Source organism: Pontibacter sp. H249, from assembly GCF_037892465.1.
Taxonomy (GTDB): domain Bacteria; phylum Bacteroidota; class Bacteroidia; order Cytophagales; family Hymenobacteraceae; genus Pontibacter.
This window is the reverse complement of record NZ_JBBKTR010000017.1, coordinates 57,672-112,838: the sequence shown is the minus strand read 5'-3', so window position 1 is coordinate 112,838 and position 55,167 is coordinate 57,672. Positions and strand designations below refer to the sequence as shown.

44 protein-coding genes and 1 tRNA gene (1 of these 45 cut by a window edge) are annotated in these 55,167 nt (G+C 42.8%); 15 read left to right on the top strand and 30 right to left on the bottom strand.

Going from position 1 to position 55,167, the window contains the following annotated elements:
• Positions 1–66 precede the first annotated feature (66 nt).
• Genes WG943_RS18135 through WG943_RS18120 form a run of 4 tightly spaced genes read right to left on the bottom strand, consistent with a single transcriptional unit; the run spans position 67 to position 4,422 of the window.
• Positions 67–1,353 carry an adenylosuccinate synthase gene (locus WG943_RS18135; protein ID WP_340411171.1) on the bottom strand — a complete coding sequence of 429 codons (1,287 nt, stop codon included), beginning with the start codon at positions 1,351–1,353 and terminating at the stop codon, positions 67–69.
• 7 nt (positions 1,354–1,360) lie between these two features.
• Positions 1,361–1,711 (bottom strand): STAS domain-containing protein, encoded by a 351-nt coding sequence (locus tag WG943_RS18130; RefSeq protein WP_340411169.1) that lies wholly within the window; start codon positions 1,709–1,711, stop codon positions 1,361–1,363.
• A complete protein-coding gene (locus WG943_RS18125) occupies positions 1,683–2,183 on the bottom strand; it encodes a Fur family transcriptional regulator (protein ID WP_340411168.1) in 501 nt (166 codons plus the stop codon). Before WG943_RS18125 ends, WG943_RS18130 begins: the two co-directional genes overlap by 29 nt.
• Positions 2,184–2,220: 37 nt before the next feature.
• Positions 2,221–4,422, bottom strand: a complete 2,202-nt coding sequence (locus WG943_RS18120; protein ID WP_340411167.1) for a RelA/SpoT family protein — start codon at positions 4,420–4,422, stop codon at positions 2,221–2,223.
• Positions 4,423–4,685: 263 nt separating this feature from the next.
• Here WG943_RS18120 and WG943_RS18115 point away from each other — a divergent pair.
• From WG943_RS18115 to clpX, 4 genes are all read left to right on the top strand, one after another.
• Positions 4,686–4,767 (top strand) — tRNA-Leu (locus tag WG943_RS18115).
• Positions 4,768–4,843: 76 nt separating this feature from the next.
• Complete coding sequence (gene tig, locus WG943_RS18110) at positions 4,844–6,169, top strand: trigger factor (protein WP_340411166.1); 1,326 nt, start codon at positions 4,844–4,846, stop codon at positions 6,167–6,169.
• An 85-nt stretch (positions 6,170–6,254) separates the two neighbouring features.
• Positions 6,255–6,953 (top strand): ClpP family protease, encoded by a 699-nt coding sequence (locus WG943_RS18105; protein WP_340411175.1) that lies wholly within the window; start codon positions 6,255–6,257, stop codon positions 6,951–6,953.
• Positions 6,954–7,302: 349 nt separating this feature from the next.
• Positions 7,303–8,526: an ATP-dependent Clp protease ATP-binding subunit ClpX gene (gene clpX, locus WG943_RS18100; RefSeq protein WP_340411164.1), complete on the top strand. Its 1,224-nt coding sequence runs from the start codon at positions 7,303–7,305 to the stop codon at positions 8,524–8,526.
• A 345-nt stretch (positions 8,527–8,871) separates the two neighbouring features.
• Here clpX and lpxB read toward each other — a convergent pair whose 3' ends face one another.
• From lpxB to WG943_RS18080, 4 genes are all read right to left on the bottom strand, one after another.
• Positions 8,872–9,993 (bottom strand): lipid-A-disaccharide synthase, encoded by a 1,122-nt coding sequence (gene lpxB / locus WG943_RS18095; protein ID WP_340411162.1) that lies wholly within the window; start codon positions 9,991–9,993, stop codon positions 8,872–8,874.
• Positions 9,994–10,062: 69 nt separating this feature from the next.
• Positions 10,063–10,488 carry a 6-pyruvoyl trahydropterin synthase family protein gene (locus WG943_RS18090; RefSeq protein WP_340411161.1) on the bottom strand — a complete coding sequence of 142 codons (426 nt, stop codon included), beginning with the start codon at positions 10,486–10,488 and terminating at the stop codon, positions 10,063–10,065.
• Entirely contained in the window at positions 10,489–11,499 is a 1,011-nt protein-coding gene (locus WG943_RS18085) for a FecCD family ABC transporter permease (protein WP_340411159.1), read from the bottom strand.
• Positions 11,496–12,437 carry an ABC transporter substrate-binding protein gene (locus WG943_RS18080; RefSeq protein ID WP_340411157.1) on the bottom strand — a complete coding sequence of 314 codons (942 nt, stop codon included), beginning with the start codon at positions 12,435–12,437 and terminating at the stop codon, positions 11,496–11,498. The genes WG943_RS18085 and WG943_RS18080 overlap by 4 nt, the downstream gene beginning before the upstream one ends.
• A gap of 62 nt (positions 12,438–12,499) precedes the next feature.
• On the opposite strand from WG943_RS18080, the gene rfaD reads away from it, so the two are divergent.
• Both rfaD and WG943_RS18070 read left to right on the top strand, forming a co-directional pair.
• A complete protein-coding gene (rfaD, locus tag WG943_RS18075) occupies positions 12,500–13,465 on the top strand; it encodes an ADP-glyceromanno-heptose 6-epimerase (protein ID WP_340411155.1) in 966 nt (321 codons plus the stop codon).
• Between the two features lie 148 nt (positions 13,466–13,613).
• A complete protein-coding gene (locus tag WG943_RS18070; protein WP_340411154.1) occupies positions 13,614–14,072 on the top strand; it encodes a YciI family protein in 459 nt (152 codons plus the stop codon).
• Positions 14,073–14,223: 151 nt separating this feature from the next.
• On the opposite strand, the gene WG943_RS18065 is transcribed toward WG943_RS18070, so the two are convergent.
• The 18 genes from WG943_RS18065 to WG943_RS17980 form a co-directional block, all read right to left on the bottom strand.
• Positions 14,224–17,715 (bottom strand): hypothetical protein, encoded by a 3,492-nt coding sequence (locus WG943_RS18065; RefSeq protein WP_340411152.1) that lies wholly within the window; start codon positions 17,713–17,715, stop codon positions 14,224–14,226.
• Positions 17,712–20,201 (bottom strand): sensor histidine kinase, encoded by a 2,490-nt coding sequence (locus tag WG943_RS18060; protein ID WP_340411150.1) that lies wholly within the window; start codon positions 20,199–20,201, stop codon positions 17,712–17,714. Before WG943_RS18060 ends, WG943_RS18065 begins: the two co-directional genes overlap by 4 nt.
• A gap of 1,619 nt (positions 20,202–21,820) precedes the next feature.
• Positions 21,821–22,081, bottom strand: a complete 261-nt coding sequence (locus tag WG943_RS18055) for a hypothetical protein (protein ID WP_340411149.1) — start codon at positions 22,079–22,081, stop codon at positions 21,821–21,823.
• Positions 22,082–22,124: 43 nt separating this feature from the next.
• A complete protein-coding gene (locus WG943_RS18050; protein WP_340411147.1) occupies positions 22,125–22,679 on the bottom strand; it encodes a DUF420 domain-containing protein in 555 nt (184 codons plus the stop codon).
• Positions 22,657–23,328, bottom strand: a complete 672-nt coding sequence (locus WG943_RS18045) for an SCO family protein (RefSeq protein ID WP_340411145.1) — start codon at positions 23,326–23,328, stop codon at positions 22,657–22,659. Before WG943_RS18045 ends, WG943_RS18050 begins: the two co-directional genes overlap by 23 nt.
• A gap of 11 nt (positions 23,329–23,339) precedes the next feature.
• Positions 23,340–23,678, bottom strand: coding sequence for a cytochrome C oxidase subunit IV family protein (locus WG943_RS18040; RefSeq protein WP_340411143.1), 339 nt, complete (start codon positions 23,676–23,678; stop codon positions 23,340–23,342).
• Positions 23,679–23,740: 62 nt separating this feature from the next.
• Positions 23,741–24,487, bottom strand: a complete 747-nt coding sequence (locus tag WG943_RS18035; protein ID WP_340411142.1) for a cytochrome c oxidase subunit 3 — start codon at positions 24,485–24,487, stop codon at positions 23,741–23,743.
• A gap of 25 nt (positions 24,488–24,512) precedes the next feature.
• On the bottom strand, positions 24,513–25,103 hold the full coding sequence (locus WG943_RS18030; RefSeq protein WP_340411140.1) for a cytochrome c oxidase subunit 3: 591 nt from the start codon (positions 25,101–25,103) through the stop codon (positions 24,513–24,515).
• Positions 25,100–26,002, bottom strand: a complete 903-nt coding sequence (cyoE, locus tag WG943_RS18025; protein ID WP_340411139.1) for a heme o synthase — start codon at positions 26,000–26,002, stop codon at positions 25,100–25,102. Before cyoE ends, WG943_RS18030 begins: the two co-directional genes overlap by 4 nt.
• Positions 26,002–27,075: a COX15/CtaA family protein gene (locus WG943_RS18020; protein WP_340411137.1), complete on the bottom strand. Its 1,074-nt coding sequence runs from the start codon at positions 27,073–27,075 to the stop codon at positions 26,002–26,004. The genes cyoE and WG943_RS18020 overlap by 1 nt, the downstream gene beginning before the upstream one ends.
• Positions 27,076–27,082: 7 nt before the next feature.
• The gene (locus WG943_RS18015; RefSeq protein WP_340411135.1) at positions 27,083–28,906 is read right to left on the bottom strand and encodes a cytochrome c oxidase subunit I; all 1,824 of its coding nucleotides are present in this window, start codon (positions 28,904–28,906) and stop codon (positions 27,083–27,085) included.
• A 19-nt stretch (positions 28,907–28,925) separates the two neighbouring features.
• Positions 28,926–29,996 carry a cytochrome c oxidase subunit II gene (locus WG943_RS18010; protein ID WP_340411134.1) on the bottom strand — a complete coding sequence of 357 codons (1,071 nt, stop codon included), beginning with the start codon at positions 29,994–29,996 and terminating at the stop codon, positions 28,926–28,928.
• 24 nt (positions 29,997–30,020) lie between these two features.
• Positions 30,021–31,295, bottom strand: a complete 1,275-nt coding sequence (locus WG943_RS18005; RefSeq protein WP_445323649.1) for a quinol:cytochrome C oxidoreductase — start codon at positions 31,293–31,295, stop codon at positions 30,021–30,023.
• Between the two features lie 25 nt (positions 31,296–31,320).
• Positions 31,321–31,959, bottom strand: a complete 639-nt coding sequence (locus WG943_RS18000) for a c-type cytochrome (protein ID WP_340411130.1) — start codon at positions 31,957–31,959, stop codon at positions 31,321–31,323.
• Positions 31,959–32,483 (bottom strand): DUF3341 domain-containing protein, encoded by a 525-nt coding sequence (locus WG943_RS17995; RefSeq protein WP_219878104.1) that lies wholly within the window; start codon positions 32,481–32,483, stop codon positions 31,959–31,961. The genes WG943_RS18000 and WG943_RS17995 overlap by 1 nt, the downstream gene beginning before the upstream one ends.
• Positions 32,476–33,903 carry an NrfD/PsrC family molybdoenzyme membrane anchor subunit gene (nrfD, locus tag WG943_RS17990; protein WP_340411126.1) on the bottom strand — a complete coding sequence of 476 codons (1,428 nt, stop codon included), beginning with the start codon at positions 33,901–33,903 and terminating at the stop codon, positions 32,476–32,478. The genes WG943_RS17995 and nrfD overlap by 8 nt, the downstream gene beginning before the upstream one ends.
• 21 nt (positions 33,904–33,924) lie before the next feature.
• Entirely contained in the window at positions 33,925–36,915 is a 2,991-nt protein-coding gene (locus tag WG943_RS17985) for a TAT-variant-translocated molybdopterin oxidoreductase (RefSeq protein WP_340411124.1), read from the bottom strand.
• Between the two features lie 42 nt (positions 36,916–36,957).
• Positions 36,958–38,277: a c-type cytochrome gene (locus WG943_RS17980; protein ID WP_340411122.1), complete on the bottom strand. Its 1,320-nt coding sequence runs from the start codon at positions 38,275–38,277 to the stop codon at positions 36,958–36,960.
• A gap of 499 nt (positions 38,278–38,776) precedes the next feature.
• Between WG943_RS17980 and rpsF the strand changes: the two genes are divergently transcribed.
• From rpsF to WG943_RS17945, 7 genes are all read left to right on the top strand, one after another.
• A complete protein-coding gene (rpsF, locus tag WG943_RS17975; RefSeq protein WP_340411120.1) occupies positions 38,777–39,145 on the top strand; it encodes a 30S ribosomal protein S6 in 369 nt (122 codons plus the stop codon).
• Positions 39,145–39,396 carry a 30S ribosomal protein S18 gene (gene rpsR / locus WG943_RS17970; protein ID WP_007652662.1) on the top strand — a complete coding sequence of 84 codons (252 nt, stop codon included), beginning with the start codon at positions 39,145–39,147 and terminating at the stop codon, positions 39,394–39,396. The genes rpsF and rpsR overlap by 1 nt, the downstream gene beginning before the upstream one ends.
• A gap of 12 nt (positions 39,397–39,408) precedes the next feature.
• Entirely contained in the window at positions 39,409–39,852 is a 444-nt protein-coding gene (gene rplI, locus WG943_RS17965; protein ID WP_340411118.1) for a 50S ribosomal protein L9, read from the top strand.
• A gap of 164 nt (positions 39,853–40,016) precedes the next feature.
• Positions 40,017–41,000, top strand: coding sequence for a GSCFA domain-containing protein (locus WG943_RS17960; RefSeq protein WP_340411116.1), 984 nt, complete (start codon positions 40,017–40,019; stop codon positions 40,998–41,000).
• 97 nt (positions 41,001–41,097) lie between these two features.
• Positions 41,098–43,164 (top strand): thioredoxin domain-containing protein, encoded by a 2,067-nt coding sequence (locus tag WG943_RS17955; protein ID WP_340411114.1) that lies wholly within the window; start codon positions 41,098–41,100, stop codon positions 43,162–43,164.
• A gap of 197 nt (positions 43,165–43,361) precedes the next feature.
• The gene (gene priA, locus WG943_RS17950; RefSeq protein ID WP_340411112.1) at positions 43,362–45,893 is read left to right on the top strand and encodes a replication restart helicase PriA; all 2,532 of its coding nucleotides are present in this window, start codon (positions 43,362–43,364) and stop codon (positions 45,891–45,893) included.
• Between the two features lie 321 nt (positions 45,894–46,214).
• Positions 46,215–46,628, top strand: a complete 414-nt coding sequence (locus tag WG943_RS17945) for a cupin domain-containing protein (RefSeq protein WP_340411110.1) — start codon at positions 46,215–46,217, stop codon at positions 46,626–46,628.
• 132 nt (positions 46,629–46,760) lie between these two features.
• On the opposite strand, the gene WG943_RS17940 is transcribed toward WG943_RS17945, so the two are convergent.
• The 4 genes from WG943_RS17940 to WG943_RS17925 form a co-directional block, all read right to left on the bottom strand.
• The gene (locus WG943_RS17940) at positions 46,761–46,943 is read right to left on the bottom strand and encodes a hypothetical protein (RefSeq protein ID WP_340411108.1); all 183 of its coding nucleotides are present in this window, start codon (positions 46,941–46,943) and stop codon (positions 46,761–46,763) included.
• Between the two features lie 265 nt (positions 46,944–47,208).
• Positions 47,209–48,648, bottom strand: coding sequence for an SLC13 family permease (locus WG943_RS17935; protein WP_340411107.1), 1,440 nt, complete (start codon positions 48,646–48,648; stop codon positions 47,209–47,211).
• Between the two features lie 217 nt (positions 48,649–48,865).
• Positions 48,866–49,390, bottom strand: a complete 525-nt coding sequence (locus WG943_RS17930) for a DinB family protein (protein ID WP_340411105.1) — start codon at positions 49,388–49,390, stop codon at positions 48,866–48,868.
• 114 nt (positions 49,391–49,504) lie between these two features.
• Positions 49,505–52,039, bottom strand: coding sequence for a M14 family metallopeptidase (locus tag WG943_RS17925; protein WP_340411103.1), 2,535 nt, complete (start codon positions 52,037–52,039; stop codon positions 49,505–49,507).
• Positions 52,040–52,477: 438 nt separating this feature from the next.
• On the opposite strand from WG943_RS17925, the gene WG943_RS17920 reads away from it, so the two are divergent.
• Both WG943_RS17920 and WG943_RS17915 read left to right on the top strand, forming a co-directional pair.
• Entirely contained in the window at positions 52,478–53,170 is a 693-nt protein-coding gene (locus WG943_RS17920) for a TIGR02117 family protein (RefSeq protein WP_340411102.1), read from the top strand.
• A gap of 180 nt (positions 53,171–53,350) precedes the next feature.
• Positions 53,351–55,167, top strand: the 5' portion of a protein-coding gene (locus tag WG943_RS17915; RefSeq protein WP_340411101.1) for a CocE/NonD family hydrolase. The gene runs 73 nt beyond the window's last position; the window shows 1,817 of its 1,890 coding nt (coding positions 1–1,817); its start codon is at positions 53,351–53,353; its stop codon lies beyond the right edge, outside the window.

The following is a 55,167-nucleotide window of genomic DNA, read 5'->3' as shown; positions in this document are numbered from 1 at the left end:
CTCAAAAGAAAGAGGTTCAGCTTTTCTTGCTGAACCTCTTTCTTTTACTATTCCCTTTTGTATATACTATACAAGACTCACAGCATTCCTTTTTAATGTACTCTTCCTATCTGGCCCTACTGATACTATTGTAATTGGAACCTGTAGATGCTCTTCCACAAATGCAAGGTAATTTCTAAATGCTTCAGGCAATTGATCTACAGAATCGATTTTATTTAGGTCTACTTTCCAGCCTGGCAATTCTGTATAGATAGGCTCAACGTTACCCTCTTCTAAAGAATGAGGTACTTTATCAGTTACTTCTCCTGATGGGAGCCTATAATGAGTACATACACTTATAGTATCGAACTCTGTTAAGACATCCGCCTTCATCATGTTCAGTTGCGTTACACCATTAAGCATTATAGAATACTTAAGGCTAGGTAAATCTACCCACCCACAACGGCGCGGCCGACCTGTAGTAGAACCGAACTCCCTACCAGCTTGTCTTATTTGCTCTCCTACTTCATCATTGAGTTCTGTTGGGAAGGGTCCGCTTCCTACACGAGTGCAGTAAGCTTTAAATATACCATATACTTCTCCTATATACTTAGGAGCTACTCCCAAACCTGTACATGCACCGGCTACTAATGTAGTCGATGAGGTCACAAATGGATAAGTTCCGAAATCAACATCTAGTAATGAACCCTGTGCACCTTCAGCAAGAATTTTCTTTCCGGCCTGCAATGCTTCATTGATCATATACTCACTGTCAACAAGGTTTAGTGAGCGTAGGTAGTCTACAGAGTCAAAGAACGCCTGCTCCTGTTCGCCCAGCTCTAACTGCTGACCATAAAACTCTACAGTTTTCCTATGGCGCTCTACTAGTTTATTATATCTATCCTGAAAGTCATCAGCCAATATATCACCGACACGCAATCCAACTCTACCTATTTTGTCTTGGTAAGTTGGGCCAATGCCTTTTAGAGTAGAGCCGATTTTACCGCTACCCAATGCCTCTTCAGATACTCTGTCAAGTACTTTATGAGATGGCAGGATTAAGGCAGCTTTTTTAGAGATATACAAGTTTTTAGCAGCATCTACACCTCTGTCAGTCAATTTCTGCATCTCAGTACGGAAAACAATAGGATCCAGCACTACGCCGTTACCTATAATGTTTTTGATGTGCGGATGAAAAATACCAGAAGGGATCTGATGTAATACGTGCTTTGTACCTTCAAACTCTAACGTGTGACCTGCATTTGGTCCGCCCTGAAAACGGGCAACTATGTCATAGGTTGGTGCAAGTACGTCGACGATTTTCCCTTTTCCTTCGTCGCCCCACTGCAAACCTATTAATATATCAACTGCCATTATGGTTTTAGTAAATTGATTCCTTTAAGAATTGAGCCGCAAAGTTATCGTTTTCTGCGATAGTAAAAATTGCGTTTAGCTTTGTAACGATTAGTAGCTTGCGAATATGATTGGACGGCTTGATAAGCACGAGTTCACCGCCACGGTTCCGGAACTTTGTAAGTAAGGAAACCAGCACTCCCATGCCGCTGCTGTCCATGAAGCGAACACTAGATAAATCTACTGCGCAAAGCAGCACATTCCCATCCTGCTGTTTATCGGTATCTTCAATCATTAACTGAGTATCAGTGCCAGCGATTAGGTCACCTTCCAGTCTTATAAATAAGATATCATCCTTCAGCTCTATCTGATACTTCATATTGCTTTTCTTCTGTAGCCTTTTTTGCACGGCAATCGCCGCAGATACCGTATAAATTCAGGGAGTGATGCAAGATATGAAAATTTAGCAGTTCACCCACCATTGTCTGGATCTGGTGCACGCGCGGATCGCAAAACTCCACCACTTTATGACACTCGGTGCAGATGACGTGGTCGTGCTGACGATAGCCATATGACTTTTCATACTGCGCCAGGTTTCGGCCAAACTGATGCTTGCTTACCAAGTCATTCTCCACCAGCAGGTCTAATGTGTTGTAAACTGTGGCTCGGCTAACCTGATAATTTTTGTTTTTCATACTTATATAAAGCGACTCCACATCAAAGTGCCCGTCGCGCGAGTAAATCTCCTCTAATATGGCGTACCGCTCAGGAGTTTTGCGCAGGCTCTTGCTCTCTAAGTATGCTGTAAAGATCTTCTTTACTTCTTCAAATTTATTTTGATTTAATGCCATGTCTTTATTTATACTATATACTATAGTGTACTTCTTCTTAATCGAATCTCTCTACTGTTAGTACACCGTTTACTTTACCCATGCGTTGCATTAACCTCTCCAGATGGCTGGTATCATTTACGAACACCATGATATTTCCTTCAAAAATTCCATCGTTGGAATCTATGGTTATAGAACGCATATTTACTTTTAAGCTATTTGAGATGATACGGGTTAAATCATTTACAAGTCCTACCCTGTCTGTACCCTTTATCCGAATACCAGCCAGAAAAGCCAATTCTTTCTGGTCGGTCCATTTAGCCTTGATAATCCGGTTGCCATAGTTCGACATTAACTCTATGCCGCGCTGGCAGTTGGTACGGTGTATTTCAATACCATCATCCTCCGTCTGGAAACCAAACACATCATCACCGGGAATCGGATTACAGCAGGAGGCCACTCTATACTCCATATTAGAAGTGTTCTCTCCTATCACCAGCATATCGGAGTTTACGCCTCTAATCTTCTGCACCTCTTTATCAAAAGATTTTGGCTCCAACATTGAGTTACCTTTATCAGACGATGCTGTAAAGATAACTTCTTTGATGTTCTTTATATCTATATGACCCGTAGCAATACGGTAATGCAGGTCCTGAAGCGATGGCACATTAAAGAAAGCCATCAGTTTGTTCATGCTAGCCTGCGTATCCTGAACATTTAGTTGCTCCAGGCGGCGATCGAGCATAATCTTACCTTGCTCAGCACGATTCTTACGCTCTTCACGCAATGCTTCCTTAATTCTAGAACGAGCCTTAGAAGTAACTACATACTGCAGCCATTCTTCATTGGGCTTCTGCTTTTGCGAGGTAAGTATCTCAACTTGGTCTCCGTTTTTCAGGCGATAGCTCAGGGGCACCAGTTTTTGATTTACTTTAGCGCCCAAGCACTGCAACCCTATTTGGCTGTGAATCTCAAATGCGAAATCTAATGCTGTGGCTTTATCGGGAAGTATAATCAGCTCACCTTTAGGCGTAAACACAAACACCTCTTCCACGAACAGGTTTTTGCGGAACTCATCCATGAACTCAAGTGCATTGGCAGTGTTACTTTCCAGCATGTCGCGCACCTTATTAATCCACATCTCTAAGCCAGACTCACCACCTTGCGAGCTATCGGTTTTATACTTCCAATGGGCAGCGTAGCCACGTTCGGCGATCTCATCCATACGCTTGGTGCGGATCTGTACCTCCACCCATTGCCCCGACTTACTCATTACTGTAGTATGCAGCGATTCGTAGCCATTTGCCTTAGGCGTATTCACCCAGTCGCGCAGGCGGTCAGGGTTTGGTTGGTAGAAGTCTGTTATAATAGAGTATACTTGCCAGCAGGCAGCCTTCTCGTTCTCCAGCGGCACGTCAAGTATAATGCGTATGGCAAAAAGGTCGTAAATCTCATCAAAGGTGATGTTCTGCTTCTTTATCTTTTTAAGGATAGAGTAAATAGATTTAGGCCGGCCTTTGATGTTAAACTTAAAGCCATACTTTCTAAGCTCCTCTTCTATCGGGGAAATAAAATCTTTAATAAACTTGCCCCGTGCGCTGCGTGTCTGCCTGATCTTATTGGAGATATCCTTATATGTTTCGGTATCTGTATACTTCAAGTATAAATCTTCCAACTCCGACTTAATGGCATATAGACCCAAACGGTGTGCAAGCGGCGCGTACAGGTACATTGTTTCCGATGCAATCTTCAACTGTTTGTGGCGCGGCATACTATCCAGCGTACGCATGTTGTGTAGGCGATCGGCTAGTTTAATAAGTATAACTCGTACATCGTCGCTAAGGGTAAGCAACATCTTACGGAAGTTCTCCGCCTGCTGCGACGAACCATAATCAAAAACACCGGAAATCTTAGTTAACCCTTCTATAATGCGTGCCACACTAGGCCCAAACTCACGCTCTACATCCGCAATTTCCATGTCGGTGTCTTCCACCACATCGTGTAAAAGAGCAGCAACAATAGAAGTGGTCCCCAGACCTATCTCTTCAACGGCTATCTGGGCTACAGCTAAAGGGTGATATATATAGGGTTCACCGGACTTACGACGCATATCCTTATGCGCCTCCACAGAAGTATTAAAGGCTTTCTTAATTATTTTGGCGTCGTTGTCCTTTAAAAAGGGCTTAGCATACCTTAATAATCTCCTGTAATACCTTAAAATTTCTTTGCGTTCTGCCTCCGGATCAATTGTTGTAACCATATGTTGTAATCAAAGTAAGCAATTAGCTTTGGGTGACAAAATGCTTACTATTAAGTATAAGTGGGTAGTGCCTGTTTAAGTTTCAAATATATCTCAAATATAATTGATTCTACACTGCAATCAATAACCTCCTGTGTTAAAGGCAGTATGAGTAGTTTTATATATCTAGCAGAAAAAATATTTTAAAAATTTTTGCAGCAGGTATTGCAGTTTAAAATTCCTTGCTTACCTTTGCATCACAATAACAAACAAGCACACTTCAAGCGGATGTGGCGAAATTGGTAGACGCACTAGACTTAGGATCTAGCGCTGCGAGGCATGGGGGTTCGAGTCCCTCCATCCGCACAAAACATAAACCCTCAACAGCCATGTTGGGGGTTTGTTATTAGTAGATATTTCAAAATTAAAACTTTATACAGCCTTGAATATTACATTAAACCAAACCGACAGCACTAACGCGCAACTGAAGGTAGTACTGGAAGAGGCCGATTACGCTTCAAAGGTAGATCAGCAGGTTAAAGAGTATAGCAAAAAAGCACAAATCAAGGGTTTCAGACCTGGTAAAGTGCCTGCCGGTCTTGTAAAGAAAATGTATGGCAAGAGCATCCTTGTAGAGCAAATCAATAAGCTTCTGCAGGAAGAAATCTCAAAGTACATTAAAGACAATGATGTTAAGCTTCTGGGCGAGCCACTTCCTGAGCCAAACCAGGCTGATATCGATTGGGATAACCAGAAAGACTTTGAATTTAATTATGCAGTAGGTTTACTTCCTGACTTTAACCTTCCGCTGGATAAAAGCGTAGAGGGTTACGCAATCGAGGTTGACCAGAAAACAATTGATGAGGCTTACGAAAACCTGAAGCGCCAGTTCGGCAAAACAGTAAACCCTGAGACATCTGAAGAAGGTGATTTTATCTCTGGTGAGCTGAAGCAGATAGACGGTGAGTTCCAGTCTAAAACGCTTATCCCTACTACTCGCGTAGTAGAAGGAAAAGAGCAATTTGTTGGTGTTAAAGAAGGCGATGTTATCAAATTTGATATCCGTAAAGCTTTTGGCGACGACAATGCAGCACTTGCACACGTAACTGGTTTAAGCAAAGAAGTTGTAGCTGACCTGAATGGTGAGTTCGAATTTACAGTTGATAAAATCAACCGTACAGAATCTGCTGAGCTTAACCAAGAACTTTTCGATAAGCTTTTCGGTAAAGACGAAGTAAAAACTGAAGAAGAGTTTGACGCTAAGATCCGTGAGACGATCAAGGAAAACTATGAGCGTGAGGCTGACAACCTATTGTATCGCAACATTATCGATACCATGGTTGATAATGTTAATGTAGAAATTCCAACTGAGTTCTTCAAGCGTTGGATCCAGGTTACGAACGAAGGCAAATTAACTGCTGAGCAGATCGAAGAGAACTTTGATAAGTATGTTCGTGAACTGAAGTGGTCTATGATCAAGAACAAGATTGTTGAGCAGAACGAGCTGAAAGTATCAAACGAAGAAGTAGTAAACGCTACGAAAGAGAAGATGCTTGCTCAGTTCAACATGCCAGAGATTCCTGAGGAGTTAATGGAGAGCATGAACAACTATGCTAACCAGTATCTGCAGCAGGACAATGGCCGTAACTACATTAACGAGTACGAGCAATTACTAGCCGAGAAGGTGCTAGCTAAACTTAAAGAACAATTAACTGTTGTTGAAAAAACAGTTAGTGCTGAGGACTTCAGAAACATGTCGTTTGAATAAGACGATTAAAAAACTATATTAAAAAAAGGTCCTTTTTTAAGGACCTTTTTTTATTTTTGAGAAAACCGTAAACCTAAACAAGATGATGTTTAACAAAGACGAGTTCCGCAAATTTGCTGTAAAGGGCCAAGGCATGAGCGGCCTGGGCGTAGATCAATATATAAGCCACGTAGAAGGCAGGGCTATGCATACTATAGAAAGTATGACCCGCTCTGTGATTGAGGAAAGACCAACTAACTTCCGTGAGATTGACGTATTTTCTCGCCTGATCATGGACCGTATTATTTTCCTTGGCACACAAGTAGATGACTTTATTGCCAATATTATCACAGCTCAGTTGCTGTTCCTGGAGTCGGCAGATGCGAAGAAAGATATCCTGCTTTACATTAATAGCCCGGGAGGCTCGGTTTATGCAGGTCTTGGTATTTATGACACGATGCAGTATGTAAGCCCGGATGTGGCTACTATCTGTACTGGTCTAGCCGCCTCTATGGGTGCGGTATTGCTGGCTGGCGGTGCTGCTAACAAGCGTTCTGCGCTGCCACACTCACGCATCATGATCCACCAGCCAATGGGTGGCGCGCAAGGCCAGGCTTCTGATATCGAGATCACAGCACGCGAGATCCTGAAACTAAAGAAAGAGCTTTATGAAATTCTGGCTCAACACTCAGGCAAAACCTACCAAGAAGTATACGATAACTCTGATCGTGACTACTGGATGAAAGCCGATGAAGCTAAAGAATATGGCTTGATTGATGAAGTGCTGATACGTAAGACCAGCTAAGTAAAAGCTAACAAATGCATACTTTATGAAACCCGCTTCGTAAACAGGAGCGGGTTTTTATTTGCCGTTTAGTATCTATTTGAGTATACTTATGTACTGAAATTTGCTATAACGTTAAAATTTTTAAAAAATTATCAACAGAGGTCTGTGGATACTCTTATCTTACAAACCGCTAATTACAAGGAGTTTACAGCAAAATTAAAAAATATATATTTTAAAATTTAACCCAGTTTTTTGGGATTATAGAAATATTTGCATTAAAACATTTATGCAAGTATAAATTTCCAATTTTGTACCTTTGTTTTCTTCCAGTACCTGGAGGAAAATATTTTTGGATCAATCGTTTCGTATGGCAGAGATTACTTGCTCATTTTGCGGCAAAAACAAGAAAGATGTATCGGTGATGATATCCGGTATCAATGCTCACATTTGTGACCGTTGTATTGGACAGGCACAGCAGATTTTGAACGAGGAGAATAAGATACGCGCGAACAGCCGCACTCCAAAATTCAACCTGATGAAGCCGAAGGAGATGAAGACTTATCTTGATCAGTTTGTAGTTGGCCAGGACGAGGCGAAGAAGGTAATGTCGGTGGCAGTTTATAACCACTATAAGCGCCTGATGCAGCCTACAGAAAACGACGATGTGGTGATCGAAAAGTCCAACATCATTATGGTGGGTGAAACTGGTACTGGTAAAACGTATCTTGCCCGAATGATGGCCGGTATACTTCAGGTGCCTTTTTGTATTGCTGATGCTACTGTACTTACAGAAGCCGGTTATGTAGGCGAAGACGTAGAAAGTATACTTACCCGCCTGTTGCAGGCCGCTGACTATAATGTAGAGGCGGCAGAACGTGGTATTGTATACATTGATGAGATTGACAAGATTGCCCGTAAAAGCGATAACCCGTCTATAACCCGCGACGTGAGTGGTGAGGGTGTACAGCAGGCACTACTTAAACTGTTAGAAGGTACTGTAGTTAACGTACCGCCGCAAGGTGGCCGTAAGCACCCGGAGCAGAAAATGATCACGGTAAATACAGAGAACATCCTGTTTATTTGCGGTGGCGCTTTTGTAGGTATTGATAGATTAATTAAAAACCGCTTGAACACCCGCCCTATTGGTTTCTCTAAATCTAAATTGGACGAGGTAGAAGAGAACGAGAACTTCCTGAAGTATATCACAGCACAAGACCTAAAGAATTTTGGTTTGATACCAGAGCTAATTGGTCGACTGCCGGTAACAACACACTTAAATCCACTGGATAAAGAAACACTTCGACTTATCTTGTTAGAGCCTAAGAACTCTATCGTGAAGCAGTACAAGCGCCTATTCGAAATGGAGAACATCAACCTTAGCTTTGATGACAGCGCATTAGATTACATTGTAGAAAAAGCTGCAGAGTATAAGCTTGGAGCACGTGGTTTACGTTCTATCTGCGAAGGCATCATGACAGATGCTATGTTTGAATTGCCATCAGAAGAAGGTACTAAAGAATTGGTAATTACAGGCGACTACGCTCGAGAGAAATTTGAAAAATCTACGCTGAAGCAACTTAAAGTAGCGTAACCAAAGTATAAAGTATAAAAGCAGAAGCCCCGGTTAGTCTAACCGGGGCTTCTGCTTTTATGGTATCAGGATAATTTATTCAAGCTCAGCGTCCAAGTCTTCATCAACAAAGGGAATAGCTCGGGAGGCGTTAATCAGTAAAATTGAAATTACAATGCTAGTTAGCCCTAAAGCGATAAATATAGATTTCATAGTAGCCTGAGGTTTGCGTTAAGTTTATACCTGTAAATAACAGGAAGCATTTTACTATACGGATATAGCTAACTGTAGAGTTGCCCCAAAATAAAAGCAGGCGCCATCGACTATAATAGTCATGGCGCCTGCTTTTGTTCATGAGAACCTAAGTTATACTTTCTCTTGCTTCAGATATCCCACCATTAACTCAGCGGCACGCTCAGCAGTACGGTAATCACCAATTTTCTTTCTCACCAGTTCATATCCATCCAACTGCTTCTTCAGGAAGTACTTATCAAATAATACTTGTTTTAGCTCTGCCACAATTCTCTTAGGCGTAAAGTCATCTTGTATAAGTTCAGTAACTACAGACTTATCAGCAATCAAATTTACCAAAGAGATATAAGGTACTTTGATTACCATTTTACCAATAAAGTATGAAATGGCACTGGTTTTATAACACACCACCTGCGGCACATTAAATAAAGCTGTTTCTAAGGTAGCAGTTCCAGATGTTACCAAGGCTGCCTTTGAGTGCGCCAGCAGGTCGTAAGTCTGGTCATAGATGATCTTGATGTTTGGATCTTTGTTGTACTGCTCGTAGTACTCTTTAGAAAAGTTAGACACACCTGCCACTATAAACTGGTAATCGCGGAAAGATGGCAGCACACTCAGCATCACATCCAGCATGTTCTCGATCTCCTGCTTACGGCTACCCGGAAGTATAGCAATAATAGGCTTGTTGTGGTAAACCTTGTTTTTTGCACGAAAATCAGAAACAGCCACATGGTCTGTAACAGAATCGTTTACAGGATTGCCAACATAATCTACTTTATAATCAAAACGGCCGTAAAACTCCTCTTCAAAAGGCATGATCACAAACATGCGGTCCACTACCTTTTTAATCTTATGCACGCGCCCCTGGTTCCAAGCCCAAATTTTTGGAGAGATGTAGTAGAAAACCTTTAAGTTCTGCCTTTTAGCGAATTTAGCAATCCGCATGTTAAAGCCGGCATAGTCTACTAATATTACTACATCGGGTTGCCATACTTTGATATCTGCTTTACACTCTTTCAGGAAACCCAAAATCTTGCGAAGACTTTTAAATACTTCGGCAAAACCCATGAAAGCCATTTCCTGGTAGTGGCGCACCAGGTCCATGCCGGCTGCCTGCATCATGTCGCCACCCCAACCACGTATCTGTGCATTAGGGTCCTGCAGGCGCAATTGTTTAATTAAATTTGAGGCATGTAAGTCACCGGATCGCTCACCAGCTATAATGTAATATTTCATGCAGTCCGTGTACTTTCTGGGCTACCTGTAAAGGCAAAAAAATTGTAAAAAGGATAATATGAGAAGTGGTTACTCCTCGCCGAAATACTCTACGTAGTTACGCGGTGTTTCGTATAGTTTCAGGCTGTGCAATTTAGCTCTGCCTCCTGTAATCTCAGAGATGCGCGGCTCCAGAATTTTCCAGAACTCGATGGTCAGGTTTTCGGTGCTGGCTAGTTTTCCTTCCATAAATGGGACATCCATGTTCAGGTTCTTGTGGTCTACCTTTTTTATGATGTGCTCACGGATAAGTGTGCTCAGCTGCTTCAGGTCAATTACAAAACCCGTGTCAGCGTCTGGCTTGCCTTTTACAGTAGTAATAAGCTCAAAATTATGGCCATGCCAGTTAACGTTGGCACAAGGGCCGAACACTTCTTTATTCTTCGCCAGCGACCAATTTGGGTTATACAGCTTATGGGCTGCATTAAAGTGCTCTAACCTGCTTACGTAAATCATTTAACCTCTAAAATTGTAATTCTTTTTGAACAGCAAATATACGAAGAAAGGAACACCAAAGAACGAAGTAATGATTCCAATTGGCAGACCCGCCGGCGGATAAATTACACGAGACAATAAATCGCAAAAAAGCATAAAAAATCCACCTATAAACGCGCAAAAAAGTAGGTTACTTCTACCTGTTGTACCCATTACGGCACGCGTTACATGCGGTATGATTAACCCAACAAAACCAACAGGTCCAGACGTGGCCACAGCAAAACCGGTAACCACCGATACCACGCCCATAATCACCCATCTAGTTTGCGCAACCTTAACCCCTATTGCCTGCGCACGCTCCGAGCCAAGCAGAAGTATGTTTAGCTGCTTCTGGTAAAACAGGAAAAACAACAACGCCAGCATTATGGTAACAGCTGGGTATGCCACCAGCTGCCATGTTGCTCGCTCAAAGCTCCCCATAGACCAGAAGATAACAGATTTCAGTTTACCCTCTGAGTCTGATAAAAATGTAAGCATGCCTACCATGGCTGTACAAAGTGAGCTTAAGGCAATACCTGCCAGTAACATCTGGCTCGGGATGAGTTGGCGTTTGCGGTAGCCAAGTATAACTACAACCAGCGTTACAAGAAATGCTCCAGCAAAGGCAAACACGGATGGCAAGTATAAACCAGCTATACTTACAGGCACAAAACCAAAGAAAACGATAACTGCACCCAAAGATGCCCCAGAAGCAGTTCCCAGTAAGTATGGATCTGCCAAACCGTTATTAACCATTGCCTGCATCAGGTATCCGCAAAAGGCAAGCGAAGCACCTACTACCAAAGCCAGCAACAGGCGCGGCAAGCGAAGATGAAGTATGGCAAAATGTGTGGTGTTGTTAGGATCGTAATTAAAGAATGCATCCCAAACAGTAAAAGCATTGGCCTCGAAAGATCCTACCTGCAAACCCAACGCCAACACTACCACAATCAGCAGCAAGGCAAGTATAAAGTATAATGCTTTCCCCCTCATGGATATAGGAAACTTTCTAACTCTCTAAGCGACTCCACCACACGCGGCCCCGGTCTCGACTGCAGGTTATCGGTTGGGTCGTAGATGCGGTTATTCTGGTAAGCATTGATTTTACGCAGCTCAGGATAAAGCCCGAAAAACTCGTTTTCTAGTTTCTCTTTAGATCCTCCTATCAACACATCCGGGTTAAGCTTTAGAATGTATTCGCGGGTAAGCGCGGGGTAGGGCTGTTCGAAAACCTCTTTAACCGCATTCTCAGCTCCTAAAATTTTGAGCTTATCTGTAAAAATGGTGTTCTGACCGTACACGTAAATCGGATCTTTCCAGGTGATGGCTAATACCTGCTGTGGCTGCTGTACATTTTTATACTTTTGAGCTATACTTTGCACCTCTTTTCGAAGCGAATCCGCGAGTATCTTACCTTGTGCCTCTCTACCCATAATTGTAGCGATTTCTTCTAAGCCAATAAAGATATCTTCTATAGTTCTATATTTCTGGTAATACACTGGTACGCCTAACCCCCCTAACCTTTCAGCTACATCCAGTGGCGTAATGCCCTCTACAGTAAAAATCAGGTCAGGCTTCAGCAAAAGGATTTGCTCATAATCTACAGGATAATTACTTACTACAGGTTTAGAAGAGACAGCAGCAGGGTAATCATCGTTTGGTGTTCTGGCAATGATAGTACTGGTATCAAGCACAGCATACAACATTTCCGTCATCGACGAAGCTAGCGAGAACACACGGTTTGGCTGACCATTCAGTTCTAGCTTTCTACCTAGGTCATCTTTTAGTATAATCTTTTCTGTATCCGCATCTTTAGTCGTATTACTACTGCAGCCACTAACCAGCAAAAGTATAAAAGCAGAGATACAAAGTATGATTAGGCTGTAAAGTATATTGCGTGTTGGTGCCAAAGTATAGGTGCGAGTTACCAAGGTTGCGTAGTTTATTTTTGTAAATTTAGCGCAAATTTCGATACAGGCTTAAATATAAACTTATGATAGTAGTAACCGGCGCAGCAGGCTTTATCGCCAGCTGCCTAGTAAGCAGGCTAAACCAAGCCAACTTTAACGATATAGTGGTAGTAGACAACTTTTCGGTAGCTAAAAAAGAAGGCAACCTGAAAGGCAAAAAGATAAAAGAATATGTAGACCGCGATGGCTTTTTTGAGTGGCTCGATGAGAACTACGAAGAAGTAGAATTTATCTTTCACTTGGGGGCACGTACTGACACTACTGAGTTTAACAAAGATGTGTTTGACTTGCTTAATCTGAACTACTCCAAAAAAGTATGGAATGCCTGCTGCGAGTATCAGATTCCGTTAGTGTATGCATCTTCGGCGGCAACGTATGGTTCCGGCACGTTAGGCTACGACGACGATGAGGCTACCATTCCCCTTTTAAAACCATTGAACCCTTACGGCGATTCTAAGAACGATTTCGATATCTGGGCACTAGATCAAACTGCCAAGCCTTTCTTTTGGGCCGGACTAAAGTTCTTCAACGTGTATGGCCCTAACGAGTACCACAAAGGCAAAATGGCCTCTGTTATTTTTCATGCTTACAACCAGATTAAAGAAAAAGGCAGCATGAAGCTGTTCCGCTCACACCACCCGGATTTTGCCGACGGCGAGCAGATGCGTGACTTTGTATATGTAAAGGATGTGGTAGAAGTGTGTATGTTCCTGATGCATCATCGCAAAAACTCCGGTATCTACAACTTAGGCTCCGGTAAGGCCCGCACTTTTATGGCTTTGGCACTTAATACCTTCGAAGCAATGGGTGTAGAACCTAACATCGACTTTATGGATACCCCAGAGAATTTGCGCGATAACTACCAGTATTTTACTGAAGCCAACATGAGCAAGCTTCGCTCTATCGGTTATGATAAGCCTTTTTATACTTTAGAGGAAGGCGTTAAGGACTACGTACAGAACTACTTAATGGAGAACAACTATTATTAGTATGCTATACTCATGTTTATCAGGGTGTAGTTAGTTATTCTCTCATTATGCATATCAAAGGACAAGTATAGGTTTTAAACCTAGCTTGCTCTTTTCATCAAATACAGTATCTTAAAGTTCTCATTATAACAACGCCACATTTATACTTATGAAATATATTTTCGCTGTTGCCATACTTTGCTGCATTGGTTTTGCCGCTAATGCTCAAACCCAAAACCCAAGCTACAACAAAACACTCGCCGATTCTCTGGGAGCTGATGACTATGGCATGAAACAGTATGTGCTGGCTATACTTAAAACGGGAAGTAACACTACAACTGATAAAGAGAAGCTAAATTCATACTTCCGCGGGCACATGGATAATATTAACAGACTCGTAAAAGAAGGGAAGTTAATTGTAGCAGGTCCTTTAGGAAAGAATGATAATGCCTATCGTGGCATTTTTATACTTGATGTCAAAACTGTAGAAGAAGCCCAAAAACTTGTAGAAACTGATCCGGCTGTTAAGGCTAAAATATTTGATGTAGAGCTTTACCCATGGTATGGTTCTGCTGCGTTGCCAATGTACTTACCGGCTAGTAATAAAATAGCAAAGATGAAGCCTTAATCAGTGATTAAAAGGATTTTGATTACTAGGCTGATTCCTTTTTAGCAGATCTAGAGACCTACTTTTCCTTGACGTGATTTTTAAAGAGCCACTGTAGTCACATTAGCCTTTAAAAATTATTAAGATTTATAAGGCACCTTCTATCACTGGACTAGAAGAGCACCGACACTTGGGTTCTACCTGTATGCACAGCTCTTATTCCATTTGCTTTACGCCCGTCGTAGTTAAGGGAGATGTTAAGGCCGTTGCTCAGGCGTTGCTGCAGGTTTAACGACCAGGTTAAATTGTTGCCAGGACGCAGGGCATTCAGAATTTCGTAGCCTACAAACGAATTAATATCGCCTGTATACTTGATGTTAACGAAACGGAAGTTACCAGTAACAGTGCGCTTTCCTACTTGGCTCAATTTTGTTTCTAAGCCAAGTTCATTAAATACTCCCTCCTGCTCATCGTTTTCGGGGGCAGTTTCGTTCTGCCTTAAAGCAAATTGGTAAGTACCTGTAAACCTTAAACGAGTATTGGGTTGATAAGCGAGCTCAGGTGTAAGCTCCTGCGATATAATTTTAAAGTTCTTTGAGTTCAGAAAGTTTGATCTGTTCTCACGGATGCCCTGCACTGCCCTTAGCTGTGTGCTCAACACCTCGTTCAGGTTTAGCCTGCCCACCAACTGATGGCTGCCCACGTTTCGCGTTTCTGTTCCGCTTGCCAGTAAAGATTTCTGTTTGTTTTGCTGCACCGTATACTCTACTCCATACTGTGGGTTACTGCGGTTGTAGTACACTGTGTGCCGTAGTGCATTTGCCATCGAAATTAGAAACTCATCTTCAAAATCTTGGCTAAACGGGTTGAAGCGGTTGCCAAGATCATTATCAGTTGTTTTCTTATCAACACTAACAAAGCTCAGCATAGAAAACTTGGAAGCTAAACCTTTTAATCCATTCTGTCCACGCCAGCTACGTGGGGTACTAGTGTTTAGCCTGTATGTAAAGCGGTTGGTGTAGGCATTTATGTATTCATCCGTAGGCAGAAATATTTTAATGTAACGCTGCTGGTCTATTGTCTGTGCCTCCAGGTAATCGTTAAGGTCAGCAGGATTGCCACCGTCTCTTAAATAGTGTGTGCCCTGCCCCGGCAAAGTCTCTCTAAAAATAAAAATACGTTTCAACTCACGGCCTGTACCAACTGAGTAGCTTAACTCCGACCTAAGTGCGCCATCCAGGAAACCTGCATTCCAATCTACTCTGGATTGTACTGTTTCCTCATTTTTTGCAGCCTCTAATTCTAGCTTTCTATAAGTAGCCTGCACAGCCAAGTCACTTTCGGCGCCCAGCACAGTTTGAAGTATGGCATTGTATGTTTGCCCGATTTCAGGTAAGCCAAGTTCACCGTTAGCAGTTGGGCGCAGGTCTTTGCGATGGCTATAGTCTAGCCTGATTCTGGTGCGGGCTGTGTCGGCGCTCTCTACATAAACCAAGTGCTCTTCAAAGTACATAGCAGACCCAATGATAGAATCTGTACCGATTGCTTTTAACTTATTCTTATCAAACCGATAAAGATAGCCAGGAGACATTTTGCCCGTATTATACTTTATACCTACATCGCCACGGTACCACTCCGACTCCCGCTCCTGCTGCTCACTGTTAAGTATAAAAAAATTATTGCGCAGCTCCACGCGCCCTAGCTTCTTCCAAGCATCTAAGTAATGCTGCACACCATCCAGTTGGTCATCACGGTAGCGCCTGCTGATGCGGTAATTAAAGAAATTTGCTGCATCCTGAGCAGCTCCTACTGAAAAATTCAAAATATGGTCTTCAGCATTTTCTGTCAGGTTAGCTAAACTCCAGTCGCGGTCAAACTCAATGGGGCGGTAGCGGTCTATTGGGCTAAAGTTCTTATCCGTATATTCGTAATTCAGGGCGCTGTTCAGTTTATACTTTCCCAGCCATTCGATCTCTTTTTCCTGCACCGTATATCCAACCCGCACAGCTTTGCCTTTGTCATCGCCAGAGTCAACGTCAGAAAAACGGTTCAGGTCATTTTCAGAGGCGGCGCCTTCTGCAAATACGCTGATGCCTTTCTGTATTTCATAGCTACCCCCAAAGGTCATCAGTTGCTTTTTGCGTGGTGTAGGTAGCACCCGCACTGGCGCATAGTTACCTGCAGACACACCATTTACAGGTTCCACCCAGCGGTATACTCTGCCATTCACAGCATCGGTAGCGGCTACATAATCTCCTTGGTTTGCTCCGACTTCTGTAAAGCGTACATTAAAGTATGCCTCATCTGGGTTTTGGCTATACACAAAAATACTAGCCATACTTTGGCCGTTGTTGTAGAGCGTATCGCGCCTAGCATACAATACCTGGCTAGGGTCGTAAGCAACACTATCAGCGCCGGGAGTAACAGCCAGATTAAGCTCGTCTCCTATACTGGAGAGCAGGCGCTTTTGCTCATCCTGCAGGTCTAGGTTGATGAGGTTGTTCGGGTTATCGGACTCGTTGTAATAATTACCGTATACTTTTAGCCTGCCCATGTTCTGGTAATGATTCAAAGTATAAATCCCCCGGCTGTAGTTTTGGTCTGAGTACTCAAAGTCTACTCTGATACGGGTGTTACGGGTAATAACATGGCGTGTGGTAAAAGTGATTTCCGCCTGATTGTAGTCTATTACATAATCGTAGTCGTAACCTCGTGTTAATAGTCTACCATCAATAAAAACACGCTCTGAATTTGCCAGCACTATAATAAAGCGTTCGTTATTAGGCCCGCGCAAACGGTATGGCCCCAGTACCCCCTCCTGCGGCTCCACCACCTGCGAGGCAAACTTTCCTTTCGAAACAGAGGCTGCTACTGCTGTTACCCCCTGCTGTTCCGGCGACTTACCGAATACAGTCTCGAAGGCTGCACCTTGTACATTTTTATAGTACTGCAGAAAGTATGAAGGCTTGTTTCGCAGTACCACATCGCCGGCTGTCAGCTGCCATTGCTTATGGTTAAGGGTAATATATACTTTATCAAACTCCTGCAGCTGTTGGGTGTTCCCTTCCGGCTGAAAAGGAATGTTTTGGTCTGTGATGGCAGCCGTTATACTTATATCGTCGGTCAGCTTTCCGTCTAACTGCAGGATAAGAGCCGAGTTTACAAATACATTTTGCGTATTACCAAACGAGATACCGCGGCTTATACTTCCGGTTTTATTGAGTCCTGGTGTCCTGAAGATTTCCTCTTTTGTGCTGATATCCTCCTGGTATACATTCCGCTGAAAAGGATTGAGATCAAGTTTTGTGATGTCACGTTTAAATGCTGGCTTTGTCAGGTTTACGGGTAGTACTCTAAAACAGACCAATACTGAGTCAGGCGCAGGAATTCTGGTACCAATACGGTCTATCAATATAGAATCGGACTCAGGAAACTGGGTAAACCTGAACTCCTGCGTGCTGAAGTTGTAGTCGTAAGTGAATTGCTCTTTGCGTGGATGTACAAAAGATATAGAGCTTGGCTCAATAGTGAGGGTATCAAGTATAAAAGCTTCGTTAGAGACAGGCAGCCACTTACAGCGTTGGTTAGTAAAAGAAGACTGAGCTACCAGCGGAATGCTTAGCCAGAACAGGAGCAACAGCAGGTATAGCCCTCTTACATTCATACTTTGGCCAGCGGTAAAGAAATATAAAACGTTGTGCCTCTCCCTTCTTCTGTCTCAAACCATATCTGGCCACCTGCGTTTTCAATTCCTCTTTTAGCCACAGCCAGGCCTATACCAGATCCTGTATACTTGGTACTAAAATTAGGTATAAATACTTTGCCTCTTATCTCCTCCGGAATTCCGTTGCCGTTGTCTTGGATAGAGATAAGTACTTTATCGCCTGCCTCTTGAGTTAGCGAAATATTAATGTGAGGCTTTCGGGTAGCCGGAACAGCCTGAATTGCATTTAGCAACAGGTTATTAAACGTGCGCACCATCAAGCTCTCATCAGCCATAACTATTACCTCATTAGCTGTTATAGTAGTATCTACCACAGCCGTTGCAGGGTCGTTGTGCAAATCCGCTGATTTACGCAGCGCAGCAGCCACGTTTATCTGCTCCTTCTTTGGCTCCGGCATAGAGGTAAAGCTAGAGAAAGACGTAGCAATGTCACTTAAGATGTTGATTTGTGTGATTAGCGTGTGCGAAATTTTTTCGATTAACTGCTCTGTATTGGGCTTCTTCTCAGAGATTGCCTTCTGCAGGTACTGTAACGAGAGCTTCATTGGGGTAAGCGGATTTTTGATCTCATGCGCCACCTGCCTTGCCATTTCTCGCCATGCTGCTTCTTTTTCCTGCATGGCCAATTCCTCCTTGTTCTGCTCCAGTGTAAGCAGCATACGGTTATACTCATTTACCAGCATACCAATTTCATCGGCACCTTCGTAAGCAAGCATTTTATTTTTACCTGTTAGCGAAGTGCGTTTCAATTTATCTGCCAACATGCGCAGTGGCACCGTTAGTGCCCTAGATGCAAAAAACGTCAGGATCATGAACATGATAAACATCACAGTGAATATGTTCATCGTGGTAGTGATCAGTTCAATCAGTTTCAGGTCCAGCTCCTTCTCAGAATCAAAGAAAGGTATACCTACAAACCCAATAAGTGAAGTTGGATCGTTATCGATACGCAGTGGTAAGTAAACAGAATTAAATGTCATGTTGCCCGCATGCTCCTCCAGCAGCACCCTCAGCGCCTGCCTTTCAGAAATTGCAGCATAAGCCTGTGGGTTTATCAGCTCAGAAAGTAAGCCGGTATCAAAAATAAGGGGTTGGCTGGTAGTCAGTAAATGTCCGTTTCGGTCGTAAAGGTTTATATCGGTTTCTGATATTGAGGCAATCTCTGAGACACGGCGCTGTAAAACACCTCTTCGCTCAAAGCTACCTGAGGCTATGAACTCATTTAAGTTTTCCTGTACTGCTTTACCTCGCTGCTCATATGTGTTCATCAAATCCTTTTTATAAGATGAAGTAACAAGACTTGCAGTAGCAATACTTACCAACAATAGCGGCAGAAGTATGCCGAAGTTGAGGAAAACCTGAATCTTAGTGCTAAAATTAGGGCTAAACTCTCTTATATACCTTCGTCTGAACAACAGTAAAAGTATACTTAAGACAATAAATCCTGATATGTACACCAGAAACATGAATGAGAAGTTAGAAAGTACCTCTTTGGCACTATACTTTTGATTTGTAACAACAAGTACTTTATCAGGGCCAGCTGCTACGCCAAAGTGATGATAATCTCCCTGGTTATGTCCGTCATGGTAAAACTCTGAATGTTTGATATGCACCGTGTCAAAATTGGTTGCATAATCATACTCACCTTCGCTATAACTTAGGTTGTTGTTCTCGTAAATTGCAAAACTTAACAGGTCGATACGGAAAGGCTGGTTGTACTGCTGATCGCTTAACAGCTCAGGCAACAGACTGTGCGGCAGCATGCGCTTTAACGTTAATTGCAGCACAACACTACCTTTCATAAAATTACTGATTGGCACCTCTATTACCTGAAAATAGGTGCGGGCGTTATACTTGCTAGGGTCTTTTATTAAGTATAAATTATCCCTTTCTGTTTGAGTCTCAGGTGTGTTATACTTACGCAGTAGTTCCTGCAAAGTGGCGGCCGTTGTATCGGCACTAACCAGGTTTTGTCCTTCACTGTCAAAAAGCAACACATTGGTTTCATACTTGTCAAAGTATTTCCTTAAATACTGCCTTGAAATCTTACGTTTAATAAAGCCTGCATCAATATAAGGGCCCTTCATTTTAGACTGAATAAATCTGTCTTTTGAGATTTTTACCGCTATCTCTTCTAGCAAATACTCTCCTAAAACATCATTATCCTGAAGCAGGTTTGTAGCAAACTTTTGCTTATAGGTTTTAACTTCTTCCTGGTAATGGTTAAACAATGCAAAAGCACCAACAAATGCACTTACCATTATTACTAAAAAAACGAAAAGGTATGTTCTGTAAGGCAGGCTAATAGCTATAGAGTACTGTGCTGAAAGCACTACAACTAACCAGAAAATAGCACCAATAAGTATAGTGGCATATAACTGCATGCTAAAAAATGCACTAACACCAATAGCAACTGCTGTGATCAAAAGCAGAGTTTTAATAGGCCACAGTTTATGTACCTTTTGAACCAAAACTGATACTATAGCAGCTAACATATAAGTAAAAAGTGCTAATGCAATTGTATGCACTACCATTATACCATATATAATAAGTTTGTACTTTGTGAATTCTAGTGATTGTGTGATATCAAGTACTAAAGGAGAATTCTTATAAAGTCCGTGGTAGAATTGATACAACACTACTAAAAGCAGTATGAAAAATAGAAAGCAGCCTATTAAGTACCCTTTAACTTGGTATTTAGTAAGATGATTAAGTTGTGCTAGTACTTTCTTTTTATTGAAAAGGTATAGACCTGCCCCAGCCACAGTTGTAAGCAAAAGCATATTTAAGGCAAGATCTCCTATAGAGGGAGACCAAAAAGACGCTGCGTAGAATTTAGGATCAAATAGACTAACTTCAGCAACGGAAAAGGGAAGTTCAAGCAGAAGTAATATAACTCTATAGCCAAGCAGCATTAGCAGAAAAAACATTATACCGTAGTTATGCCTGCCTCTATTTATTAAATTACGTGTTACAGTAAATGCAAAGGCTATAAAGAAGGCACTTCCTAACAACAGCAGTACTATTTTAATACCTTCCTGCTGTGTCTGCTTTTGTTGAGTTCCAAAATCAAGTGCAAAGAGAAATTTTCTATCTTCAGAGTAAACTACAGGTAATTTCCTTTTAGACTCAAGATCCAACTTTACATCAAATTCTGATAGGATGTCTTTCCTGCCTTTATTAAGCTCCAGGTTAGAGATTAACTTATGATCAAGCTGCAGTGGCACGCAAACATAAACAGCATACTTTTCCTTAAAATGGGGCACTACTATAAAAGCTCCATACTTGCTCCTAACAGTCGTAACTGATTTGAGTGTATTGGTTATATCTAGGTCAGGCACCAAAGTATGGTTAGACCAAAATATAAGCTGTCCGTTTTTGTAAATAAATGTAGGGTATTCTGACTTGATCAGCAGATTTGAAAAGGAAATGGAACCGTTCTCCAGATCTTCACTTATATGAACGGCTTCATTTTGTGCCTCAGAAACGAGCAGGTTTGTGCGTTCGGTAATCGCAGAAAGTTGTGAAGTTTGATCTTGTTCTGTACCGAACTTAGCAAAATTAAAATGTAGAGATGCTGTAACAATAAAGCACAGTACAGAAAGAAGAAAAAAGAATAAGGGCGTTACCTTCTGATTCACAATAGTGTGTTTATCTTCGAATTTAAGCAAAACGCAAGATAAGCCCTATAGATTCATTAAAAGATTAGTATCTAGTGCTGCCGTTTTACAATTTATAAAAATGTATAACCAATAGCATCAACATACGATGATCTCAAGCTATTAAAATGTTGTTATAAGTATAAACATCACAACATTCTATCATTCTCAGCAAGACTTTGTAGGATAAAACTTATAAAGTCCTAATAGTGAATTTGATTCTAATAGCACATTATAAGTTCAATGACTAAATTGCTCAACAGGACTTAAAACTTGAATTCCTAGGATAATACATTTAAGATTTGTCTTGCGCAGGTTTAAACAAAAAAGCTTCTACTTTTCAGCCGTCACCATAAATTCAAATGCGCAATAATCAAGCCTAAGTCTTAACTCAATGCTTCCTGCTTTTTCTTCTTATTACTTCTGTACCACAAAAAGCCTACTGTACCAATAAGTACATAAGGCACTAACATAAGGTAAAGTATACCCGTATTTAATCCTGAACCAACTTCAGATTCTGGATCTTTGCTACCAGTACCTACATTAGACTCTACTGTAGCACGGCACATAGCACATTGACTATAAGCTTCGTTTGAAACAAAAGCAAATGAAAGTATAAGTCCAAATACAGCGAGGAATCGTTTCATATTTTTCTTCATCACTTTATCTATTTTTTGAGGCACTTACTATTTAAGTATAATAAGGAGAAATAAGCAAATACACTAATACACCTGTTACAGCAACATATAACCATACAGGAAAGGTCCATTTTGAAATGCGTCTATGCCTAGATAACTGATTAGTTATCCCAAAGTATACAGACAGCAATACTAGCGGAACTATGACAATAGCTAACACTATATGAGTTAGCAGTATAAAATAATATATATACTTTAGTAGACCCTCTCCACCATATATTGTACGTTGGCCTAAAAAGTGATACGTAACATAAGAAACTAAAAACACAGCTGATAAGCCGAATGCAAATAGCATGGCTGTACGATGTGCTTTCGTGTTGTTACGCTTAATATGAAAGTAACCAGTTACAAGAGCGATGGCAGTACAGGAATTCAGTATTGCATGAAAACCCGGTAAATAAGATACATCTACGTTAGATTCTCCAGATTTTGGCATATAAAAAAGTACAGCCACCACTACAGGTATGGCAACTGAAAGAACTGCTATAAGCGTTAGTACTTTCTTATCGCGTGCATTAGTAAGGTTATTTATTTTTACTGTACTCATCTAGCAATACATTAATTTCTAAAATAAGTCGGTCAACATCTTTATACTCAGTGCCGTCATAAATTCCACGTACACGCTGCTCTTTATCAACTAGCATAAATTTTTCACTGTGAATAAAATCCTGCTGTCCGGGCACCTGTTGAACAGGAAGGTAAAAAGACTCAGAAGCTAATTTATAAATTTGCTCGCGTGAACCGGTTAAGAAGAACCATTTGCCCGGGATTGCATCATATTGATCTGCATAATTTTTAAGAACTGCAGCAGTATCATTCTCTGGATTTACTGTTATTGAAACAAGTTTAATAGAAGGGTTGTTTCGGTAAGCTTCCTGCACTCGTGTCATCTGAGAGGACATCTTCTTACATATAACTGGACAGGTAGCATAAAAGAAATCAACTACGTAGATAGTTTCTTTTAAATCTTCTGACTTTTTAAAAGTTCTACCTTCTTGGGAGGTTAAAGTGAAATCAGGTATTTTACTAAAAACAGTATCGCCTTTAGTATTATAAACTACCTCACCTTTATCATCTAATTCAGGAAAATAAGTTCTTAATGAGAAATAGTGTTCTCCGAATGTAGTGATAAATATAAAAACGAAAATAGGCACTAGTAATAGGAGACCTAGTACTAGTGCCTTGATGTTACTCATTATACGTAAGTTTATCTAAAATAATTTGTAACTGATTCGAAGTAATAGCTTCCTTCTGATATCAAAGCAACCATTAACCAGGCAACTAACGCCATAGGTAAAAGTATACACCAAATAAGAGCTTTAGTTTCATGCTTTAAGTGCATAAACTCAGCAACAATATAAAATGCTTTAAATATTGTCAGAATAATGAAGATCGCATTACGAAGAGTTCCTGCATCCATTGTGAAGGCAAACAAGAACTCTACAGCAGTTAATGCTACAAGTATAAAAAAGGTCTTCCAAATAGCTTTTGTTTGTGGCTTTGGAATTTCACCTGCCGGAAGATCATGATCGTGATGCATTGCCATATTTTTCTCTGTTTATAGCCTGCTTTCGCAGACGAAATTACAGTTTATGTAAGTTTTTAAAATTAGATCAGGTAGAAGAAAGTAAATACAAATACCCAAACAAGGTCTACAAAGTGCCAATAAAGACCTACTTTTTCAACCATCTCATAATGTCCACGCTTATGGTAAACGCCATTTACAGTATTTATGAATATCATAATTAACAATACTACACCAGAGAATACGTGTGTACCGTGGAAACCTGTGATGAAAAAGAATAAATCAGCAAACAAGGGTGGACCATACTGGTTTATAGTTAGATTGGCTCCATATACACGAGTACCATCAGCTAGCAACATACCTTCATCAGTACCTGTGATAAAGTGAGCCCACTCCCATGCTTGGCAACCAAGGAAAGTAGCACCAAACAATATTGTCCACAACAACCACTTCTGTACATCGTTTTTATCCATACGGTGGCCTGCTTCCACTGCTAATACCATAGTTACAGAGCTTAGGATTAGAATCATGGTCATCAAAGCCACAAAAGCAAGAGGTAAATCCATGCCATGTAAACCAGGGAAAGCATTAAATACCTTCTCCGGAATCGGCCAGTACTCAGTTGAGAATGTAAATGCCTCTGGTTCTCCTGTGTAAGGTAAGTGCTTATGGCGCGATAAACCGTAAACAATTAGAAAAGCACCGAACGTGAATGCGTCAGAAAGCAGGAAAAACCACATCATCAGTTTTCCGTAGCTCGCCTTTAACGGCTCATTCCCACCGTCCCATGTACCTGTTTTAGGTTCTTCCAGCGTAGTTGAAGTAGACATAGTTTATGTATTGAAAAAAATTTGTTTAATGATTAATTCTTAAGAATATATACAAATATAGCCAAAGTCCGCCTAAAAAATGCCAATAAACAGTACACAACTGGATACGTAGTATATTTTTAGAATGAACTTTATACTTTAAACTACTCATTAATGTGATCAGTACAAACACTAATCCTGTTACCAGGTGAAATCCGTGTACTCCTGTTAATACATACAAAAATGAGCCGGATGGGTTGCTTGTTGAACCGCCAAAATAGATATTGTTTTGTACTAATTCAGCCCATCCATTCCATTGGCCAATCAGAAAAGCAGTACCTAATGCAGCTGTCAGTATTAATCCCAGCTTTATTGCTTTTATATTATTTTTCTTAGCAGACACATAAGCCCATTGCATTGTTACACTACTAAGAACAATAATTAATGTATTTATTAGAAGTATAGTTGGTAACTCAAATTCAAGCCAATTCCCCTCTTCCCTTCTTACAATGTATGCACTTGTAAAAGCTGCAAACATCATAATAATACTTATAATAATCAACCACAGCGAAAACTTTAATGGATGTACGCCCGAAGATGTGGGACTATTATCGATCCTATTATCAACCATTATCATAGATTAACTTTATCTAAAACAAACGCTATCTGAACGATAGGTAAATATAAAAATGAGCCAAACATTATATTCATTGCGGCCTTCTTAGAACATGTTCGCATTAAATAAAATGTTTGAGCTAAAAACAATACGCCACATACTACCGCTATCATCGCAGATGTAGTGCCAGTCATGCCGAACTGCAATGGCAGTAGACTTAAAGGAATAAGCATCAACGTGTAGATCATGATTTGGACAGCGGTTTTTAGGTCTTTGCCACCAGCTGTTGGTAGCATTTTAAATCCTGCTTTCTTATAATCATCATCTAACACCCACGCTATAGCCCAAAAATGAGGGAATTGCCAGAAAAATTGTATTCCAAATAGTATGATAGCCTCTACTTCAATTGATCCAGATGCAGCTACCCATCCTATTAGTGGAGGCATAGCTCCAGGAATTGCTCCAACAAATACACATATAGGATTGATTCTCTTAAGTGGAGTATATATAAATCCGTAGAGTACTAAAGATAACAGGGATAAAGCAGCAGTTAAAGCATTAAAGTATAAACCAAGTAAACTTACACCAGCAACCCCCAATGTTATACAAAATATGATAGCATCACGCACGCTTATTTGATTTGTGGGTAGTGGGCGCTTAGCTGTTCTTTTCATTACCTTATCCAGGTCTTTTTCCAGTACCTGGTTGATAATATTCGCAGATCCCGTTACCAATAATCCACCAAGCATAACCATGGCAATGCTTAAATATGATGCATTAGGGTATCCAAGAATAAAACCTATGGCACTGGAAAAAGCTACTGTAAAGCTTAATCTAAATTTTAGAAGCTTGAAATAAGCAGATGCTTTGTGTGCCATAATAATTGGTAACGATAGCGAATCTGTTGTAGTAGTACTCATTACTTAGATACAGCTACTGTTTTTGTTGCTGCCTTTTTAGAGGCATAATAATAAACTAAAAGCAATTGAAACTGCACACCGAACAAAAGTGCCGCAAGTGTAAGGTGGAAAGGCTGAAGAAAAGCTGGTATTGCAAAATATGCCATTAATACACCTATCACGATTTCAAAACCTACTAAAACCAACATAATTGTTGTCAGTTTTGTAATTAAACGATTTTTAAGCCTATATACCTCGTATGCCAAGTATGCATATAAAGCAATTAGAATTATTGAAAACGATCTATGAACATAGAAGCTTAAGCCTAATTGATCTACCCAAGTCTCACGATTAAGACCATTTGTAGCAAATGCAATTATATCCACGTTCTCTCTGACCTGTGTGCCAATCAAGATTTGAATAAAAGTGGTTAAAGCTACAAGCCACAAAAGCAGGTAAACTTTTGTACTACTATTAAAATTACTCGCATATAACTCTTTACTAGGTCTAGTAACAGCATATTGTAATAGTGCTACAAGAACCAAGGCTAGAGCCATATGAATTGTAATTGTTACAGGAAGAAGATTAGTCGAAACAACTATAGATCCTAACCATCCTTGTACTCCAACTAGGATAAAACTACCAAACGACAGATAAAATATTGTTTTATCTGTTTTCAAATAAGGTATAGAGTAGAGTACTGTCAGGAATATAAAAAAACCTATTAGTACACCAACCAAGCGATTTAAATACTCAATCCAAGTTTTTGTGACATTAAACTCTGTTTCAATGTACTGACTTGGATGCGAAAATATAGAAGCCGAGATCTCATCAAAACCAACGTTGTTAAGAAAGCCTGCTAGCTTCTGGTTCTTTTCAATTCGCTTCTGTTTGTATATCTCTAGATAGTTCTCAGGTAATTGGCTAACATCAGTCGGAGGAACCCAACTGCCAAAGCACTTCGGCCAGTCTGGGCATCCCATTCCCGAACCTGTACTTCGCACGATTCCTCCGACTAATATTAGGAAGTATACAGCAATAACTGTAAGTACTCCAATATTTCTAAACCTTTTATGAAAAGATTTATTAGACATTAATAATTTACTCTAACTCTCTCTCGCTAGGCAGATTTGATGACTGCGTTTGAGAAAAAGGTACGTTTTGAGGTATAAAATCTTCTGCTGCACCTGGTTTACTATAGTCATATGGCCATCTGTAAACAGTTGGTATTTCACCTGGCCAGTTACCGTGACCTGGTAATACAGGAGTTGTCCACTCTAGTGTATTTGAATGCCAAGGGTTTTCAGTAGCTCTACGACCTTTGAAGATGCTGTAAATGAAGTTAAAAAGGAAGATGAACTGTGCAGTAAAACCAAATATAGCAGCTAAACTGATGAAGGTGTTCATATCAGTAAAGATGTTGAACGTTTCAAAACCAGTCCAGTTATAATATCTTCTTGGGAAACCAGCAATACCAATGTAGTGCATCGGCATGAACACTAGATAAACAGATATGAATGTAAACCAGAAATGCACTGCTCCTAATTTCTCATCCATCATTCTGCCAAACATCTTAGGGAACCAGTGGTAAACCCCACAGAACATACCGAAGAATGCAGCAGCACCCATTACGAGGTGAAAGTGAGCAACTACAAAGTATGTATCATGCAATTGTATGTCTAGAGCCGAGTTACCAAGAATAATACCTGTTAAACCACCAGAAATAAATAGAGAAACGAATCCAACTGCAAACAACATACCTGTTGAGAATCGGATATTACCTCTCCAAAGTGTAGCTATCCAGTTAAATACTTTAACGGCAGATGGCACAGCAATTATAAGCGTCAGGAACATGAATACTGACCCTAAGAACGGGTTCATCCCTGTAACAAACATGTGGTGAGCCCACACTACGAATGAAAGTACTGCAATACCGATCATTGATCCAATCATAGCTCTGTAACCAAATATAGGCTTACGAGAGTTTGTAGCGATAACTTCAGAAACAAGACCGAATGCTGGAAGAATTACAATGTATACTTCTGGGTGACCCAGGAACCAGAATAAGTGCTGGAAAAGGATTGGGCTACCACCTGTGTTTGTTAAAGCCTCACCCGCGATATAGATATCAGATAGGTAGAAACTAGTACCAAAGCTTCTGTCAAAAATAAGAAGTAACGCAGCTGAGAAAAGAACAGGGAATGATAGTAAACCTAAGATTGCTGTAAAAAACAATGCCCATACTGTAAGCGGCATCTTTGTCATTGACATACCTTTTGTTCTCAAGTTGATAATTGTAGTGATATAATTAACACCAGCCAACAACTGTGAAACAATAAATAATGCCATAGAGATAAGCCACATTGTCATACCTGAAGCAGAACCTTTAATAGCTTGTGGCAATGCACTTAGTGGAGGATAGACTGTCCAACCACCTCCAGCAGGACCTGTCTCAAGGAACAGAGACCAGAACATAACTATACTTGCTAGGAAGAAAATCCAAAAAGATAGCATGTTCATGAAACCAGAAGCCATGTCTCTAGCACCGATTTGAAGCGGAATTAAGAAATTGGCAAATGTACCACTTAGACCGGCTGTAAGTACAAAGAATACCATGATAGTACCGTGCATGGTAACCAATGCAAGATAAAACTCAGGATCTAACTTACCATTATCAATCCAGCCACCTAGGATAGGCTCTAGAAAAGTGAATGTTGCTTCCGGCCAGCCTAACTGTAAACGGAATAATATTGAAAGAAAACCTCCAACAAAAGCCCAAAAAATACCTGCAAACAAGAATTGTTTAGCAATTACTTTATGATCTTGGCTAAAGATGTACTTCTCAAAAAAGTTCTGATCGTGATGATGATCATGCTCTTCGTGAGCATGCACATCTGTATGGATAGAGATATCTGTACTAGACATTTTAAAAAGTATTTAAATGCTACAATTCTGATTTAACTTCTTCAGTTGTTACCACTGTATTGTTCTCTGCAACAGTCTTTTGGCTAGATGAAGACGAGAATTTAGCTACAACTTCTGGATTCTGTTCTGCAAAGGGAGTCTGTTTTGCTAACCAAGCCTGATAATCTTCTGGTTCGTCAACTACAAGAATGTAGCGCATTGCAAAGTGGCCACGTCCACAGATCTCTGTACAAGCAAGCTCGTACTTAAAGTCTGGATTGCCTGTTTCGCTACGCATTTCATCAGTTGTTTTCGTAGGTACAAACCAGAATTTAGTTGGCATACCTGGTACAGCATCCATTTTAACACGGAAGTGAGGTAAGAAAACACTGTGAATTACATCTCTTGAGCGAATTTTGAAAAGTACAGGCTGACCTTTTGGAACGTGTATTTCCATTGGCATAAAGTCATCCTTAGCAGCAGGATCGCTAAAATCAACTCCGAACTCATTCGTTGCATCAATTAGAGTGTGTTTAGCTACACCTAACTGCCCGTCTGCACCAGGATAGCGTACCATCCAGTTGAACTGTTTACCCATCACCTCGATTACAACAGCGTCCTCAGGGGCTGCACTTGTAATTTTAGTCCAGGTTTTCCAACCACCGAATACAAGTAATGCCATTACTACTGCCGGTATCATAGTCCAAACTATTTCAAGTTTGTTATTATGCGGATAGTAGTAAGCACGCTTATCATCTTTGTGCTGGTACTTAAATGAGTAAATGAATAAAAGGATTTGCGTAATTACGAACACCACGCCAATAACGATCATAGTTGTCCAGAACAAATCATCAGTCCACTCACCATGTACAGAGGCTAATGGAAGATTCATTGTATCCCAAGAGTCTGCAAATGACCAAACAAATGCAGCACCACCTAAAATCAGGAATAAAAGGAAAAGTGTACTGTTTACGCGGTTACTGGTTCTCGTTGTACCAACAGCACGCTGTGAAGAACCTCTAAATATAGAGGCTAGCGTACCTATTCTGAACAATAGGAACAGAATAACGAATAATAAAACTATGGATAAACCTATGGCGAACGTAATCATTATATAACGCTTTTAGTATAGTCTCTAAACATGATGGTGAACACTCTCCTCTAAGAACGGGTGATTTACCGGTACAAGGGATGCTTTTGTCAAACCTTTTGTGAATGTCACTAAGAACACACCAAGGAAAATAAGAGCCGTACCAATTTCTATAAATCCTAATCCTGCATCTCCACGCATTGTACCTGGCATCATCATTAGGTAGAAGTCGAACCAGTGGCCAATAAGTATGGCGATTGTTACGATTTTTAACATGATCATTTGACGCTTTGCATCTCTTGTCATTAGAACAAGGAACGGGAAGGCAAAGTTTATTAAAAGATTAAAGAAAAATATCCAGGTAAACTTGCCGTGGCTTCCGCTCAATCGTTCAATAAAATAGATAGATTCCTCAGGAATGTTTGCGTACCAGATCAGCATAAACTGAGAGAACCATATGTATGTCCAGAAGATAGAGAATGCAAATACAAACTTACCCAGATCGTGCAGGTGGTTCGAGTTTACCATTTTCAGGTATCCGTTCTGCTTTAGTATGATTACTGTAAGTGTTACTGCTGCTAATGAAGATACCCACCAGCTTGCAAAAACATACCAGCCGAACATGGTTGAGAACCAGTGTGTGTCAATAGACAAAACCCAGTCCCAGGCTGCAGTTGATGAAGTCACACCGAATACTACTAGGAACATAGCAGATATTCTGATGCTCTTATGATAGTATGAAGTACCACCATAAAGATCTTCATTAATCGACTGTCTTCTTAACCAGTTAAAGAAAAGGATCCATAGTGCAAAGTATACAACCATTCTGATCAGGAAGAACCAGAAATTCAGGTACCCTGATTTGCCGGCAATTATCGGGTCATAACGTGGATCATCGATGTCGTATAAATATTCATGTGTCCAGTGGAAGATATCGTGATTTCCGAAAAGGAAAACTAATAACATTACTGCTCCACCTATTGGCAGGAAGTAACTTAATGCTTCTGGTATACGCTTTATCAGCACTGACCATCCTGCGTAAGCTACATATTGCACAGCCACGAAAAATACACCGCAAAGCGCAATACCTGTAAAGTAAACGTTATTTAACCATAAGTTCATAAGTAAGCGTTTTACCCATGAAGCCGGTTCGTGAGCTACTGCTGCAGCTTCTCCATGGCCTCCAGCTACTTCGTGGTGATCACCTCCGCCTAAAGCCATGAACAATATACCTACTATAAGCAGCACAACACCTATAGCAATCATCATGAAAAACCTGTTATTCGTTTTTCTAGATATAATGAGTCTTTCTTCTGTCATTATCCTTTATAATTATGCCTTAGACTTAGTTGTTAGCAGCTACAGGAGCTGTTCCGTTTTCTGTACCAGTTGTATCAGCAGGTGCACCTGTATCAGTAATTCCTTTCTGAAGCTGCTGCACGTACATTACAATTTTCCAACGCTCAGTTGGGTCTACCTGCGAACCATGTGGCATCATACGGCCTCTGCCATTTGCAATAACATGGTAAATATGGCCGCCAGGAAGCGTAGCAACACGACCTGCTGTATAAGAAGGTACGCCTTTGAATTTCTGGCCTACTAAACCTTGTCCATCTCCTTGTTCGCCGTGACATGGAGCGCAGAAGCGGGTATACAATACCTTACCTTCTTCCAGGTTTACCGAAGTTACAGCAAGCGGATTTTTCAATTCCACGCCAGCTGTTTCAGCATCGTCTTTTGACAGGTAATCGTTATAGCCCATTTTACCACGCGCTACTGTACCTTCAGCGGGCTGGCGCATGTTCATGCCGCCTGGGTTAAACTTGTTTTCTTTGATCTGTGAATATGGATCAAGTGGAACAGAATGGTACATATCAGGGGCATACTCAAGTCCTGGATTCTGGTCGTTGCTGCAAGCAACAACCAAAGCAGATGAAAAAAGTATGGCTGAGGCTCTTAGTCCTATTATAGATAGTCTTTTCATTATTTTACTACCTCCTTCTCATTAACTTCTATTGCACCGTTTGTGCGAAGCAGGTTATTTAAAGCAGATAAATCAGTAACACCCTCTTTCACTTCAATAGCCATCACAAACTTATCGTCTGTAGAGCGCTTATCGAACACGTTTACACGAAGCGATGGCTTTAACTTACTTACAATAAAGAAAGTGATTACCATACCGAAAGCTGCACAAAGTACAGTTAATTCGAACGTTACCGGGATAAATGCCGGAAGTGAGATGTGTGGCTTACCACCAATAATCATTGGCCAGTCAAAACCAAGCATCCAGATCTGCATCCATAGTGCGAACGATGTTCCGAATAAACCGCAGAAGAAAGCCACGATCGGTAGTCTTGAGCGCTTTATACCTAACACATCATCAATTCCGTGTACAGGATATGGTGAGAATACATCGTAAATCTTAGTACCGGCAGCGCGGATGTTTTCGATGGCCGTTAACAGCACATCTTCATCATCATAAATACCTAGAACAAATTTCTTATTCATTGCTGTGATGTGTATTAGTGTTCAAATCCTTTTCAGTACCATGCATGGTCTTGTGTGGGTGGTGTGTTACACCTGAAGATGACTTCAGGATCGCTTTTACCTCAGCCATGTTTACTACCGGGAAGAATTTCGCAAACAGGAAGAAAAGTGTGAAGAACAGACCAATGGTTCCTACATATACCCCAACGTCAATACTTGTCGGAGAGAACATTGCCCATGAAGATGGCAGGTAGTCTCTGTGCAGTGAGGTTACAATGATCACGAAACGCTCGAACCACATACCGATGTTTACAAAGATCGAAATGATGAACGTGGCTGTTAGGCTTCTTCTGATCTTTCTGAACCAGAATAACTGAGGAGTAATTACGTTACACGTCATCATTGACCAGTATGCCCACCAGTAAGGACCGAAGGCACGGTTGATGAAAGCATACTGCTCATACTCCACCCCGGAATACCAGGCGATAAAGAACTCAGTAGTATAGGCGACACCTACAATAGAACCAGTAAGGATGATTACCTTGTTCATCGACTCCACGTGCTCCAGCGTAATATAATGCTCCAGCTTGAAAGTCTTTCTGGTAATGATCATTAGGGTTAATACCATGGCAAAACCAGAGAAGATCGCACCAGCCACAAAGTATGGAGGGAAGATAGTCGTGTGCCAGCCTGGAATAACAGACGTAGCAAAGTCCATGGATACGATCGTGTGTACAGAAAGTACAAGTGGCGTTGCCAGACCTGCAAGAATCAACGATACTGTTTCGTAACGTGACCAGGCTTTAGCTGAACCGGTCCAGCCGAAAGAAAGAACGGAATATGCTCTTCTTGCAATCGGGCCTGTTGCTCTGTCGCGGATGGTAGCAAAGTCAGGAATAAGACCAATGTACCAGAATACTAAAGAAACAGAGAAATACGTTGAAATTGCGAATACGTCCCAAAGAAGCGGTGAGTTAAAGTTAACCCATAGCGAACCGAACGTGTTTGGCAATGGAAGTACCCAGTAAGCTAACCAAGGGCGTCCCATGTGCAATACTGGGAACATCGCGGCGCAGATTACGGCGAAGATTGTCATCGCCTCTGCTGCACGGTTAATAGAGGTTCTCCATTTCTGGCGGAACAGTAAAAGGATAGCGGAGATAAGTGTACCGGCGTGACCTATACCTACCCACCACACGAAGTTGGTGATATCCCATGCCCAGCCAACTGTCTTATTCAATCCCCACTCACCTATACCGAACCACAGGGTACGGTAAACCGAGTACATAAATATAGCTAAGCCGATTAACGATACAGCAAGAGCGGCTGCCCAACGTGCGTTGGGTTTGGCCTCCACTTGTCTGCAGACATCTTCGGTGATGTCGTGGTATGTTTTACCCCCCGTTACTAGAGGCTCTCTTATCGGAGATACATGCTGCATAACGCTCTCGAAATTTTATTTTTAAGCTAAGTTTCTAATTTTAGTCAGGTATGTTACGTTTGGCTGAACGTTAAGCTCCTCCAGTACGTGGAAAGCACGCTCTCCTTTCTGACGCTGCAGGATTCTGGATATGCGGCTTTCTGGATCCTTCATATCACCGAACACGATCGCTTCAGTTGGGCAAGACTGTGCACAAGCTGTTACTATTTCACCGTCTTTAGGTCTTCTGTTTTCGCGCTTAGCCTCAAGTTTACCGAGCTGTACACGCTGAACGCAGAACGAGCATTTCTCCATTACACCTCTGCCACGAACAGTTACATCCGGGTTCAACACCATCTTGCCAAGATCGTTGTTCATTGGCTCGTTAAAGTTGAACTTGTCGTTGTTTGCATAAGCAAACCAGTTGAAGCGACGTACTTTATAAGGGCAGTTGTTAGCACAGTAGCGTGTACCAACACAGCGGTTGTAAGCCATCTGGTTAATACCTTCAGAGCTGTGCATAGTGGCAGCAACCGGGCAAACCGTTTCGCATGGTGCGTGGTTACAGTGCTGGCACATCATTGGCTGGAAAATAACAGAAGGGTTTTCTGCCGGATTTTCCATAGTGGCATAGTCTTTTTCTTCGTGCTCAACTGCGCTGTAGTATCTGTCGATACGCATCCAGTGCATTTCACGGCGGTTAAGAACTTCTGCTTTACCAACTACTGGTATGTTATTCTCTACGTTACAGCTTAATGTACAAGATCCGCAACCAATACATGAGTTAAGGTCGATAACCATACCCCAATGGTGGTTCTTGTACTCGTAATCATCCCAAAGTGAGATAGCAGACGGCTTTGCGGGTCCTTCGTGGGTTGCAATGCGGATATACTCTGTTACCTCTTTAGGATTCTCTTTATACTTAGTCAAGTTGCTCTCCTGAACTACCAGACGGTCCATGATGGTATGGTGTGTCTGTGTTTGAGCGATTGGAGAGGTTGAACCGGTTTTCTTTAGCTGAACTGAGCTGCTGTAAGATAAACCGTTGTTAACTACTGTAGCCACAGCAATTGCATTGGCTCCCAGGCCTTTTGCTACCGGAGCAGATTCAAGCTCGCGGCCATAGCCCATGGCAATACCAATGGTGCCGTTCGCCTGTCCTGGCTGGATAAGAGCCGGCAGTTCAATGGTTTTGCCGTTAGCTAAAGTTACAGCCACAACATCACCTTGTACAATGTCCATCTCTTTTGCCATGCTGATTGGCATAGCTACGTAGTTACCCCATGTAGCCTTAGAGATAGGATCTGGAAGCTCCTGCAACCAAGGGTTGTTTGCCTCAGCACCTGAACCTATACCCACTTTCTCGTAAAGGACAGCCTCAATGCCAGTTGGCTTAACAGTTCTTGTTGCCGTAGATGCAGCTGCAGTAGAAGCAGCCACTTTCAGCATGCTTGTACCGTTCTCAACCACACCATCGTGCACGGCTTTCTCCCAGAACTTGTTAAAGTCGCCGGTTGCTACTTTTCTCCAGTTATTGCGGATATACTCATAGAAGTTGGTGCTGTTACCGCTCCACGTCAATAAGCTATCTTGCATCTGGCGGGTAGTAAAGATCGGGCTGATCACCGGCTGTGCGATACTCAGGAAGCCTCTCTTCGGCTCAAAGTCGTTCCAAGACTCCAGGTAATGGTTGTCCGGTGTAACGAAGTCTGCTAAGGAAGCAGTCTCGTCAGCTCTGTCAGCAAAAGATACTTTAAGAGCAACTTTCTGAAGTCCGCTAACTACTTTATCAGCAAGTGGGTGATCGAATGCCGGGTTTGCGTTGTAGAAGAATACAGCACCTACCGAGCCAGCGTTCATATCGTTGATCAGACGGATCATCTGAGCATCGTTACCCTGCTTTGTAAAGTATGGAGAAGCTGAATCGATAGTTGTTCCTTCTGCACCAAGCGCCTTGTTAATGGCAGTAACCATTGCCTGAACACCCGGATCGTTTGAGCCGGATACCACAAGGGCTTTGCCTGCATTAGCCTTAAGATCTCTGATCGCAGCTGCAAGCGCTTTGCCATCACCAACGTTAGTTGATGCTGATCCACCACCAGTTATTCCGTTATAAATAGCCGTAACCACAGCCGCCTCTTCAGAAGGCTTTATTGGCACACGAATATCTGCGTTACCGCCAGTCATCGAAAGAATTGTTTCGAACTGGTAGTGACGTGACATCGTAGGGTTGTCGGCATCAATCTTTCTGTTTTGAATGTACTGCTTTGCAAAAGGGATTGGTGCACCCCATGTACCTAAGAAATCAGCGCCAATGCTTACAATGATGTTAGCTTTGCTGAAATCGTAACCCGGGAATACGCCACCGTTTGCTGCCAATAGAGCAGAAGCAGAATTTGCATCATACACTACGTGCTCAAAGTTGCCGAAACGTGAACCAAACTCATCGATCAGCTGCTTGGTTGAAGGGCTGATGATAGTTGATGAAACTAACGCTACCTTGCCGCTTACAGAAGCTAAACGAGAAGCAATTTGCTTATCTACTTCTTCCCACTTTGCTTCTTTACCTTTAATTAAAGGGAAACGAAGACGGTTGTTGTCGTAAACACCCAGTAGAGATGCCTGTGCTCTGGAGCTGGTACCGTAAGGCGTTACTGAAGAAGAAGGGTTTGGTTCGATCTTGATCGGACGGCCTTCACGTGTCTTAACAAGAATGCTGTTATAGTCACCGTTCAGGTAGTAAGTAGAAGCATACCAGTTAGCTACACCTGGCTCTACATCTACTGGTTTGTTTAAGTAAGGAATTGCTTTTCTCACAGGGGCCTCGCAAGAAGCCAGAGAAACAGCAGCCACACTAAAGCCAAGAAGCTTCAAAAAGTCCCTGCGCTGCGTTTTACCGTTAGAAGACGAGCCTTCACCTTTCGCTTCGTCTAGTGGCAGGAATTCTGGAAACTCGTTATGAGCGTGCTTCGCGAACTCAGGAGTGTTATTTAACTCCTCAATTCCTTTCCAGTATTTTATTCTGTCTTGCATATTATATCTAGAAAACTCGAATACTAAATGAAATGATATTGATTAATAGTGGCACTTAGAACACTCTGTACCACCATTCGATGACACCGTAAAGGCTCCTTTAGACGAAGACTCGTGCAGTTCTACCAGTTTGTCGTAGTAGCCGTTGCCTTCTGTGTTAAGCGGAGTTTCGCGGTGGCAGTCGATACACCAGCCCATTGTTAATGGAGAATACTGGTAAACAACATCCATTTCCTCAATAGGACCATGGCAGGTCTGGCACTCTACACCACCCACCTGTGTGTGCTGCGAGTGGTTAAAGTATGACAGATCAGGCAGGTTGTGAATTCGCACCCACTCAATTGGTCTGTTACGCTCAATAGCTCTGTAGATCTTCTGAATTTCAGGAGACTCTGTTTTGATCTGGCTGTGGCAGTTCATACAGATGTTTGCTGATGGAATACTAGCACTCTTGCTCTCGTAAACTGTTGTGTGGCAGTAGTTACAGTTGATCTGGTGCTCACCGGCGTGCAGTTTATGCGAGAAAGCGATTGGCTGCTTTGGTGCATACCCCTGCTGAATACCGATGCCCATTACTTTATCAATTGTAAGGTCTAACAGCACTACCACAAAGATCAGCACTACAAGCGTGCGTACAGCTTTTGATTTGTAGATCTTAGAGAAGTCGAAACGCTGGTTTACCACCTCGTTATCGTACTCATCCAGTTTGCGGTTCTTGTTAAGATAGTTCCTAAGAAGCGAAGTGATAAGTAAAAGTGTCACCACTAATACAATTAGCACTACAATCAGCACTACAAGTACAATATCCAGGTACTGACCAACTGCGCCTATAGCCTCTGTTCCAACGTTTTCGCCAGGGGCAGCTCCCTCAGGACCAGCAACCGGAGCAGAAGCAACACCTTTACCAGATTCGATATAGGCAAGAATAGACTTTACCTCATCGTCAGAGAACGCAAAAGAAGGCATCGCCTGCTTATTGTACTCAGTATAAATGGCTACAGCATCCTTATCACCTGCAGCGATCAGGGCCTGTGAGTTTTTGATCCACTTGATCAACCAGCCTTCGTTTCTCTTCTGTGTGATGCCTTGCAGACCAGGCCCAACTATAACGTCAGAACCGGCAGAGTGACAAACTACGCAGTTGTTTTTGAAAAGGGCTTCGCCTGCATCAATCACAGCAGGATCACCTGCAGGGGTTGCATCAGTGGTTGCGCCTTGCGTAGCACCGGGCTCTACTCCTTTTGTTGCTACTTCAGCCTGTTCGCTAGCTTGCTCCTGGGCAAAGGCGCCAAAAGAAACTACCAACGCAAGTAAGAAGGCAAAAAAGATTTTGGATTTAGTTTTTAATATACAGCTAATCATAGCCAAGATCACTTGTGTGTGTTTAGTATAATGGTGAATTTACTTTACGGGCACAAATCTACTATGCGAAATCCATTAATCAAATAGAATAAGTGTATTTTTGGATTGCACTAAATTACACCCCCAACTATTTGCTAAAACCTCATTTTTTGAGCACTAGAGGCCATTATTTAGAATTGATTTAAATAATATTCTTTGCACTGTATTACCTCTCGCCCTTAGATAAAGCCTAAAGCTTAACGGCTTTTTTATACACTCTACTAAGCTGTGTTAGATCCAAAAAATTTATTTAGAAACAACTTCTACTCTTATATGTTTAAGTTGCTTTGTCAGCTTATATATAATAATATATTATCACCTAAACCCTGACTCTTAATACAGCTCTCAGTCATACCTCCTTCTATACTTTAGCTTCACTTATTATATAAGCACTTACTTGTTTATCATAATCTTTCCCCCTATATTTGCACGCTAAATTTAAAATTATATATCGAACCGAATGGAATTGAGAAATTACGAAACGGTCTTCATCCTGACTCCGCTATTGAGCGATGTTCAGATGCAAGAAACGGTCGAGAAGTTCAGACAGGTGCTTAAGGAAAATGGCGCCGACATTATCCACGAAGAGAACTGGGGTCTTCGCAAACTGGCTTATCCAATCCAGAAGAAGTCTACAGGTTTCTATCACCTGATCGAGTTTAAGGCTACAACGAACATCATTGATGCGCTTGAGCTTGCTTATCGCCGTGACGAAAAAGTTGTTCGTTTCTTAACAACTGTACTTGATAAGCACGCTGTTGCTTACAACGAGCGCAGAAGAAACGGAGAGTTCAAATCACAAGCTAAAAAAGAGGAGGTTAAAGGGTAATGAGCTTAGTTAACGAAAGAGTACACAAACAAGAAAACCGTCAGAAATACTGCCGTTTCAAGAAGAGCGGAATTAAGTATATCGACTACAAAGACGGTAACTTCCTGCTTAAGTTCGTGAACGAGCAGGGTAAGATTCTTCCAAGAAGACTTACAGGTACTAGCCTGAAGTTCCAGCGCAAAGTATCTCAGGCGGTTGCCAGAGCAAGACACCTTGCTATTTTACCTTATGTAACAGATTCTTTAAAATAAGGAGGGCAAACGATGGAAGTAATACTTAAAGATGACGTTAAGGGCTTAGGCTACAAAAACGATACAGTAACAGTAAAGCCAGGATATGGCCGTAACTACCTTATCCCACAGGGTCTGGCAGTTATCGCTAGCTCATCAAACAAGAAAGTTGTTGCTGAGAATATCCGTCAGGCTGCTCACAAAGCTGAGAAAATCCAAGGTGATGCACAGGAGTTGGCTAACAACATCGGTGATCTGACTCTTGAGATCCCGGCTAAAGTTGGCGAGACTGGCAAAATCTTCGGTTCAGTTACTACACTTCAGCTTTCTGATGCTCTTAAGGCTAAAGGTTTCGACGTAGACCGTAAGCGTATTTCTTTTGATCAGGACGTGAAGTCTGCAGGTGAATATACTGCAACTCTTAACCTGCACAAAGAAGTGAAGCACCAGGTTAAATTTAATGTGGTAGCTGAATAAGCTTTAGAAAGACTATTATCAAAGCGCTCTGTCTGTAAGGCAGAGCGCTTTTTTTATATCTGTTCTCATCAAACTTCACCCCTTCTAAGTATATTTAGATGAGGATGAAAGTTCTCATCAGCTGCTATACATTAGTTTACACTTTAATTGATAATCATACTACTATGTTTCGTACCGAAATAACTGTGCAGAAAACGGGTTTAGGCTTAGCTCTTCAGGATAAGGTTGTGACACTTGGCTCCTGCTTTGCTGAAGTTATCGGTACGAAGCTTAAGCAAAATAAAGTGGATGTATTAGCAAACCCTTTCGGTACAATTTTTAATCCTATCTCTGTATGCCGACTTATACAGGCTGCCATCCAGCAAAGCCATACTTTTGAGCAACAGTTAGTTCAACACAACGGTATTTGGTATGCTTACGACCTACACTCCTCTATTTCTGCTGTTAGTAAAGAGCAACTGCTGGAACTTATAGATGAAAGGCTTAAAAATACTGCATCGTACCTGCAAAATGCTTCTCTACTGATAATAACGCTTGGCACAGCAATAGCCTATGAACTTGTAGAAACAGGGAACATTGTTGCTAACTGCCACAAGCTACCAGCCAAAAATTTCAAACGTGCGCTACTCCAACTCGATAGCACAAGTTTATACTTTCAACAGACACTAGACCAGCTCAAAAGTATAAACCCTAAGCTAAAAGTGCTTTTTACAGTAAGCCCTGTACGCCATTTAAAAGAAACACTAACCATGAACAGTGTTAGTAAGGCTCAGTTACGCCTGCTCTCCCACTACATGCAGGAGGCTAATCAGGAGGTGCTGTACTTTCCGGCTTACGAGATAATGATGGATGACCTGCGCGACTATCGTTACTATAAAGATGATATGCTGCACCCTACCACACTGGCTGAGGATTATATTTGGGGTAAGTTTATCAAAGCTTATTATAATGAGCCGTTTCAGAAGTTTGTTGTGGAGTGGGAAAAGATAAAACGCGCACTTGCTCACAAGCCATTTCACCCTAAGTCTGAAGGACATCAGGCTTTTTTAGGAAACACTGTTAAACAACTAGAAGAAATATCGCACATATATGGTATTAGTGTTAAGGAGGAGCAACATATGCTACAAGAGCAAATGACATCACGTTAAAACAAATAACTAGCTCTTTTTAAAAGCTACCGCACAATACTTTTGCACTGCAGGTCCGTACTTATTATTAAGTGTTTCTGATTAAACCGGTAAATGTATGGCAAAAAGCAAAGACAAGAGAGCAAACCGCCTGATCAACGAAAGTAGCCCTTACCTTCTGCAGCACGCCTATAATCCTGTGGACTGGTATCCGTGGGGAGATGATGCCTTGAGCAGAGCCAAACAGGAAGACAAACCCATACTTGTGAGCATTGGCTATGCAGCTTGTCATTGGTGCCATGTCATGGAGCATCAATCCTTCGAAAACGAGAAAATTGCGGAGGTGATGAACCAAAACTTCGTTTGTATAAAAGTAGATCGGGAAGAACGACCAGATGTAGATGCCATTTATATGGCTGCCGTACATGCCATGGGTTTACAAGGCGGATGGCCCCTGAACGTATTCCTGAATTCAGAAGCTAAGCCGTTTTATGGTGGTACTTACTTTCAGCCACAACAATGGTTAGCACTATTGCGCAATATTGCGAATGCCTATACTAATAATCGCTCAGAACTTAACGAATCAGCGAAACAGTTTGCAGAGCACCTTAACCAAAGCGAACTGGAGGCTTACGGACTAAAGCAAAGCCAATTACAAGTACAGGAGGAGGATCTGCAAAAAATATTCAGCAGCCTTAGCACACGCTTCGACAAAAAGTATGGAGGCTTCTCTCCTGCCCCTAAATTCCCGATGCCAAGCAATTACCTATGGCTACTGCGTTACCACCACCACACCCAAGACGAAAAAGCATTAAAACACCTGCACCTTACGCTCCGAGAAATGGCCTATGGCGGCTTATACGACCAAATTGGCGGTGGTTTTGCCCGATACTCTGTAGACGAGGAATGGCTGGTGCCACACTTTGAGAAAATGCTTTATGACAATGGCCAACTGATTTCACTTTATGCAGAGGCTTATCAAGCTACCAGGGAAACGTTGTACCACGATGTTGTTTATGAAACCATCGCTTTTGTAGAGCGGGAGCTAATGAGTTCAGACGGAGGTTTTTATTCTTCGCTGGATGCAGATAGTGAAGGCGAGGAAGGAAAATTCTATACTTTCACAAAGGATGAGTTACACCGGCTGTTCGAATCCGAGGAGCCCTTGTTCTCTAAGTATTACCACGCAACCGCAGCCGGAAATTTTGAGCACGGCCGCAACATACTACACCGCCGCATCAGCGACGAAGCCTTTGCCGAAGAAAACGAACTGGAGCTGGAAGTGCTGCAGGATATGGTGCAGAACTGGAAAGAAAAGATCATGGAAGTTAGGGCAAATCGGGTAAGGCCGGGGCTTGATGATAAAATACTCTGCTCCTGGAATGCCCTTATGCTGAAAGGCCTTGCCGATGCCTACTATACATTTGGTAACAAGCATTTTCTAAAACTGGCCATTCGTAATGCAGACTTCATACTTCGAAACTTAAAGAAAGGCAATAGGCTGTATCACAATTACAAAAACGGTAAAGCTACCATTGATGGCTTTTTAGAAGATTATGCCTTACTCATCAATGCCTTTATAAGAATGTATGAAGTAACATTTAACGAGGATTGGCTAAAGCAGGCAAAGGAGCTAACGGATTATACTTTAGAAAATTTCTTTGATGAAGCGGAGTGTATGTTCTACTTCACAGATCAGGAATCTGAAAAATTGATTGCCCGTAAAAAAGAACTTTTCGATAATGTGATGCCTTCATCCAACTCTGCTATGGCTATAAACCTGCACCTGCTCGGTTTATACTTTGATGCAGAACATTATACTGAGCTTTCAGAGAATATGCTTTCTCGCATGAAAGACCTCATTTTGAAAGAGCCATCTCACTTAAGCAATTGGGCCATCCTTTATTACTACAAGCTAGCAGATACAGCGGAAGTAGCTATTGTAGGCCCCGATGCACCTGAAATGCGCGCCGAAATCAGTTCTTTTTACCTGCCCAACATGCTACTAGCCGGTACCACAGAAACAAGCAATCTGCCCCTGTTGCAGCACAGAGAGGCCATCGGCGGAAAAACAACCTTTTATGTATGTTTTAACAAGTCCTGCCAGTTTCCGGTACACACTGCCGCAGAAGCCTTGGAACAATTAAGCGGCAAACAAAAAAGCGAGAAATTTACAGCACTTTAGCTTGCACAAGCAGTTACAATATAAATTACTTGCAAGCCGTAGTTTCGCGTTAAAAAGATTGCATACTTATCATCTATAAGAAAAAACACATTTTATCAGTAAGGCTACCTGATCACGAGCAAACAATTCACCGATCAGGCATTTAGCAATTACCTCCTTTTTTCCGACCTTTGTATAAGTAAGTATACATACACCCTTTGTCAGAGCTACTCAACTTTAACTATCCGCCGGAGCAGGCCGTGGAGCGCATCACCTTTTTTGCTGATGTGATTCTGCCATTGCCTTTGCCGAAGCTCTATACTTACCGCATCCCGTTTGAGATGAACGACGAGGTAGTGGTAGGTGCGCGGGTAATTGTACAATTTGGGTCAAAGAAGGTGTTAAGTTGTATCGTGGCCGAGATCCATCAGAATGCCCCTGCAGATTACCAGGCAAAGTATATTTTGGATGTGCTGGATGATAAACCCATTATCACCACACCACAGCTAAGGCTTTTCAAGTGGATTGCTGATTACTACATGTGTACCCTAGGCGAGGTGATAAATGCTGCCTTGCCAGCTGCTCTTAAGCTTAGCAGCGAGTCGCGTATACAATTGCACCCGCATTATAACCCCGAAGAGGATGAACTTATACTTGCTCCTCAGGAGGAAAAGATTATTTACGCACTGCAGCAAAATCAGGCACTTACTTTTACTGATGTTGGCAACCTGCTGCAGATCAAAAGCTACCACAAATTTATAAAGTCCCTTATCCAAAAGGAGGCGATCATAATTTATGAGCAGGTAAGCGATAAATTCTCTCCGAAAGTGGTGAAGAAGGTGCGCATTTCAGAGCATTTTGTGCAGGACGAAGGCATGCTGGAAGAGCTGTTTAACCAGCTGGCGCCACAGCCTAAGCAACTCGACGTGCTGCTCAACTACCTCCAGAAGGTGCCCGTGCACCAGGACATCCACCTGAACTACAAAGGCATCGCAAAAAACGAACTTACTAATTCGCCTCACCTGTCGGCTTCGTCTATCAACACGCTTATTAAGAAAGGCGTGCTGGAACAGTTTGACCAAGTGGTGTCGCGGTTTCCCGTGGAGCATCAGCACAAGTTGCTTCCCATGACCTTATCGGAGCACCAGGCAAAAGCGAAGGACGAGATATTAGGGCAGTTTAAGGAGAAGGATACGGTGTTGCTGCACGGCGTTACGGGTAGCGGTAAAACAGAAGTATATATCGACCTGATAAAGCATGCGTTGGAGAGCGGAGGTCAGGTGTTATACTTGCTTCCAGAGATTGCGCTTACTGCGCAGATTGTGCAGCGCCTGATGAAAGTTTTTGGAGAGAAGTTGGGCGTTTACCATTCCAAGTTCTCAGATAACGAGCGTGCCGAAGTATGGCAAGGTATACTTTCGGGCCGCTTCCAGGTGGTGGTTGGGGTGCGCTCTTCGGTGTTTCTGCCTTTCCACGACTTATCTTTGGTAATTATTGACGAGGAACACGAATCCAGCTACAAGCAGTACGACCCGGCTCCACGCTATAATGCCCGTGAAACTGCTCTGATGATGGCGCATTTGCAAAGTGCTAAAACTTTGTTAGGTTCTGCCACACCATCTGTAGAAACCTATTATAACTGCAAAACCGGCCGTTGGGGATTGGTAGAGATGACTAAACGCTTTGGGGAGGCACAACTGCCGGATATCGAGCTGGTGAATACCCGCGAGGAGCAGCATCGTAAAAACATGCACAGCCATTTCTCCGGTAAATTGTTAACCGCCATCGAGGAAAGACTGAGTCGTAAAGAGCAGGTTATACTTTTCCAGAACCGCCGCGGCTATGCCCCGTTCATCAGCTGCGACGAGTGTAGCTGGATACCTAAATGCAAGCATTGCGCCGTTAGCCTGTCTTACCACAAGTATAACAACGAACTACGCTGCCACTACTGCGGCTACCATGAACGTATGCCCCACGATTGCCCTGCCTGCGGCGCCACCACGCTTAAAAGTATGGGCTTTGGTACCGAAAAGGTAGAGGACGAGCTGAAGCTGCTCCTGCCAAGTGCCGACGTGCAGCGCATGGACCTGGATACTACCAAGAAAAAGAACAGTTACCAGCAAATCATCGCAGATTTTGAAACCGGCAAGACCAATGTACTGGTGGGCACGCAAATGGTAACCAAAGGCCTCGATTTTGAGCATGTGAGCTTGGTAGGCATACTTAACGCCGATACCATCATTAACTTCCCCGATTTTAGGGCGCATGAGCGGGCTTACCAGCTTTTTGTGCAGGTAAGCGGACGTGCAGGCCGTAAAGAGAAGCCAGGAGCCGTTATCATTCAAACACGCGATCCACTGCAGCCTATCTTTAGAAAAGTGCGCAGCAACGATTATCAGAGTCTGTATGAGCACGAGATTGATGAGCGTATGCGCTTTGGCTACCCTCCTTTTGTGCGGATGATAAAGGTAATCGTAAAGCATGCCGATGAACGCGTTGCAGAGAATGCGGCCATTGTGCTGGCCAAGGACTTAACCGACAGGTTAGGCAAGCAGCAAGTGCTGGGGCCGGAGGTGCCATATATTTTCAAGATCCGGAACCTGTTCCTGCAGGAGGTGCACATCAAGCTGCCACGTGAAACAACCAACCTGCGTACCGCGAAAGGCCAGATCGCGCAGGCAATTTTCAACCTGAAGCTCCTCCCCGATTTTAAAGACGTGCGTGTAGTGGCTGATGTAGATCCTGCATAGGACGCCATACTCTCTTTTTGCCTTTATTAACATGCAGTTTGTATGGCAAATCTGTGCGTCTGCCAGTTTAACTTTTCTTTAACATCAGCCTAAGCAACCCTTCTATCTTTCTATACATCTATAAAGCAAAGGTTGATAACTAGTTAGCTAAAATGATTGTAGCTGTTAAGAAAAAGTTAAATGTTAAAAAGTATAAAATATAGAGTTACTGCCAGGCGTATTATTTATACACCACAGTTACCGGCGCAATTACATTAAATCATCTGCTGGTTATATACCTATCTACTAATTATACCTCTACTTAATTTATTATCTACAACTATGAAAAAAGTATTTAAAACTGCTGCCACCCTTGCTCTTGTGTTAATGGCAGCAACTGCCTGGGCAGGAGACCCTGAAAACGGTTGCGCTGCTAATGGCACAGCCAAAACTTTCTCTCAATTACTGGACAATAACAGCATGCGGCTTTGGGAAATAGAACTGAAGCCCGGTGAGTTTGCCGATGTACATGCCCATCCAGGCCAAAAAGCTTATGCGGCTACGGCAGGCACGCTGAAGGTAACTACCTCGGAGGGTAAAATTGAAGAAATTAAAGTTAACGTCGGGGACTTAATTTGGACTGATGCCACCAGATACAACACAGTAAATGTGGGCTCCGAAGCCTTCAAAGCTGTGGTTTATGAAGAGAAAGCTGAGCAAATACGACCTGCTCAAAATTTTTATTCACTTTTTTAATTAAAATTGCAACTACCGCCAAACCCCTCCCGTATAAATAGATACCTTTGGCTAAAAGTTGAAAACCTGAAAGTCTTATTTATCTTCCCAGATAGTTAGACTTTCAGGTTTTTCCTTTTTTATACTTTCCTTTTAGGCATCGTTCTTCTTGCGCAGTAGTATAAACAGGTAAATTGTACCAAAAGCCAGGAAAACGATCAGCAGAAACACATCTACAGAAGTATAGTTTCCTTGTATTATTTTATAACCGTTAAGTGCTGCAAACACAAAGCACACAATGGTCATGATAATGCGGTATGGTCGGCGATTTTGCATGAAAATAGTTATCTTTTAGGAAGAGGTGTTGTCCCGCTGTTTTAGTAAAAGGTAAATGTATAGCAAGCCCATTGCTGTAAAAATAAAGATATAGAACAAATCCTGCCAAGCATAATTGCCCGGTCCCTGCAACAGTTCTTTCAGCTTTAGTCCGGCCATTAAGAAGCAGACACTTGATAGTATGAACCTGAGTGGTGTGTTATTCCTCATGTAAAATTGATTTATACATCTAAGATAAGAAATAATAGCGAGAAGCCTGTTTATGTTATAATGCCATGTATAGCATTACCCACATAGTAATGAGCACGGCACCAAAAAGATTCAGAAGTAAGCCTGTACGCACCATTGTTCCGATTGGCACCTGTTTGCTGCCGTACACAATAGCATTAGGCGGCGTGGCTACCGGCAACATAAATGCAAAGCTACAGGCAAGCACAACACCCAGCACAGGGTAAAGCAAAGGCACTTGTATCTCGTGCAGCACCCCAATAATGATGGGCACAAAGGTAATGGCAATAGCTGTGTTGGAGCTTACCTCCGTCAGGAACAGCACCAGCAGCACAAGTATAAAAATTAGCATGAACTGTTGATCGGGGTCTACGAAGGTAGTTATGCCCCTGCCAATAATATCTGCCAGCCCCGATGATACTACCAGCTGACCCAAGGCCATACCTCCCCCGAAAAGCAGGATCGTATCCCAGTCTATCTTTACCAGGTCATCAGCGGTAATTGTTCCCTTACCTTCGTTCTCCTTGCCGGGTGGAATAAGGAACAGCAGCAGCGCAGCCAGAACAGCAACCGTGCTTTCAGCAAAATAAGTACTCATAAAAGTATAAGCCTCTTCAAACCCAAACAGGTTCAGGAAACCGGGTGAGAGCCAAAGTATAACCGCTACAGTAAACACGCCCATGGTTATCAGCTCCCCCTTCTTCAGCTTTTCTTTATTGCTCACCTCCTCCTGCACATAATTTTTTACCAGATCGCGGTTGTAGCCGCTCTTGCTCAGGAAGTAGTACATGTACAGCAGCATGCCACCATACATCGATAAAGAAACAGGTATGGCCATCAACATCCATTGCAGAAAATCTATCCGTACGCCCTGCTGTGCCAGGTAATTCACACCGATCAGGTTTGGAGGTGAGCCAATGATAGTACTGATGCCCCCGATGGAAGCGCTATAGGCTATGCCCAACAGAAAGTATACAGAGGTGTCTTTGCCTTCTTCCTGGTGGCAGACGAGTTGCGTAACGCCAAGTATAAGCGGCAACAGCATGGCAACAGTAACCGAGTTGCTCACCCACATAGATAGCACAAAGGAGACTAGGGAGAAGCCTAGGAACAACCGGAAAAGACTCTTCTGAAAGAAAGGCTGTGAAAGTATAAACAAGGCAATCCGCTTATCGAGGCCGTGGCGGGTCATAGAGCGGGCCAGCAAAAAGCTGCCGATAAAGAGAAGTATAATCGGGTGGCCCAGGTTCTGAAAGGCTGTCTCTATCTGCGCCACTCCCACCATTACCGCCAGCAGCACCCCCAGAAAAGCGGTCATGGAGAGCGGTATTACTTCCGTCATCCAGAAGGTAAGGCAGAATACCATAATGGTTGCCACGATACGTGCCTCGTAGGGTAAGCCGGCTGCCAGAAACCACACAAGTATAGCCAGAACGGGAGCCAGTAGAAGACCTGTATTTCTGCGGGATAATTGCATAAGGAGGTGGAATTATACTTTGCAAGTAGCTAATTTATTTAAATATAAGAATTTAGCCATCGTAAAGTATAAAAACTGCTGAGGATTAAGGATTAGCTGTTCCTGCCCAACCAGCTCTTGCCTCCTTCATCAGAATGCGCCTCTATATCCAAAAACAAGAAGGCCTCTGCAGCTTTTACGCTTTACAGAGGCCTCCCTTTCAATAAGAATTAATACTTTACACTAAGTACCGCTCACGCAGAATTCTGAGGTGATGGATTTCGTGGCCGAGTGTGGTATAGCCAATGGCACGCACGCTTACCTCCAGTCCGCTGCCGATGCCTTTCTGGTTTAGGGCTTCTTCGTCAAAGCTCTTAAATAACTCGATAGTAGCGGTTCTGACTGCGGTATACTCTGCAAGTATAGAATTGATATCGCGATTGTCGGCTTTAGATGGACCAACATAGGCATTCTCATCAAAACCTGGCAGGGCAGTTTTATCCTGGCGGGCAAAACGCAATGCGCGGTACGAGAAGATACGCTCAGCATCCAGCATGTGTACCAGCAATTCTTTTACGCTCCACTTGCCTTCGGCGTAGCGGTGCAGCAGCTGCTCTTCTGTAAGTCCCTGCATCAGGCCTGCTATAAAGGAGTAACTGGCTGTGAGGCCTTCAATAAGATCGTCGGCTTTTGCCTCTTTTATGTAGTTGCCAACATAGCCGCTGTACTCATCGGCTGCTGGGTATGTTATGATCGTAGCCATCTTTTACTGTGGTTATTACGCCACGAAGTTAATACATTTTAATTAGCTAATACTTTATAAAACCAAAAGGGCTGCAACTACTACAGCTGCAACCCTTTTATACTTCTATTGAGATTATTGGCCTACTACAAAAACTGCGTTGCCAAACATCAGTTTACCACTTTGCCAGAACCCTCTGAACAGCGGGTTATCTCCCATGTAAACTACCTGTCCACGGCCCATGTTTTGTGTGCCAAGCACAAGCGCATCTTTCAACTTTTCTTTTACTCCTGAGCCCACAAAACCAGTTGTATAGTTATCTTTTTTAAGCACGCCTACATTCCAGCCTTCTTCCATAAATTGATACAAGTCTGAGGTGCGAACAAGGGCAAAGTAAGTATTGCCGTAGCCAAAAGCCAGCGGGTGCGTTTTATCCAGGTTTACACGGAACACGCTACCCTGCACTTCTTCCTGAATGGCTTCACGCTCACGGTCGCCATAGGCACGCAGGTTAGCATAAGGGTCTTTCTGCTTTTTATCGGTTTTCTCTTTTGCATCCTCCTCAGCTTCTTTCTTTTTCAGGTTGAAGTCTTTTTTACCAGCCAGGAAACCTGCCGCACTCTCCATAGCGATAAGCTTACCGCCGCCGCGCACCCAGTTCTTCACCTGCTCTAGCGTCTGCTCGTTTAGCACACGGCTGTAGTTACCAGTAGGAAGTATAAGCACATCAAACTCGTGCAGTGGCACATTGCTAAAGTATGAGGTATTAAGCACCGTAACCGGATAACCAATTTGTTGCTCAAAGTAATGCCATACTTCACCGAAACCGTAAGGCGATACTCCCTCTCCTGACATTACGGCCACTTTAGGCATCTTAAGATATCGCACACTACCAGAACCAAAATCAGCACCGCTGCTTACAAAGCCTGTAGTAGTGGCTGTAAGAGTCGCGCCATACTTGGTAGCCAGATCACGTACGGTTGCATCCAGCTTATCCCCTAAACGTTCATTGCCTGTGCGGGTAATAATTAAAGTGCCGGCTTCATACTTCTGCCCTTCTGTTTCAAAGGTTTTTTCAGCCATGCGCACCTTCACATTCTGCTTCATCAGCTCCGTCAGAAGTTTTAGGTCGTTCAGGTTGTTCCAGCGGGCCAGGTAAGCATATGGCTTGGCCGTAGTTATACTTTGTGCAGCAGCTTCAGCTGGTTTGGTTGCTCTGGCATCTACCTTACCTTTTACAGCATAAGCCTGCACACCGTAAGCATAAGGTAACGCCCACGAGGTGATATCGTAGGTAACAGAATCCTCGAGGTTGGCATGCGGCTCAAACAGTACTTTTACCAACGTAGATTTTGGCTGATACATGCTGATCACAAGGTCATTTTCTGTCAGCTTTACGCTCTCATCTTTGCCCGTGCTGTAGTTAAAGCCTCTTGCCGAGGTGTTTTTACCTACATAGCCATACTGTATGCCCTGGTTGTTCAGGTACTCTGTCAGTGCCCCTACATTCCCAGAGCCATTCTTGATAACAAAGGTCTTGTAATCGCCAGCTGGCTTTTTCAGGTTGCTCTCGTAATATTTTCTGAACTCCTGCTTCAGCTGATCTGCTTTCTCTGATGTAGCCTTTATCGTGGCCTCGCTGGCTGCAACGTGGTGCGCAATACGATCTACTAAGGTAAGGGTATCGCCGTCTTGTTTCTCATAGGCTAACCCTGCTCTACCTGAACCTCCCTGCTCGTAGGTCATGCCGATGGCGCCGTTAAAGGTTGGCCAGGTGTCGCCGTAGCTTGGGTAAAACAGGTCGAAGTTTTCGCGGGTAAAGTATAGCCAGTTGTTCTGGTCGAAGTACTGGCGGTTATAATCACCGATGGTGTTCTGGAACTGGCGCTGCCACGGAGTTATACTTTCATGAAACGGCTTTGCTGCCGGCGAGAAGTAGTAAGGCGACTCCGGTCCCATTTCGTGGAAATCGGCGTGCACCTGCGGCAACCAGTTATTGTAGTGCTTCATACGCTGCTTAGACTCGATCTGTGTTTGCCAGGCCCAGTCGCGGTTCAGGTCGAAGTAGTAGTGGTTTGGTCTGCCGCCTGGCCATGGCTCCCAATGCTCCCAGGCGTAAGGCATGGCATTTCCGCCCTGTGCAGATGCTTGCTTGTACCACTGCACATAGCGCTCACGGCCATCAGGGTTCACGCATGGGTCAAGTATAACAACACTGTTCTGCAACCACTGCTTTGCCTGCGCATTATCCGGGTTTACCAGATCATACAGCACTTGCAGCACCGCCTCCGAACTTACCGACTCGTTGCCGTGGATATTGTAGCTAAGCCACACAATAGCAGGCTGTGCACCCTGCACTGCTCCGTTCTGAATACCAGCCTGGCGCAGGTTATTTTCGCGTATCTGCTCCAACCTTGGCAGGTTCTCATCAGAGGCGATGTATGCCAGCATCAACGGACGCCCTTCATAGGTCCGGCCATACTCCTGCACCTTCATTCGGTTTGGTGCCTGCGTTGCCAGGTAGTTTACATAATCCACGATGCGGGCGTGGGTTGTAAATTGCTTGCCTAGTTTATAGCCTAGAAACTGCTCTGGCGTTTGTATCGTTTGTTGCGCAAAGGCAACCTGTATACTCAGCAGCACAAAGGCTAAAGCGACTAATCGCTTCATGGTGTTTATCATTTTGCTTTAAGTTGAATAATAGAAATACAATCTGAGGATAAAAGTTGAATTTGACAAGCTTACACCCTTTCATTGAAAAGGCATTCGGCTGATTAGTTTTTAAAGTTCCTTAAATGTGCAGTTTTTTTCAGGATGTATTTAGATAAAAAGAAAAAAACGCATACTTTTGCACCCAGAAATCCTGTTTCTGATGTTGAGACATCAACATGAATAAACTTCAGGAATAGTTCACGCTGCTGCCCAGGTACTACCGCACAAATACTAAATAAGAAACAAACTCGATAGCATTTAAATAAGCCTGTATGCCTGGCTCTAAATCGGCATATTTAATTCAGAAACTAAATTAACTAAACTTACATTCAGACCCGGCGCTTTGCACCGGGTTTTGTTTTTATACTAATCCTGTGCTGTACGTATTAGAACAACATGCGGCAGGTAATTATCATTATTTTAAAGGTTATAGGTAAAGCAGCAGCCTTGTTGTTTATACTTATTACTTTATTTTTTGCATCTGGATTTATACTCAGCAGCATACCTGTAAACCGCAGCTTCGCGCAGTCCTCATCACCAGACTCTGTCGAAATTTATGTAACCTCCAACGGTGTGCACACCGATATCATAGTGCCTGTGGTAACACCTTACATCGACTGGCGCACCAAAATACCGCTGCACCACTTTGGCAACGTAGACAGCACTTATTCTTATCTTGCTTTTGGCTGGGGCGACAGGCGCTTTTACATGGAAACTCCTAAATGGGGCGACTTAAAGCCAGGCGTGGCCATGTCGGCAGCATTTTGGCCTACATCTACCGCCATGCACGTAGAGTACATCAAAAGCAGGCTTAGGCCAAACAAGTATCAGCGCCCAATTCTCATATCGGCGCAACAGTATGAAAACCTTATAAGCTACATCAACGAATCCTTTCAGAAACAGAACGGTAATTACATGCACATCAGTAACTCAGGTTACTTCCACAACGACACCTTTTACGAAGCTCACGGTAAATTTTACCTGCTCAAAAACTGTAACAATTGGGTAAATCACGGATTGAAGGCAATAGATGTCAAGACGGCTCTCTGGGCCCCTTTCCCTTATGCTATTATGCGGCATTTGCGTTAAAGCTATTTATCTTCCGCTTTGGTCTCACCAGATGCATCTCATATTTTGCTTCATTTTATCCAGATAAACTCCTTTTAAGCCTTTCCAGTCTGAAGAACAAATAACAACGCAGTGCATTTACTGTAATTTATACTTTCTAACCTCTATATTTAAATCTCATTAAACCTTAAATAACTAACAATGAAAACCTATACCAAGCTGTTACGCCTGTTCGTGCTGCTGCTGGGCATCTGCCTCAGCGCGTCGGCAAGTATGGCGCAGGCTATAAACCAAGACTCTGCTTACATCCGGCAGAACTACGAAAAGGCAGAGTACAAGATTCCGGTGCGCGACGGCAAAAAACTGTTTACTGTTGTTTATTCGCCAAAAGATAAAAGCAAAAAGTACCCGATCCTGATGAACCGTACGCCTTATTCGGTAGGCCCTTATGGTGAAGGGTACAAGACCGGCCTCGGCCCAAGCAGCATACTAATGCGCGACGGCTACATTTTTGTGTACCAGGATGTGCGTGGCACTTATATGTCGGAGGGTGAATTTGTGAACATGACGCCACACATCGCCAAGAAAAAAGGTAAAAAGGATGTAGACGAAAGCACCGATACCTACGACACCGTAGAGTGGCTGACCAAGAAACTGGATAACGACAACGGACGCGTAGGACAATGGGGCATCTCCTACCCTGGCTTTTATGCGGCAGCCGGCCTGATGAGCAACCACCCAGCACTTAAAGCTGTTTCGCCGCAGGCACCTATCGCCGATTGGTTCTGGGACGATTTCCATCATAACGGTGCTACATTCCTGCCACACGCGTTTAACTTTTTGGCCAGCTTTGGTTTGCCTCGCCCTGAGCCAACCACCAAGCGTAACCCACGCTTCGACCACGGCACACCCGATGGCTATGAGTTTTTCCTGCGCATGGGCCCACTAAAGAACGCCAACGACAAGTACTACAAAAACAACGTAGCCTTCTGGAACGACATGGTGGAGCACCCGAACTACGATAAGTTCTGGCAAGACCGCAACATACTTCCGCACCTTAAAAATGTTAAACACGCTGCCGTAATGACGGTAGGTGGATGGTACGACGCTGAAGACCTTTACGGCCCTCTTAAAATCTATCAAACATTAGAGAAGAACAACCCGAAGCTAACCAACATGCTTGTGATGGGCCCTTGGATACATGGTGGCTGGGCACGCACCGATGGCTCTAGCTTAGGCAATGTTTCTTTTGGGCAGAAAAACTCGCCATGGTATCAGCAGGAAGTTGAGGCAAAATTCTTTAACCACTACCTTAAAAGCGATGCTAAAACAGAGGTAAAACTGCCAGAAGCCATCATGTTTGAAGGCGGCAACAACAAATGGCGAGAGTTTGAAGTATGGCCGCCAAAAGAGGCGCAGGATCGTACTTTATACTTGCACGCTAACGGCAAAATGAGCTTTACAGCACCAACAGCTAGCGAGGCAGCATCTTCTGAGTTTATAAGCGACCCGAATAAGCCTGTTCCGTTTACAGAAGCAGTTGCTACCGGCATGACACGCGAGTACATGACCGATGACCAGCGTTTTGCCAGCCGCCGCCCTGATGTGCTTACCTTTCAGACGGATGTACTGACGGAGGACATAACCCTTGCAGGTGAAATACTGGCCCAGTTAAAAGTTGCCACTACCGGCACCGACGCTGATTGGGTAGTAAAACTGATTGACGTTTACCCGGACACTGCACGTGCCACAGCGCACCAGCCAAATAAGCCAATGGGAGGTTACCAGGCTATGGTGCGCAGCGAGGTGTTCAGAGGCCGTTTCCGCAACAGTTTTGAGAAGCCTGAGCCGTTTACGCCAAATCAGGTAACGCCGGTAAACGTGGAGCTGCAGGATGTGCTGTATACTTTTAAGAAAGGTCACCGCATTATGGTACAAATCCAGAGCACTTGGTTCCCGTTAGTAGATCGCAACCCACAGAAGTATGTAGATAATATTTTTAAGGCTAACGAAGAAGA

Bases quoted from the DNA above. Each gene is read 5' to 3' on its own strand.
- WG943_RS18035 (WP_340411142.1), bottom strand. From the start codon at position 24,487: ATGTCTACTTCAACTACGCTGGAAGAACCTAAAACAGGTACATGGGAC.
- WG943_RS18040 (WP_340411143.1), bottom strand. From the start codon at position 23,678: ATGGCAATGCATCACGATCATGATCTTCCGGCAGGTGAAATTCCAAAG.
- rplI (WP_340411118.1), top strand. From the start codon at position 39,409: ATGGAAGTAATACTTAAAGATGACGTTAAGGGCTTAGGCTACAAAAAC.
- WG943_RS18090 (WP_340411161.1), bottom strand. From the start codon at position 10,488: ATGATTTACGTAAGCAGGTTAGAGCACTTTAATGCAGCCCATAAGCTG.
- WG943_RS18130 (WP_340411169.1), bottom strand. From the start codon at position 1,711: ATGAAGTATCAGATAGAGCTGAAGGATGATATCTTATTTATAAGACTG.
- WG943_RS18120 (WP_340411167.1), bottom strand. From the start codon at position 4,422: ATGGTTACAACAATTGATCCGGAGGCAGAACGCAAAGAAATTTTAAGG.
- WG943_RS18015 (WP_340411135.1), bottom strand. From the start codon at position 28,906: ATGTCTAGTACAGATATCTCTATCCATACAGATGTGCATGCTCACGAA.
- WG943_RS18020 (WP_340411137.1), bottom strand. From the start codon at position 27,075: ATGTCTAATAAATCTTTTCATAAAAGGTTTAGAAATATTGGAGTACTT.
- WG943_RS17925 (WP_340411103.1), bottom strand. From the start codon at position 52,039: ATGAAGCGATTAGTCGCTTTAGCCTTTGTGCTGCTGAGTATACAGGTT.
- WG943_RS18050 (WP_340411147.1), bottom strand. From the start codon at position 22,679: ATGAGTACAGTAAAAATAAATAACCTTACTAATGCACGCGATAAGAAA.
- WG943_RS17945 (WP_340411110.1), top strand. From the start codon at position 46,215: ATGAAAAAAGTATTTAAAACTGCTGCCACCCTTGCTCTTGTGTTAATG.
- WG943_RS18005 (WP_445323649.1), bottom strand. From the start codon at position 31,295: ATGACAGAAGAAAGACTCATTATATCTAGAAAAACGAATAACAGGTTT.
- WG943_RS18085 (WP_340411159.1), bottom strand. From the start codon at position 11,499: ATGAGGGGGAAAGCATTATACTTTATACTTGCCTTGCTGCTGATTGTG.
- WG943_RS18000 (WP_340411130.1), bottom strand. From the start codon at position 31,959: ATGAAAAGACTATCTATAATAGGACTAAGAGCCTCAGCCATACTTTTT.
- WG943_RS18105 (WP_340411175.1), top strand. From the start codon at position 6,255: ATGTTTAACAAAGACGAGTTCCGCAAATTTGCTGTAAAGGGCCAAGGC.
- rfaD (WP_340411155.1), top strand. From the start codon at position 12,500: ATGATAGTAGTAACCGGCGCAGCAGGCTTTATCGCCAGCTGCCTAGTA.
- WG943_RS17985 (WP_340411124.1), bottom strand. From the start codon at position 36,915: ATGCAAGACAGAATAAAATACTGGAAAGGAATTGAGGAGTTAAATAAC.
- WG943_RS18030 (WP_340411140.1), bottom strand. From the start codon at position 25,103: ATGATAATGGTTGATAATAGGATCGATAATAGTCCCACATCTTCGGGC.
- cyoE (WP_340411139.1), bottom strand. From the start codon at position 26,002: ATGAGTACTACTACAACAGATTCGCTATCGTTACCAATTATTATGGCA.
- WG943_RS18045 (WP_340411145.1), bottom strand. From the start codon at position 23,328: ATGAGTAACATCAAGGCACTAGTACTAGGTCTCCTATTACTAGTGCCT.
- WG943_RS17940 (WP_340411108.1), bottom strand. From the start codon at position 46,943: ATGCAAAATCGCCGACCATACCGCATTATCATGACCATTGTGTGCTTT.
- WG943_RS17955 (WP_340411114.1), top strand. From the start codon at position 41,098: ATGGCAAAAAGCAAAGACAAGAGAGCAAACCGCCTGATCAACGAAAGT.
- WG943_RS18065 (WP_340411152.1), bottom strand. From the start codon at position 17,715: ATGAATGTAAGAGGGCTATACCTGCTGTTGCTCCTGTTCTGGCTAAGC.
- WG943_RS17980 (WP_340411122.1), bottom strand. From the start codon at position 38,277: ATGATTAGCTGTATATTAAAAACTAAATCCAAAATCTTTTTTGCCTTC.
- rpsR (WP_007652662.1), top strand. From the start codon at position 39,145: ATGAGCTTAGTTAACGAAAGAGTACACAAACAAGAAAACCGTCAGAAA.
- clpX (WP_340411164.1), top strand. From the start codon at position 7,303: ATGGCAGAGATTACTTGCTCATTTTGCGGCAAAAACAAGAAAGATGTA.
- rpsF (WP_340411120.1), top strand. From the start codon at position 38,777: ATGGAATTGAGAAATTACGAAACGGTCTTCATCCTGACTCCGCTATTG.
- nrfD (WP_340411126.1), bottom strand. From the start codon at position 33,903: ATGCAGCATGTATCTCCGATAAGAGAGCCTCTAGTAACGGGGGGTAAA.
- WG943_RS18010 (WP_340411134.1), bottom strand. From the start codon at position 29,996: ATGATTACGTTCGCCATAGGTTTATCCATAGTTTTATTATTCGTTATT.
- WG943_RS17995 (WP_219878104.1), bottom strand. From the start codon at position 32,483: ATGAATAAGAAATTTGTTCTAGGTATTTATGATGATGAAGATGTGCTG.
- lpxB (WP_340411162.1), bottom strand. From the start codon at position 9,993: ATGAAATATTACATTATAGCTGGTGAGCGATCCGGTGACTTACATGCC.
- WG943_RS18125 (WP_340411168.1), bottom strand. From the start codon at position 2,183: ATGGCATTAAATCAAAATAAATTTGAAGAAGTAAAGAAGATCTTTACA.
- WG943_RS18070 (WP_340411154.1), top strand. From the start codon at position 13,614: ATGAAATATATTTTCGCTGTTGCCATACTTTGCTGCATTGGTTTTGCC.
- WG943_RS18135 (WP_340411171.1), bottom strand. From the start codon at position 1,353: ATGGCAGTTGATATATTAATAGGTTTGCAGTGGGGCGACGAAGGAAAA.
- WG943_RS17960 (WP_340411116.1), top strand. From the start codon at position 40,017: ATGTTTCGTACCGAAATAACTGTGCAGAAAACGGGTTTAGGCTTAGCT.
- WG943_RS17935 (WP_340411107.1), bottom strand. From the start codon at position 48,648: ATGCAATTATCCCGCAGAAATACAGGTCTTCTACTGGCTCCCGTTCTG.
- WG943_RS17930 (WP_340411105.1), bottom strand. From the start codon at position 49,390: ATGGCTACGATCATAACATACCCAGCAGCCGATGAGTACAGCGGCTAT.
- WG943_RS17920 (WP_340411102.1), top strand. From the start codon at position 52,478: ATGCGGCAGGTAATTATCATTATTTTAAAGGTTATAGGTAAAGCAGCA.
- WG943_RS18055 (WP_340411149.1), bottom strand. From the start codon at position 22,081: ATGAAACGATTCCTCGCTGTATTTGGACTTATACTTTCATTTGCTTTT.